At 56.4% G+C, this 55,820-nt stretch carries 54 protein-coding genes, 2 tRNA genes and 2 pseudogenes (1 of these 58 running past the window's edge); 24 read left to right on the forward strand and 34 right to left on the reverse strand.

Translation table 11 applies throughout. From position 1 onward, the window contains the following. Positions 1–33 precede the first annotated feature (33 nt). From ssuB to ssuE, 5 genes are read right to left on the reverse strand one after another with little or no spacing between them, the layout of a single operon-like run. Complete coding sequence (ssuB, locus tag IM273_RS14860; RefSeq protein ID WP_193051266.1) at positions 34–804, reverse strand: aliphatic sulfonates ABC transporter ATP-binding protein; 771 nt, start codon at positions 802–804, stop codon at positions 34–36. Further along, positions 801–1,592 carry an aliphatic sulfonate ABC transporter permease SsuC gene (ssuC, locus tag IM273_RS14865; RefSeq protein WP_028012588.1) on the reverse strand — a complete coding sequence of 264 codons (792 nt, stop codon included), beginning with the start codon at positions 1,590–1,592 and terminating at the stop codon, positions 801–803. The genes ssuB and ssuC overlap by 4 nt, the downstream gene beginning before the upstream one ends. Positions 1,593–1,601: 9 nt before the next feature. Then, complete coding sequence (gene ssuD, locus IM273_RS14870) at positions 1,602–2,747, reverse strand: FMNH2-dependent alkanesulfonate monooxygenase (RefSeq protein ID WP_028012589.1); 1,146 nt, start codon at positions 2,745–2,747, stop codon at positions 1,602–1,604. Continuing rightward, entirely contained in the window at positions 2,744–3,706 is a 963-nt protein-coding gene (locus IM273_RS14875; RefSeq protein ID WP_126326551.1) for a sulfonate ABC transporter substrate-binding protein, read from the reverse strand. The genes ssuD and IM273_RS14875 overlap by 4 nt, the downstream gene beginning before the upstream one ends. Next, the gene (ssuE, locus tag IM273_RS14880) at positions 3,699–4,274 is read right to left on the reverse strand and encodes an NADPH-dependent FMN reductase (RefSeq protein WP_193051268.1); all 576 of its coding nucleotides are present in this window, start codon (positions 4,272–4,274) and stop codon (positions 3,699–3,701) included. Before ssuE ends, IM273_RS14875 begins: the two co-directional genes overlap by 8 nt. 249 nt (positions 4,275–4,523) lie before the next feature. Here ssuE and pyrD point away from each other — a divergent pair, with 249 nt between their 5' ends. Beyond that, positions 4,524–5,534 carry a quinone-dependent dihydroorotate dehydrogenase gene (pyrD, locus tag IM273_RS14885; protein WP_045261711.1) on the forward strand — a complete coding sequence of 337 codons (1,011 nt, stop codon included), beginning with the start codon at positions 4,524–4,526 and terminating at the stop codon, positions 5,532–5,534. Positions 5,535–5,699: 165 nt separating this feature from the next. Continuing rightward, entirely contained in the window at positions 5,700–6,242 is a 543-nt protein-coding gene (zapC, locus tag IM273_RS14890) for a cell division protein ZapC (RefSeq protein ID WP_028012593.1), read from the forward strand. Here the strand turns inward: zapC and IM273_RS14895 are convergent. Next, entirely contained in the window at positions 6,239–7,348 is a 1,110-nt protein-coding gene (locus IM273_RS14895) for a YcbX family protein (RefSeq protein ID WP_193051270.1), read from the reverse strand. The two genes, zapC and IM273_RS14895, sit on opposite strands and share 4 nt — an antisense overlap. Positions 7,349–7,446: 98 nt before the next feature. On the opposite strand from IM273_RS14895, the gene rlmKL reads away from it, so the two are divergent. From rlmKL to rmf, 6 genes are all read left to right on the forward strand, one after another. Then, positions 7,447–9,555, forward strand: coding sequence for a bifunctional 23S rRNA (guanine(2069)-N(7))-methyltransferase RlmK/23S rRNA (guanine(2445)-N(2))-methyltransferase RlmL (gene rlmKL / locus IM273_RS14900; RefSeq protein ID WP_028012595.1), 2,109 nt, complete (start codon positions 7,447–7,449; stop codon positions 9,553–9,555). A gap of 12 nt (positions 9,556–9,567) precedes the next feature. Beyond that, positions 9,568–11,475, forward strand: coding sequence for an ABC transporter ATP-binding protein (locus IM273_RS14905; protein ID WP_193051272.1), 1,908 nt, complete (start codon positions 9,568–9,570; stop codon positions 11,473–11,475). Positions 11,476–11,487: 12 nt separating this feature from the next. After that, complete coding sequence (pqiA, locus tag IM273_RS14910) at positions 11,488–12,741, forward strand: membrane integrity-associated transporter subunit PqiA (protein WP_193051274.1); 1,254 nt, start codon at positions 11,488–11,490, stop codon at positions 12,739–12,741. A 4-nt stretch (positions 12,742–12,745) separates the two neighbouring features. Then, positions 12,746–14,386, forward strand: a complete 1,641-nt coding sequence (gene pqiB / locus IM273_RS14915) for an intermembrane transport protein PqiB (RefSeq protein WP_059356813.1) — start codon at positions 12,746–12,748, stop codon at positions 14,384–14,386. Continuing rightward, positions 14,383–14,949 carry a membrane integrity-associated transporter subunit PqiC gene (pqiC, locus tag IM273_RS14920; protein ID WP_028012599.1) on the forward strand — a complete coding sequence of 189 codons (567 nt, stop codon included), beginning with the start codon at positions 14,383–14,385 and terminating at the stop codon, positions 14,947–14,949. The genes pqiB and pqiC overlap by 4 nt, the downstream gene beginning before the upstream one ends. A 256-nt stretch (positions 14,950–15,205) precedes the next feature. Beyond that, a complete protein-coding gene (gene rmf, locus IM273_RS14925; protein ID WP_013097261.1) occupies positions 15,206–15,373 on the forward strand; it encodes a ribosome modulation factor in 168 nt (55 codons plus the stop codon). Between the two features lie 71 nt (positions 15,374–15,444). On the opposite strand, the gene fabA is transcribed toward rmf, so the two are convergent. Both fabA and IM273_RS14935 read right to left on the reverse strand, forming a co-directional pair. After that, a complete protein-coding gene (fabA, locus tag IM273_RS14930) occupies positions 15,445–15,963 on the reverse strand; it encodes a bifunctional 3-hydroxydecanoyl-ACP dehydratase/trans-2-decenoyl-ACP isomerase (RefSeq protein WP_000227926.1) in 519 nt (172 codons plus the stop codon). Positions 15,964–16,031: 68 nt separating this feature from the next. Then, positions 16,032–17,792, reverse strand: a complete 1,761-nt coding sequence (locus IM273_RS14935; RefSeq protein ID WP_193051276.1) for a Lon protease family protein — start codon at positions 17,790–17,792, stop codon at positions 16,032–16,034. 185 nt (positions 17,793–17,977) lie between these two features. Here IM273_RS14935 and matP point away from each other — a divergent pair, with 185 nt between their 5' ends. After that, on the forward strand, positions 17,978–18,430 hold the full coding sequence (matP, locus tag IM273_RS14940; protein WP_023332611.1) for a macrodomain Ter protein MatP: 453 nt from the start codon (positions 17,978–17,980) through the stop codon (positions 18,428–18,430). A gap of 63 nt (positions 18,431–18,493) precedes the next feature. Here the strand turns inward: matP and ompA are convergent, their stop codons facing one another. Further along, on the reverse strand, positions 18,494–19,549 hold the full coding sequence (gene ompA / locus IM273_RS14945; protein WP_108780329.1) for a porin OmpA: 1,056 nt from the start codon (positions 19,547–19,549) through the stop codon (positions 18,494–18,496). 354 nt (positions 19,550–19,903) lie between these two features. Further along, the gene (gene sulA / locus IM273_RS14950) at positions 19,904–20,413 is read right to left on the reverse strand and encodes an SOS-induced cell division inhibitor SulA (protein WP_028012602.1); all 510 of its coding nucleotides are present in this window, start codon (positions 20,411–20,413) and stop codon (positions 19,904–19,906) included. Positions 20,414–20,630: 217 nt separating this feature from the next. Here sulA and IM273_RS14955 point away from each other — a divergent pair, with 217 nt between their 5' ends. Continuing rightward, the gene (locus IM273_RS14955) at positions 20,631–21,257 is read left to right on the forward strand and encodes a TfoX/Sxy family DNA transformation protein (RefSeq protein ID WP_048999389.1); all 627 of its coding nucleotides are present in this window, start codon (positions 20,631–20,633) and stop codon (positions 21,255–21,257) included. Here IM273_RS14955 and yccS read toward each other — a convergent pair. Next, positions 21,214–23,376 (reverse strand): YccS family putative transporter, encoded by a 2,163-nt coding sequence (yccS, locus tag IM273_RS14960; protein WP_041910602.1) that lies wholly within the window; start codon positions 23,374–23,376, stop codon positions 21,214–21,216. The two genes, IM273_RS14955 and yccS, sit on opposite strands and share 44 nt — an antisense overlap. Positions 23,377–23,395: 19 nt before the next feature. Then, positions 23,396–23,842, reverse strand: coding sequence for a YccF domain-containing protein (locus IM273_RS14965; RefSeq protein WP_028012605.1), 447 nt, complete (start codon positions 23,840–23,842; stop codon positions 23,396–23,398). A 123-nt stretch (positions 23,843–23,965) separates the two neighbouring features. On the opposite strand from IM273_RS14965, the gene helD reads away from it, so the two are divergent. Continuing rightward, a complete protein-coding gene (gene helD / locus IM273_RS14970; protein ID WP_193051278.1) occupies positions 23,966–26,020 on the forward strand; it encodes a DNA helicase IV in 2,055 nt (684 codons plus the stop codon). Positions 26,021–26,078: 58 nt separating this feature from the next. On the opposite strand, the gene mgsA is transcribed toward helD, so the two are convergent. Together mgsA and IM273_RS14980 are read right to left on the reverse strand one after the other, a co-directional pair. Then, on the reverse strand, positions 26,079–26,537 hold the full coding sequence (gene mgsA, locus IM273_RS14975) for a methylglyoxal synthase (RefSeq protein ID WP_028012607.1): 459 nt from the start codon (positions 26,535–26,537) through the stop codon (positions 26,079–26,081). Between the two features lie 80 nt (positions 26,538–26,617). Beyond that, on the reverse strand, positions 26,618–27,280 hold the full coding sequence (locus IM273_RS14980) for a DUF2057 family protein (protein WP_041910599.1): 663 nt from the start codon (positions 27,278–27,280) through the stop codon (positions 26,618–26,620). 173 nt (positions 27,281–27,453) lie between these two features. Between IM273_RS14980 and IM273_RS14985 the strand changes: the two genes are divergently transcribed. Continuing rightward, positions 27,454–27,867, forward strand: coding sequence for a CoA-binding protein (locus IM273_RS14985; protein ID WP_193051279.1), 414 nt, complete (start codon positions 27,454–27,456; stop codon positions 27,865–27,867). 36 nt (positions 27,868–27,903) lie between these two features. Here the strand turns inward: IM273_RS14985 and hspQ are convergent, their stop codons facing one another. Then, positions 27,904–28,221: a heat shock protein HspQ gene (hspQ, locus tag IM273_RS14990; RefSeq protein ID WP_008499919.1), complete on the reverse strand. Its 318-nt coding sequence runs from the start codon at positions 28,219–28,221 to the stop codon at positions 27,904–27,906. A gap of 60 nt (positions 28,222–28,281) precedes the next feature. Then, positions 28,282–29,472 carry a 23S rRNA (cytosine(1962)-C(5))-methyltransferase RlmI gene (gene rlmI / locus IM273_RS14995; protein ID WP_045261702.1) on the reverse strand — a complete coding sequence of 397 codons (1,191 nt, stop codon included), beginning with the start codon at positions 29,470–29,472 and terminating at the stop codon, positions 28,282–28,284. 22 nt (positions 29,473–29,494) lie between these two features. Between rlmI and IM273_RS22745 the strand changes: the two are divergent. Both IM273_RS22745 and yccX read left to right on the forward strand, forming a co-directional pair. Beyond that, a pseudogene (locus IM273_RS22745) lies at positions 29,495–29,726 on the forward strand (helix-turn-helix transcriptional regulator); the annotation flags it as partial. An 11-nt stretch (positions 29,727–29,737) separates the two neighbouring features. Further along, complete coding sequence (gene yccX, locus IM273_RS15005) at positions 29,738–30,019, forward strand: acylphosphatase (RefSeq protein ID WP_048999181.1); 282 nt, start codon at positions 29,738–29,740, stop codon at positions 30,017–30,019. Here the strand turns inward: yccX and tusE are convergent. From tusE to IM273_RS15035, 6 genes are all read right to left on the reverse strand, one after another. Next, positions 30,016–30,345 carry a sulfurtransferase TusE gene (gene tusE, locus IM273_RS15010; protein ID WP_028012611.1) on the reverse strand — a complete coding sequence of 110 codons (330 nt, stop codon included), beginning with the start codon at positions 30,343–30,345 and terminating at the stop codon, positions 30,016–30,018. The genes yccX and tusE overlap by 4 nt on opposite strands. Before the next feature lie 69 nt (positions 30,346–30,414). After that, entirely contained in the window at positions 30,415–30,966 is a 552-nt protein-coding gene (locus IM273_RS15015) for a LuxR C-terminal-related transcriptional regulator (RefSeq protein ID WP_045261700.1), read from the reverse strand. Positions 30,967–30,976: 10 nt separating this feature from the next. Next, positions 30,977–32,134, reverse strand: coding sequence for a CfaE/CblD family pilus tip adhesin (locus IM273_RS15020; RefSeq protein WP_193051280.1), 1,158 nt, complete (start codon positions 32,132–32,134; stop codon positions 30,977–30,979). A 1-nt stretch (position 32,135) separates the two neighbouring features. Continuing rightward, positions 32,136–34,853: a TcfC E-set like domain-containing protein gene (locus IM273_RS15025; RefSeq protein WP_193051281.1), complete on the reverse strand. Its 2,718-nt coding sequence runs from the start codon at positions 34,851–34,853 to the stop codon at positions 32,136–32,138. A gap of 72 nt (positions 34,854–34,925) precedes the next feature. Beyond that, positions 34,926–35,432 (reverse strand): CS1 type fimbrial major subunit, encoded by a 507-nt coding sequence (locus IM273_RS15030; RefSeq protein WP_028012615.1) that lies wholly within the window; start codon positions 35,430–35,432, stop codon positions 34,926–34,928. 75 nt (positions 35,433–35,507) lie between these two features. Further along, complete coding sequence (locus tag IM273_RS15035) at positions 35,508–36,227, reverse strand: fimbrial protein (protein WP_206689348.1); 720 nt, start codon at positions 36,225–36,227, stop codon at positions 35,508–35,510. 331 nt (positions 36,228–36,558) lie between these two features. Here IM273_RS15035 and IM273_RS15040 point away from each other — a divergent pair, with 331 nt between their 5' ends. Then, positions 36,559–37,320, forward strand: a complete 762-nt coding sequence (locus IM273_RS15040; RefSeq protein ID WP_063154537.1) for a winged helix-turn-helix domain-containing protein — start codon at positions 36,559–36,561, stop codon at positions 37,318–37,320. Continuing rightward, positions 37,317–37,793, forward strand: a complete 477-nt coding sequence (locus IM273_RS15045) for a hypothetical protein (RefSeq protein ID WP_063154535.1) — start codon at positions 37,317–37,319, stop codon at positions 37,791–37,793. The genes IM273_RS15040 and IM273_RS15045 overlap by 4 nt, the downstream gene beginning before the upstream one ends. Before the next feature lie 56 nt (positions 37,794–37,849). On the opposite strand, the gene yccA is transcribed toward IM273_RS15045, so the two are convergent. Then, positions 37,850–38,509: an FtsH protease modulator YccA gene (gene yccA / locus IM273_RS15050; protein WP_013097244.1), complete on the reverse strand. Its 660-nt coding sequence runs from the start codon at positions 38,507–38,509 to the stop codon at positions 37,850–37,852. A 269-nt stretch (positions 38,510–38,778) separates the two neighbouring features. Between yccA and IM273_RS15055 the strand changes: the two genes are divergently transcribed. Together IM273_RS15055 and IM273_RS15060 are read left to right on the forward strand one after the other, a co-directional pair. Next, positions 38,779–40,407, forward strand: a complete 1,629-nt coding sequence (locus IM273_RS15055) for an ABC transporter substrate-binding protein (RefSeq protein WP_028012619.1) — start codon at positions 38,779–38,781, stop codon at positions 40,405–40,407. A gap of 144 nt (positions 40,408–40,551) precedes the next feature. Continuing rightward, a tRNA-Ser gene (locus tag IM273_RS15060) sits at positions 40,552–40,639 on the forward strand. 64 nt (positions 40,640–40,703) lie between these two features. On the opposite strand, the gene IM273_RS15065 is transcribed toward IM273_RS15060, so the two are convergent. The 6 genes from IM273_RS15065 to IM273_RS15090 all read right to left on the reverse strand — a co-directional run bounded on the left by IM273_RS15065 (position 40,704) and on the right by IM273_RS15090 (position 46,389). Further along, positions 40,704–41,108: a GNAT family N-acetyltransferase gene (locus IM273_RS15065; protein WP_047368238.1), complete on the reverse strand. Its 405-nt coding sequence runs from the start codon at positions 41,106–41,108 to the stop codon at positions 40,704–40,706. Positions 41,109–41,277: 169 nt separating this feature from the next. Next, positions 41,278–42,114: an alpha/beta fold hydrolase gene (locus IM273_RS15070; RefSeq protein ID WP_059356828.1), complete on the reverse strand. Its 837-nt coding sequence runs from the start codon at positions 42,112–42,114 to the stop codon at positions 41,278–41,280. 225 nt (positions 42,115–42,339) lie between these two features. Beyond that, a complete protein-coding gene (locus IM273_RS15075) occupies positions 42,340–42,558 on the reverse strand; it encodes an acyl carrier protein (RefSeq protein ID WP_028012621.1) in 219 nt (72 codons plus the stop codon). A gap of 17 nt (positions 42,559–42,575) precedes the next feature. Next, positions 42,576–44,009, reverse strand: coding sequence for an AMP-binding protein (locus IM273_RS15080; protein WP_193051282.1), 1,434 nt, complete (start codon positions 44,007–44,009; stop codon positions 42,576–42,578). Then, positions 44,006–45,124 (reverse strand): MBOAT family O-acyltransferase, encoded by a 1,119-nt coding sequence (locus IM273_RS15085; protein ID WP_193051328.1) that lies wholly within the window; start codon positions 45,122–45,124, stop codon positions 44,006–44,008. The genes IM273_RS15080 and IM273_RS15085 overlap by 4 nt, the downstream gene beginning before the upstream one ends. Positions 45,125–45,252: 128 nt before the next feature. Then, positions 45,253–46,389, reverse strand: coding sequence for a D-alanyl-lipoteichoic acid biosynthesis protein DltD (locus tag IM273_RS15090; protein WP_063437629.1), 1,137 nt, complete (start codon positions 46,387–46,389; stop codon positions 45,253–45,255). A gap of 279 nt (positions 46,390–46,668) precedes the next feature. Here IM273_RS15090 and IM273_RS15095 point away from each other — a divergent pair. Beyond that, positions 46,669–46,756, forward strand: a tRNA-Ser gene (locus IM273_RS15095). Positions 46,757–46,800: 44 nt separating this feature from the next. Here the strand turns inward: IM273_RS15095 and IM273_RS15100 are convergent. From IM273_RS15100 to hpxO, 3 genes are read right to left on the reverse strand one after another with little or no spacing between them, the layout of a single operon-like run. Further along, a complete protein-coding gene (locus IM273_RS15100; RefSeq protein ID WP_193051283.1) occupies positions 46,801–47,736 on the reverse strand; it encodes a PDR/VanB family oxidoreductase in 936 nt (311 codons plus the stop codon). Positions 47,737–47,747: 11 nt separating this feature from the next. Beyond that, positions 47,748–48,782, reverse strand: a complete 1,035-nt coding sequence (hpxD, locus tag IM273_RS15105; protein WP_048960328.1) for a molybdenum cofactor-independent xanthine hydroxylase subunit HpxD — start codon at positions 48,780–48,782, stop codon at positions 47,748–47,750. A gap of 15 nt (positions 48,783–48,797) precedes the next feature. Then, positions 48,798–49,952: an FAD-dependent urate hydroxylase HpxO gene (gene hpxO, locus IM273_RS15110; RefSeq protein ID WP_048958408.1), complete on the reverse strand. Its 1,155-nt coding sequence runs from the start codon at positions 49,950–49,952 to the stop codon at positions 48,798–48,800. 239 nt (positions 49,953–50,191) lie between these two features. Here hpxO and uraD point away from each other — a divergent pair, with 239 nt between their 5' ends. Both uraD and uraH read left to right on the forward strand, forming a co-directional pair. Next, positions 50,192–50,692, forward strand: coding sequence for a 2-oxo-4-hydroxy-4-carboxy-5-ureidoimidazoline decarboxylase (uraD, locus tag IM273_RS15115; protein WP_193051284.1), 501 nt, complete (start codon positions 50,192–50,194; stop codon positions 50,690–50,692). Continuing rightward, positions 50,689–51,012: a hydroxyisourate hydrolase gene (gene uraH / locus IM273_RS15120; RefSeq protein WP_193051286.1), complete on the forward strand. Its 324-nt coding sequence runs from the start codon at positions 50,689–50,691 to the stop codon at positions 51,010–51,012. Before uraD ends, uraH begins: the two co-directional genes overlap by 4 nt. Here uraH and guaD read toward each other — a convergent pair. After that, entirely contained in the window at positions 50,992–52,308 is a 1,317-nt protein-coding gene (guaD, locus tag IM273_RS15125; protein ID WP_193051288.1) for a guanine deaminase, read from the reverse strand. The two genes, uraH and guaD, sit on opposite strands and share 21 nt — an antisense overlap. Positions 52,309–52,409: 101 nt before the next feature. Then, entirely contained in the window at positions 52,410–53,906 is a 1,497-nt protein-coding gene (locus IM273_RS15130; RefSeq protein WP_193051290.1) for an NCS1 family nucleobase:cation symporter-1, read from the reverse strand. Between the two features lie 144 nt (positions 53,907–54,050). On the opposite strand from IM273_RS15130, the gene IM273_RS15135 reads away from it, so the two are divergent. From IM273_RS15135 to puuE, 3 genes and pseudogenes are all read left to right on the forward strand, one after another. Further along, the gene (locus tag IM273_RS15135) at positions 54,051–54,767 is read left to right on the forward strand and encodes a GntR family transcriptional regulator (protein WP_193051292.1); all 717 of its coding nucleotides are present in this window, start codon (positions 54,051–54,053) and stop codon (positions 54,765–54,767) included. Further along, a pseudogene (gene hpxA, locus IM273_RS15140) lies at positions 54,767–55,637 on the forward strand (allantoin racemase). Before IM273_RS15135 ends, hpxA begins: the two are co-directional and overlap by 1 nt. Beyond that, positions 55,555–55,820 carry the 5' end (the start) of an allantoinase PuuE gene (puuE, locus tag IM273_RS15145; RefSeq protein ID WP_370551844.1) on the forward strand. 634 nt of this gene lie beyond the right edge of the window, so the window shows 266 of its 900 coding nt (coding positions 1–266); it begins with the start codon at positions 55,555–55,557; the stop codon falls past the right edge of the window. Before hpxA ends, puuE begins: the two are co-directional and overlap by 83 nt.

The raw sequence follows: 55,820 nt of genomic DNA on the forward strand, positions 1-55,820 counted from the left end.
TCAGCCCACGGGGAGAGGGCCGGGGTGAGGGCATCAGGCATTGGCCTTTATCCGCTGAATCTCCGCTTCCCCACGTTTCATCACCCGATCCAGCACTTCGGCTTCCAGCTCCGCCAGTCTCGCCGAGCCCACGCGACGAGGGCGCGGGATGTCCACCGTCAGATCCAGACCGATTTTCCCGTTTTCTATAAGCAATACCCGGTCCGCCATCGCCACGGCTTCGCTGACGTCATGCGTCACCAGCAGTACCGTAAAGCCGTGCGCCTGCCAGAGGGATTCAATCAGATCCTGCATTTCTATCCGCGTCAGGGCATCAAGTGCGCCGAGCGGCTCATCAAGCAGCAGCAGGCCGGGACGGTGAATCAACGCTCGCGCCAGCGCCACGCGCTGCTTCTGGCCGCCCGACAGCGCCGCAGGCCATTCACCTGCACGGTTTTCCAGCCCGACGGCGGCCAGCGCCTGACGGGCTTCATCCCGCCAGTTGCCTTTGAGCCCCAGCCCGACGTTATCAATCACCGTTTTCCACGGCAGCAGGCGCGCATCCTGAAACATCATGCGCGTATCGTCCTGAATATTGGCCAGCGGCGTGGTTCCTGCCAGAATCTCTCCACCGTTGGGGGCTTCCAGCCCGGCTAAAAGACGCAGGAGCGTGCTTTTTCCGCCGCCGCTGCGCCCGACTACAGCCACAAACTGGCCGGCGGGAATGTGCAGCTCCAGCCCGTTAAGAATGGTGTTTTCGCCGTAGCGTTTGGTTACGCCGTTCAGCAGCAGCGGCGTGCCCTGATTTAGTCGTGCGGTATTCATGCTTTCGCCTCCTGAAGGGTATAGGCCGGGTTCCAGCGCAGCCAGCTGCGCTCCAGCCACTGTGCGCTGACGTCGGCGAGTTTGCCGAGCAGTGCATACAGAATGATGGCGACCACCACCACGTCCGTTTGCAGGAATTCGCGGGCGTTCATCGCCAGGTAGCCAATACCGGAGTTGGCTGAGATGGTTTCCGCCACAATCAGCGTCAGCCACATCAGGCCGAGCGCAAAGCGCACCCCGACCATAATGGAGGGCAGGGCGCCCGGCAGAATCACGTGAGCAAAGAGGGAAAAACCCGATAAGCCGTAGCTGCGCGCCATCTCCACCAGACCGCGATCGATATTGCGGATGCCGTGCCAGGTGTTGATGTATATCGGGAACAGCGTGCCCAGCGCCACGAGGAAGATTTTGGCGCTCTCATCGATCCCAAACCACAAAATGACCAGCGGGATCAGCGCCAGGTGCGGCACGTTGCGCAGCATCTGGATGGAGGTATCCAGCAGCCTTTCCCCCCAGCGTGAAAGGCCGCTGATCAGACCCAGCACCAGACCGATGCTGCCGCCGATGGAAAACCCAATCACCGCGCGCCAGGAGCTGATCGCCAGATGTTGCCACAGCTCTCCGCTGACGCTCAGCGACCAGAACGCTTCGATAACGCCCTCCGGAGAGGGCAAAATGCGGCTCGACAGCCAGCCGGTGGTCGACGCGAGCTGCCAGAGCGCCACGATGCCGACGGGCAAAAACCACGGGGCGGCGCGCAGCAGCCATTTTTGTGAGGTGGCAGACATGGTCACTCCTTAGCTCTGTGCGGCTTTGCGCGGAATAAATTCGTTTGCCACGGCTTCGCCCTGCAGCTGGAGCCGCTGCGGCTGCGGAATTTCCGGAACGGCGACATCCAGGTGCGGGAACAGCAGCTCGCCCACCCTGTAGGCCTCTTCCAGGTGCGGATAGCCGGAGAGAATAAAGCTGTCGATGCCCAGGTCAGCGTATTCATTAATACGTGCAGCCACGGTTGGCCCGTCGCCGACCAGCGCCGTGCCCGCGCCGCCGCGTACCAGACCCACGCCCGCCCACAGGTTCGGGCTGATTTCCAGATTCTCGCGCTTGCCGTTGTGCAGAGAGGCCATGCGGTGCTGCCCGACGGAGTCGGTTTTGGCAAACGCAGCCTGCGCCTTCGCAATGGTCTCATCGTCCAGATGGGAGATCAGACGGTCTGCCGCCTGCCAGGCTTCTTCATTGGTTTCGCGCACAATCACGTGCAGGCGAATTCCGAAGCGCACCTTGCGGCCATGGGCGGCGGCTTTGGCGCGGACCTGGGCAATTTTCTCTTTCACCAGCTCGGGCGGCTCGCCCCAGGTCAGATAGAGATCGACCTGCTCGGCGGCCAGATCCTGGGCCACATCCGAGGATCCGCCAAAATAGAGCGGAGGGCGCGGCTGCTGCACCGGCGGGAAGTAGAGCTTCGCGTCGCGAACGTGAATATGCTTACCTTCAAAGGTGACGGTTTCGCCTTCCAGCAGGCGTCGCCAGACGCGGGTAAATTCGGCGGAGGCTTCATAGCGCTCGGTATGGTCGAGGAACACGCCGTCGCCTGCCAGCTCCTGCGGATCGCTGCCCGTCACCAGGTTAAACAGAGCGCGGCCGTTGGAGAGCCTGTCCAGCGTTGCTGCCTGACGCGCCGCCACGGTGGGTGAAACGACGCTCGGGCGCAATGCAACAAGGAATTTAAGGCGCTGGGTGACCGGGATCATCGACGCGGCCACCAGCCAGGCATCCTCGCACGAGCGTCCGGTCGGGATCAGCACGCCGGTAAAACCGATTCGGTCCGCCGCCTGGGCAATCTGCTGAAGATAGCCATGGTCAACCGGGCGCGAGCCCTCTTCTGTACCAAGATAGTGTCCATCACCGTGGGTGGGTAAAAACCAGAAAAGATTCAGACTCATGATTTAGCTCCTTCTTTGCCAGCGGGCTGCCAGATGCGTTCGCGAATATCGACCTGTTTTGGTACCAGGCGGTTTTGATAGAAGAGGTCAGCAGTCTGTTGCTGAAGCGCGGCGACGTGCGCGTCGACAGGCGCAATGGTGGTGGGCGGACGGTGGCTGAGGTAGCTCGCGATCACCGGCTCAGGTAAGCCCATGGTTTTTGCCAGCAGGGCGATGCTCGCCTGACGCTGGCTCTGGGTCAGGGCATCTGCCTGCGTAAAGGTATCCAGTACGCCCTGAATAAACGCGCCGTTTTTTTCGGCGTAAGGGCGTGAGGCGAGGTAGAACGAACCGGTTTGCTTCAGCGTGGTACCGTCTTTCAGCACCCGTACGCCACCCTGCAGTAATGCCGCAGAGTAGTACGGATCCCAGATAGCCCAGGCATCAACGTTCTTCTGCTGGAACGCGGCGCGCGCGTCGGCGGGCGTCAGGTAAACGGGCTGAATGTCGGTGAACTTGAGCCCGGCTTCCTGTAAGGCGCGCAGCAGCAGGTTGTGCGAGCTGGAACCTTTCTGGAAAGCGACCTTACGCCCTTTAAGGTCGGAGACGCTTTTAATGTCACTGTTTTCAGGTACCAGGATGACTTCGGCTTTCGGCTTAGCGGGTTCTACACCGACGTATACCAGGTCTGCCCCGGCAGCCTGAGCGAAAATAGGCGGGATGTCGCCCGTACTGCCCAGATCGATACTGCCGACGTTCAGGGCTTCAAGCATCTGCGGCCCTGCCGGGAACTCCACCCATGAGAATTTGGTGTCCGGGAAGCGTTTTTCCAGCAGATGGTGGCTTTTTGCCAGCACCATACTGACGCTGCCTTTTTGGTAGCCAATCCGTAGGCTATCCGGTGCGGTTTCTGCGGCATGTGCCAGCGCGGTAAACGCCATCAGGCCAGCCAGTCCGAGGCGGGTTAAGGTTTTAAACATGTGCGACTCCCTGCAGCGGATTAAAAGAAGGAACCTGGATATCCCGGCGATGCATCGCGTGCCAGAAAGTTTCCAGCGAGGCATCAAGGCGCGTTTGCAGATTCGGCGTGAAGTGCGGCTTATGCTGGTAGTCAATGACCTGCGAATCATCCGCGAAAACGCCGTGAAGGATCTCCTGCGCCTTCAGGGCGTTCAGCACCGGCTTCAGGGCGTAATCTACCGCCAGTAAATGGGCCACCGTGCCGCCCGTTGCCAGCGGCAGAACCACTTTGCCGTCCAGTGCGCGCTCGGGGAGAAGATCGAGCAGCGTTTTCAGCGCGCCCGAAAAAGACGCTTTATAAATCGGGGTCGCAACGATGAGGCCGTTCGCTTCCTTGAGCTGCTCAGTGAGGGTTTTCAGCGCGGGGCTGTCGAAGCGGGCATACAGCAAATCTTCAGGTTCGAAGTTATGCAGATTCCAGTGGCACACTTCCACGTCCAGGGCATTGAGCTTGTCGCGGGCATATTCCAGCAGGGCGCTGGAACGCGAAGGGAATCGTGGACTTCCGGCCAGGGTAATGACGCGCATACTTCCTCCTTATAACTAATTGTTTGCTTTTGCCTAACATTCATAACAATTTTCAGGAGTGTGACACCGCGCGGTTATTCCACTAAATGATTTATCCGCAATTAAACTGCGAAAAACTGCATAAGAAAGAGAGTGGGAGGTAAACGATTGCGTTTTACGCAGATTTTTTTGCCGCAGGTCAATTCCCTTTCGTGACGGGATCGCCCATAATCCCCTCCCGGTTTGCACACCGGGAATCCAGGAGAGTTCATGTACTACCCCTTCGTTCGTAAAGCCCTTTTCCAGCTCGACCCCGAGCGCGCTCATGAATTTACATTCCAGCAATTACGTCGTATTACAGGAACGCCTCTGGCGGCCCTGGTGCGTCAAAACGTGCCGGAAAAGCCTGTGCAGTGCATGGGGCTGACCTTTAAAAATCCATTGGGTCTGGCGGCCGGTCTGGACAAAAATGGCGAGTGCATTGATGCCCTGGGTGCGATGGGCTTTGGCTCCATCGAAATTGGTACCGTCACGCCGCGCCCGCAGCCGGGAAATGACAAGCCGCGCCTGTTCCGCCTGGTCGAAGCCGAAGGGTTGATCAACCGCATGGGCTTTAATAACCTCGGCGTTGATCATCTGGTAGAGAACGTGAAAAAAGCCCATTTTGATGGGGTGTTAGGCATCAATATTGGCAAAAATAAAGATACGCCGGTTGAGCAGGGTAAAGATGACTACCTGATTTGTATGGAAAAAGTCTACGCCTATGCCGGGTATATCGCGGTGAATATTTCCTCACCCAATACCCCGGGGCTGCGCTCCTTACAATATGGCGAAGCGCTGGACGATCTTCTGAGTGCCATTAAAAATAAACAAAATGAACTCCAGGCGATCCACCATAAATATGTTCCGGTCGCGGTGAAGATCGCGCCGGATCTTTCTGTCGAAGAATTGATCCAAGTTGCCGACAGTTTGGTTCGCCATAATATTGACGGGGTGATTGCAACGAATACCACGCTCGATCGTTCGCTCGTTCAGGGAATGAAAAACTGTGACGAAGCGGGTGGGTTAAGTGGCCGTCCGGTACAATTAAAAAGCACCGAAATTATTCGCGCGCTGTCTGCGGAATTAAAAGGCCGTTTACCGATTATTGGCGTCGGCGGTATCGACTCGGTGATTGCTGCGCGCGAGAAGATGGCGGCCGGTGCGTCACTGGTGCAAATCTATTCCGGCTTTATTTTTAAAGGCCCGCCTTTGATTAAAGAAATCGTTACGCATATCTAATCTTTTTTCTTAATCAGACAACCAGGGCTTTATTTCCAGCCCTGGTTGTTTTATATTCCGTCACTGTTGCTTATTTAGACATTATCGTCTTTTATTACTAGTGTTATAAACGAAGCGGCGAACAGGACATTTTTAGTACAGGACGTTTGGGGACGGGAGAGACACATGCGAATTAAACCTGACGATAACTGGCGCTGGTATTTTTGCGACGAGCATGACCGTATGATGCTCGATTTAGCCAATGGCATGTTGTTTCGTTCTCGTTTTGCCCGCCGAATGTTAACCCCGGACGCGTTTTCTCCATCGGGCTTTTGCGTTGACGATGCGGCGCTTTATTTCTCCTTTGAAGAAAAATGCCGCGACCTGATGCTCTCTAAAGAGCAGCGTGCCGAACTGGTATTAAATGCGCTGGTGGCCATCCGTTTCCTGAAACCGCAAATGCCGAAAAGCTGGCATTTCCTGCCTCACGGCATGGACTGGACGCCAGCAACGGGCGATGCGGCCAGCGTTAACCTGAGCGATACCGCCGAAGAGGTGAGTTTGTTAGTGGTTGAACCGGGCGAAAACGCCGCACTCTGTCTGCTGGCGCAGCCCGGCGTGACGATTGCCGGGCGTGTAATGCAGTTAGGTGATGCGATCAAAGTCATGAATGACAGGTTGAAACCACAACTGCGCGTCGATGCCTTCAGCCTCGAACAAGCGGTTTAAGCTTCCAGTTGTACCGACGTTTTCGGTACGCAGCTACAGCACAGGATTGTGCCGTCATTTCCAATTGCAGATTTTTTCAGCGCACTCACTTCTCCCTCCAGCAGCTTGATGCGGCAGCATCCGCAAATTCCCGCGCGGCAGGAATACGGTACGCGAATACCGGCTTGCTCCAGCTGCTCCAGTAAAACCTGCTGATTGTTGCCACGAATAACCTTGCCCTGCCAGTGAATATCCACCGCAGTGGCGACATTCGTCTCAACCTCGACCATTTCTTCTTCCTGGCCTGAGCCGTACACTCGCGCCGGCCCGCGGGCGAGAATTTCAACCTCATCGCCTACGCGGATCGCGCCGCTGGATCGCGGGATCAGGTTCTGGCCGAAATCGACATCACCGTTGTTCTGCGCGGTACGGAAAGATTGCAGCGTTTTCAGCGGCTCGCCAGAAGGATGCTTCTGGCCTTTCTCAGGACTTACCGTGGTGAAAATGCAGCGGCTGCAGGGTTTGACGACGTCAAAGATGACGCTGCCGATGCGGATGACTTTCCAGGTGTCTTCATCCCAGGCGTCCGCTCCGGTCACGACCAGATTCGGGCGGAACTGTTCCATCTGTACGCTGGCTTTACAGCGATTCTGTAAATCACGCAGAGACGCTTCGTTGGTGAGCAGGAACGGGAAGCCATCCGCAAAGGAGAGGGGAACGGCGTCGTGGCGCTTTACGCGACGTGTCAGTTCCGGCCCAACCCACCGCAGCTGCACGTCGCGGGAGAAGAAGCCGCTCAGCCAGCGGTTAATTTCATCCGGGGCGATGCGCGCGGTAAAATGGTTGCCCCATACTTCCGTTGGCGCGTCGACAGCCGCAAAATCAGCAAAGCGAATCACCGCGCTGGAACCGTCCGGCGCGGTAAGGTGCAAACCGTCGTGAAGCGGGGAAGGGGTAAAACGAACCATCTGCGGGAACTGGCGTGCGGTGATAAACGTACCGTCAGGCTCGGTGACCATAAAAATACGATCGAAGGCGAACCCGCTCATGTCTGCCAGCGCGTGAGTGACGCCGATGCCGCGCATGGATTTCACCGGATGAATAAAAAGCCTGGATAACGTCGCCACTGCACACTCCCTCGAATGAAAATAAGCCTTCAACTTTATGACATACACGCCATATTAGCTATAATGCGCGACAATTTTCTAAGAGTAAAAGTGACGATATGAATTCTCTGTTTGCCAGTACGGCCCGTGGGCTGGAAGAGCTGTTAAAAACTGAACTGGAAGCCCTGGGCGCGCAAGAGTGCCAGGTGGTTCAGGGTGGTGTCCATTTTGAGGGCGACACGCGGCTTATTTACCAGAGCCTGATGTGGAGCCGTCTGGCGTCGCGCATCATGCTGCCGATGAAGGAATGCAAGGTCTATAGCGACCTGGATCTCTACACCGGCGTACAGATGATCGACTGGACAGAGATCTTCACGCCTAACGCCACCTTCGCGGTGCATTTCAACGGCGTGAACGACGAGATCCGCAACAGCCAGTACGGCGCCCTGCGCGTAAAAGACGCCATTGTGGACTGCTTCACGCGTAAAAATAAGGAACGTCCGAACGTCGATCGCGAAAACCCGGACCTGCGTATCAACGTCTGGCTGAACGGCGACACGGCGAGCATCTCCCTCGATCTGAGCGGCGCGGGTCTGCACCTGCGCGGCTACCGCGATCGCACCGGTATGGCGCCGATCAAAGAAACCCTGGCCGCCGCCATCGTGATGCGCTCCGGCTGGCAGCCGGGCACGCCGCTGCTCGACCCAATGTGTGGCTCCGGTACGTTGCTGATTGAGGCGGCCATGCTGGCCACCGACCGCGCGCCGGGGCTGCACCGCGGCCACTGGGGCTTCAAAGGCTGGGCGCAGCACGACGAAGCGCTCTGGAAAGAGGTTAAAGACGACGCGCAGACCCGCGCGCGTAAGGGGCTGGCGGAGTATACCTCTCACTTCTACGGTTCGGATAGCGACCCGCGCGTAATAGAACGCGCGCGCAGCAACGCCCGTCGCGCCGGTATCGGCGAGCTGGTCACCTTCGAGGTGAAAGACGTGGCGAACCTGACCAACCCGCTGCCGAAGGGCCCGTACGGGACCGTAATCAGCAACCCGCCATACGGCGAGCGTCTCGACAGCGAACCGGCGCTGATTGCCCTGCACAGCCTGCTGGGCCGCAATATGAAGGACTACTTCGGCGGCTGGAATCTGTCTCTGTTCAGCGCCTCGCCGGAGCTGCTGAGCTGCCTGCAGCTGCGTGCCGATCGCCAGTTTAAAGCGAAAAACGGCCCGCTGGACTGCGTGCAGAAAAACTACCATCTGGCAGAGAAAGCGGCGGACAGCAAGCCAACCGGCGTGGCAGAGGATTACGCCAACCGCCTGCGCAAAAACCTGAAGAAATTTGAAAAATGGGCGAAGCAGGAAGGGATCGAGTGCTATCGCCTGTACGACGCCGACCTGCCGGAGTACAACGTAGCGGTTGACCGCTATGCGGACTGGGTGGTGATTCAGGAATATGCTCCGCCGAAAACCATCGATGCGCAAAAAGCGCGCCAGCGCATGCTGGACGTCATTGCGGCCACCATTGCCGTGCTGGGGATTGCGCCGAACAAGCTGGTGCTGAAAACCCGCGAGCGTCAGAAGGGTAAAAACCAGTACCAGAAGATGGGCGAAAAGGGCGACTTTATCGAAGTGGGCGAATACAACGCTCGCCTGTGGGTGAACCTGACCGACTATCTTGATACCGGCCTGTTCCTCGACCACCGCATCGCCCGCCGCATGCTCGGCCAGATGAGCAAGGGCAAAGATTTCCTCAACCTGTTCTCCTACACCGGGAGCGCCAGCGTGCATGCCGGTCTCGGCGGCGCGCGCAGCACTACCACGGTGGATATGTCCCGCACTTATCTCGAGTGGGCCGAGCGTAACCTGCGTCTGAACGGCTTAACCGGGCGTCAGCATCGCCTGATGCAGGCCGACGTGCTGGGCTGGCTGCGCGATACCGACGAGCAGTTCGACCTGATCTTTATCGATCCGCCGACCTTCTCTAACTCCAAGCGCATGGAGGATAGCTTTGACGTTCAACGCGATCACCTGCGCCTGATGACCGACCTGAAGCGCCTGCTGCGTAAAGGCGGCACCATTATGTTCTCGAACAACAAACGCGGCTTCCGTATGGATCATGACGGCCTGGCAGCCCTGGGACTGAAAGCACAAGAAATCAGTCAAAAAACGCTGTCTCAGGACTTCGCCCGTAACCGTCAAATTCATAACTGCTGGTTGATTACCGCGGTCTGAAAGGAAAAATAAATGTCATTAATTAGTATGCACGGCGCGTGGCTCTCTTTCAGCGACTCACCGCTTCTCGATAATGCGGAACTGCATATCGAAGATAACGAGCGCGTCTGTCTGGTGGGCCGTAACGGCGCGGGTAAATCCACGCTGATGAAAATCCTCAACCGCGAGCAGGGGCTGGATGACGGCCGCATCGTATACGAGCAGGATCTGATCGTCTCCCGCCTCCAGCAGGATCCGCCGCGTCATGTGACCGGCAGCGTGTACGATTTCGTGGCGGAAGGCATCTCCGAGCAGGCGGAGTACCTGAAGCGCTATCACGAGATTTCGCATCTGGTGATGACCGACCCGAGCGACAAGAATCTCAACGAGCTGGCGAAAGTGCAGGAGATGCTCGATCACCACGGTTTGTGGCAGCTGGAAAACCGCATTAACGAGGTGCTGGCGCAGCTCGGGCTGGAACCCGACATGGAGCTGTCGGCGCTCTCCGGCGGCTGGCTGCGTAAAGCGGCGCTGGGGCGCGCGCTGGTCAGCGGCCCTAAGGTACTGCTGCTGGACGAACCAACCAACCACCTGGATATCGAAGCGATTGACTGGCTGGAAGGTTTCCTGAAAACCTTCAGCGGCACCATCATCTTCATCTCGCACGACCGTTCGTTTATTCGCAATATGGCGACGCGCATTGTCGACCTCGACCGCGGCAAGCTGGTCACCTATCCCGGCGATTACGACACCTATCTGCTGGAGAAAGAAGAAAACCTGCGCGTGGAAGAGCTGCAGAACGCCGAGTTCGACCGCAAGCTGGCGCAGGAGGAGGTCTGGATCCGCCAGGGCATCAAAGCCCGTCGTACCCGTAACGAAGGCCGCGTGCGTGCCCTGAAGGCGATGCGTCGCGAGCGCAGCGAGCGCCGCGAAGTCATGGGCAGCGCCAAAATGCAGGTGGAAGAGGCGTCCCGCTCCGGCAAGATTGTCTTCGAAATGGAAAACGTTAACTACCAGGTTGACGGCAAGGTGCTGGTGAAAGATTTCTCCGCGCAGGTTCAGCGCGGGGACAAAATTGCGCTCATCGGCCCGAACGGCTGCGGCAAAACCACCCTGCTGAAGCTGATGCTGGGCCAGCTGCAGGCCGACAGCGGTCGCATTCACTGTGGCACCAAGCTGGAAGTGGCCTACTTCGATCAGCACCGCGCGGAGCTGGATCCGGACCGCACGGTGATGGACAACCTCGCCGAAGGTAAACAGGAAGTGATGGTAAACGGCAAGCCGCGTCACGTTCTGGGCTACCTGCAGGACTTCCTGTTCCACCCGAAACGCGCCATGACACCGGTACGCGCGCTGTCCGGCGGGGAACGTAACCGTCTTCTGCTGGCTCGTCTGTTCCTGAAGCCAAGTAATCTGTTGATCCTCGATGAACCGACGAACGATTTGGATGTCGAAACGCTGGAATTACTCGAAGAGCTGATCGATGGGTATCAGGGAACCGTGATGCTGGTTAGCCACGATCGTCAGTTCGTGGATAACACCGTGACCGAGTGCTGGATCTTCGAAGGTGAAGGGCGAATTGGCCAGTACGTGGGCGGTTATCACGACGCAAAAGGGCAGCAGTCGCAGTCTCTGGCGCAGAAACAGTCGAAGTCCAGAACAAGTTCTGAACCTGCTGTAACAAAAGCAGAAACTGTCAAGAAAACCTCGGCTAAACTAAGCTATAACCTGCAGCGCGAGCTGGAGGGGCTACCTCAGCGTCTTGAAGAGCTGGAGGCCGCGCTTGAGGAGCTGCAAGCGCAGGTTGCTGATGCGTCATTCTTTACCCAATCGCATGACTTTACTCAGAAAGTACTGGCTGAAATGTCCGCGGCTGAAAAAGCCCTGGAAGAAGCATTTGAGCGCTGGGAGTACCTTGAGTCTCTGAAAAACGGCGCATAACAGGGATTAAATATGTGTGACCAGCACCATGCCGACAGGCATATATTATGCTCGCAATGCGATATGCTCGTGGCGTTGCCAGAGCTTGGTCACGGACATAAAGCCCAGTGTCCACGCTGTGGCGCGACGTTGACAACCGAGTGGGACGCGCCGCGGCAGCGTCCCACCGCTTACGCGCTGGCAGCACTGTTCATGCTGCTGCTCTCCAATCTCTTCCCCTTCGTCTATATGAAGGTAGGCGGGATGACAAGCCAGGTTGATCTGCTTGAAATCCCGGGCGTGATGTTCTCAGAAGATTACGCCAGCCTCGGCACCTTTTTTCTGCTGTTCGTCCAGATAGTCCCGGCGTTTTGCCTGGTCGTCATCCTGCTGCTGGTTAACCGCGTCAGGATGCCGTCATCGCTGAAAATCCGGCTCGCGCGCATCCTTTTTCAGCTCAAAAGCTGGGGGATGGCCGAGATCTTTCTCGCAGGGATACTGGTCAGTTTCGTGAAGCTGATGGCGTACGGCGACGTGGGGATAGGCAGCAGCTTTATTCCCTGGTGTCTGTACTGTGTCCTGCAGCTGCGCGCTTTCCAGTGCGTGGACAGGCGCTGGGCCTGGGACGATATCGCCCCGGCACCGACGCTCGCGCAGACGGTGAAGGTTGGCGTGCCGGGTATCCACCAGGGGCTCCGTTCTTGTCCGTGCTGTACCGCCGTGCTGCCCGCCGATCTTGAGGTTTGTCCGCGCTGCGAAACGAAGGGCCATGTTCGCCGTAAAAATAGCCTGCAGTGGACGATGGCGCTGCTGGTCACGTCCGTCATGCTGTATCTGCCCGCTAATATTCTGCCGATTATGATCACCGATTTGCTCGGCGATAAAATGCCCTCGACGATCCTCGCCGGGGTCATACTGCTGTGGAGCGAAGGATCCTATCCTGTCGCCGGCGTGATTTTCATCGCCAGTATCATGGTGCCCACTTTAAAAATGATCGCCATTGCCTGGCTCTGTTGGGATGCAAAAGGCCACGGAAAACGCGACAGTGAACGCATGCATCTGATTTACGAAGTGGTCGAATTTGTCGGTCGTTGGTCAATGATCGACGTGTTTGTGATTGCCGTTCTCTCTGCGCTGGTGCGGATGGGCGGTTTGATGAGTATTTATCCCGCGATGGGGGCTTTAATGTTTGCACTGGTGGTGATTATGACCATGTTTGCGGCCATGACCTTCGACCCTCGTTTATCGTGGGATCGTGAGCCTGAATCAAGCCATGAGGAAGAGTAAGAGCATGGAAAATAAGAGTGGAGAGGCGAAAGTGCAGAAGGTCAAAAACTGGTCGCCGGTGTGGATTTTCCCAATCGTGACCGCGCTGATCGGTGCATGGATCCTGTTTTATCACTACAGCCATCAGGGACCGGAAGTGACGCTGATTACCACCAATGCCGAAGGAATTGAGGGCGGTAAAACGACCATCAAAAGCCGCAGCGTGGATGTGGGCGTGGTGGAAAGCGCAACCCTGACCGACGATTTAACCCATGTGGAGATTAAGGCGCGTCTTAATGCCGGCATGGAAAAACTCCTGCACGGCGATTCTGTTTTCTGGGTGGTTAAACCGCAGGTGGGACGTGAAGGGATCAGCGGCTTAGGTACGCTGCTCTCAGGTGCCTACATCGAACTGCAGCCGGGTGCAAAAGGCAGCCAGCCGGCGCAGTACCAGCTTCTGGATTCACCGCCGCTCGCACCGCCTGATGCAAAAGGTATCCGCGTGATCCTCGACAGTAAAAAAGCGGGACAGCTCACGGCGGGCGACCCGGTACTTTTCCGCGGCTATCGCGTGGGTTCGGTGGAGAAAAGCACCTTCGATCCTCAGAAAAGATCCATCAGCTATCAGCTGTTCATCAATGCGCCTAACGATCGTCTGGTTACCAGCAACGTCCGCTTCTGGAAAGACAGCGGCATCGCGGTGGATCTGACCTCGGCGGGCATGCGTGTAGAAATGGGCTCGCTGACAACACTGTTTGGCGGCGGCGTGAGTTTTGACGTACCCGAAGGTCTGGACCTGGGACAGCCGGTTGCGGAGAACACCGCTTTCCGCCTGTTCGACGATCAAAAAAGCATTCAGGATGCACTCTATACCGATCACATCGACTACCTGATGTTCTTTAAGGACTCTGTTCGCGGCCTGCAGCCTGGGGCGCCCGTTGAGTTCCGCGGTATTCGTCTGGGGACGGTGGGACAAGTGCCTTACTTTGTTCCAGGCCTTAAGCAGATGCTTGATGATGATTATCGTATTCCGGTGCTGATCCGCATTGAGCCTGAGCGCCTGATCAACCAGATTGGTGAGAATCAGGATATCGGCGAGCACATCACCGACCTGATGAATCGCGGTCTGCGCGGCTCGCTGAAAACCGGTAACCTGGTGACCGGCGCACTGTATGTCGATATGGACTTCTATCCAAAAGCGCCGCCGATTACCGGTGTGCGTGAATTTGGTGGTTACAAGATCATCCCAACGGTAAGCAGCGGTCTGGCCCAGATCCAGCAGCGTCTCATGGAAACGCTGGATAAAATTAACAATCTGCCTCTGAACCCAATGATTGAGGCGGCGACAGGTTCGTTACATCAAAGCCAGGCGACAATGCAGCGCCTGCAGACCACGCTGGATAACATTAACAAGATTACTGCAAACCAGAGTATGCAACAGCTGCCGCAGGATATGCAGAAAACGCTGCGCGAGCTGAATCGCAGTATGCAGGGCTTCCAGCCTGGCTCGGCGGCGTACAACAAGATGGTGGCAGATATGCAGCGTCTCGATCAGGTCTTGCGTGAACTGCAGCCGGTTCTGAAAACGCTCAACGAGAAGAGCAACGCGCTGGTGTTCGAAGCGAAAGATAAAAAGGATCCTGAGCCGAAGAGGGCGAAACAATGAAAAAATGGCTAGCGATTGCAGGAGCGATGGTACTCACGGCCTGTAGCTCCGGGAGCGAAACGAAAAGCTACTACCAGCTGCCTCTGGTGACGCAGGCGGTTACGCAAAGTTCCGCCTCGCAGGGCAACCGTCTGCTGTGGGTTGAGCAGGTCGCCGTGCCGGATTACCTGGCTGGCAACGGGGTGGTCTATCAGACCAGCGATGTACAGTACGTTATCGCCAACAACAACCTGTGGGCCAGCCCGCTGGACCAGCAGTTACGCAATACGCTGGTGGCGAATCTGGGCAGCCAGCTTCCGGGCTGGGTTGTTGCCTCCCAGCCTTTGGGAAGCGATCAGGACACGCTGAACGTCACGGTAACGGGCTTCCACGGCCGTTATGACGGTGCGGTTGTCATCAGCGGCGAGTGGCTGTTGAATCATCAGGGACAGCTGATTAAGCGTCCTTTCCATCTGGAGCTGAAGCAGCAGAAGGATGGCTATGATGAAATGGTGAAAGTGCTGGCTCAGGGTTGGGCGCAGGAGTCAGCCAGTATCGCTAGGGAAATTTCCCGGCTGCCATAAGTAAAATTCATCGTCAAAAACCGCAATCGGCCTGGTGCTGATTGCGGTTTTTTTTTCGTTTTTGCGTCAGGTTGTTACTTGTGCCGGGTCACAATTTTTGTACAAATGATCTTCCAGCTAGCTCACAAATATGACACCCGTATGAATTTTGAACATTGACGCTGGGACTAATTCGGGGTATTCGTTATCTGTGCCTGCGCATCTGGCGCGGACACTGTTTTCTTTCCACCAGACAAAAGAATGAGGGAAACGAGGCATGAAGAGACAGAAACGAGATCGCCTGGAACGGGCTCATCAACGTGGTTATCAGGCCGGCATCGCTGGACGTTCGAAAGAAATGTGTCCTTATCAGACGATAAATCAAAGGTCACAATGGCTTGGAGGCTGGCGAGAAGCCATCGGCGACAGGGCACTTATAGCCTGATAACGTCTCTTTAGAAAAAGAAACCTCCGCACTGCGGAGGTTTCGCCTTTCCGGGGTCGCTTAAAGCGATATCAGAACGCGGAAGTGTCCTGGAACAGACCCACTTTCAGATCGTTCGCGGTATAGATCAGACGACCGTCTACCAGCACTTCGCCATCCGCCAGGCCCATAATCAGGCGACGGTTAACGATGCGCTTGAAGTGAATACGATAGGTGACTTTCTTCGCCGTAGGCAGAACTTGACCAGTGAATTTCACTTCGCCCACGCCCAGCGCGCGGCCTTTACCTTCACCACCCAGCCAGCCCAGATAGAAGCCAACCAGCTGCCACATGGCATCCAGGCCCAGGCAGCCAGGCATTACCGGATCGCCAATAAAGTGGCAACCGAAGAACCACAGGTCCGGGTTGATATCGAGTTCTGCTTCTACGTAACCCTTATCGAAGTTGCCGCCGGTTTCGGTCATTTTCACGACACGGTCCATCATCAGCATGTTCGGGGCCGGTAACTGTGGGCCTTTCGCGCCAAACAGTTCTCCGCGACCAGAGGCAAGAAGATCTTCTTTTGTATAGGATTCGCGTTTATCTACCATGTTCTCAGTAAGCCTTATTTTAGTGAAGGACGCAGGATAGCTAACACGTGTACGCTGAACAAGTCCGATCAGTTCGAACTGAACCAGCCCAGCCAGCGTAACGGCCATGGATAACGATGGCGAGCATCCTGCTGCGTCGCCTGAGCAATGCGCTCCTGGATAGTCTGCATCAAAGTTGTCTGACCTTCGCCATCCCAAACCAGGTTTGTCAGTAAGGGTAGTGCATCCTCAATCCCTTCGATGGCCCAGATGGCGAATTGTTCCTGTTCAACCGCGTCCAGAATATCCTGGCACAGGCTGAGATGGCGTACGTTAGGCGCCGGAATAATCACACCCTGTTTGCCGTTTAAACCGCGCTGCTGACAGACAGAGAAGAAGCCTTCAATTTTTTCGTTCAGACCGCCAACGGGCTGAGCACGACCAAATTGATCGACCGAACCGGTAATAGCGATGTTCTGGTTGATCGGCACGTCCGCCAGGGCGCTGATTAAGGCGCACAGCTCCGCCATTGAGGCACTATCGCCATCCACTTCGCTGTAGGACTGCTCAAACGTCAGCGAGGCGGAGAAGGGGATTTGCTGCTCAAGCTGCAGCTCAGACATCAAAAATGCCTGCATGATCATCATGCCTTTGGCGTGAATGTTGCCGCCCAGTTCGGCTTTGCGTTCAATATCGGTAAACTCACCGTCGCCAATATGCACAACGCAGCTGATTCGCGAGGGTTCACCGAACGCGCGCGGATGGCCAGGAAACTCGATCACCGAGAGGGCGTTGATCTGCCCAACGCGTTCGCCTTCTGTCTCGACCAGAATTTGTTCCAGCAGAATTTCATCCTGCATGCGGTCAGCAAGATAGCCTTCGCGCCACTCTCGCTGCGCCAGCATCTGCGTGAGCTGTTCGCCAGTAAACGCACCGTTACCGCTGATCGTACCGACTTCACGCAGCTGCTTGCCGATCCAGAGCGGGCAGAGCGGCAAGGTTTCCTGGTCACCGGTATAGCGAACGGCTTCGCGGATTAAACCCGGCCACGCGTCGGCGGCAGGCGCTGGCAATGCAAAACGTTCCGCCACGGCCATCACCCACTGACACCACTGCGCCATGTCGTCCGCATCGGCAATCTGAATGTTGTCTTCGTATTCGCTGTAAACTGCCTGCTCGGCCAGTTCCGGCTCCATCTCCTGGAAGTCCGCCAGCGATTCGCGGTCACCCGTCAGCACGACGGTCAGCGACAGCGGCATTGACGGCACGGAGACAGGAAGAGGACGAGACTCGTCGTAACCGACCCAGTCAAAGCGCTGTTGGGTCACAACGGTTTTCAGACGCATCCACAGCAGCGGCTGCGAGAGCAAAGTGCGCAGAGAGATGATGAGCACGCCGCCGTTTGCACGATGCACTAGCCCCGGCTGCAGGGAAAGCTCGCCGTTAAACTGGCGCAGACAGCCAAACAGCTGTTCAGCCTCGACCCAATTAGCGGTAATTACCTCGCCGTTAGCAGCAAAACGACCGTCGGCCTGGTCCGCCGGTCCGAAGGTAATATTATGCCCCGCGATACGATACTGGCCGCCAAATACCGCGGTGGTGTCTGGCCGCAGCTGGCGCGTCGCATCCCCAAGCAGCGACAGATATTCCGCTTCTTCCGGGGCTTTCAGCAGCATGAAGGGCGATGTCGCCCACGGGCTTAACGTCTGCTCCAGCGCATAATGTAAGCGTGGTTGCGTATCGCTAAGGATGAATTCGTGTTCTTTTGCGAGATCGGGCTGTGCAAACAGTTCCTGATAGCTCTCGGCATCCGGAACAAGGTCACGCCATGCTAGTTTCGTAATGGTCAAAGTTGATGTTTTTTAGTCAGATGTAAAAGCGTGGAGTATACCGTAAGCGGGGGGCTCTACCCAAGCAGGATTGGTGTTTCAGCAGGCGGATTGGCTGCAGTCACTCACAGGATATGATTTCTTTTCAGCAGATTGCTAAAAAACTGATATTCTGAACAGAGTTACGTGGTAACACTGAGATCGCAATGAAATATCAACAACTGGAAAATCTCGAAAGCGGCTGGAAATGGAAGTACCTGGTCAAAAAGCACCGTGAAGGGGAGCTGATCACCTGCTACATCGAAGCCAGCGCTGCGCAAGAAGCCGTGGATATTTTGCTGACCCTCGAAAATGAACCGGTACAGGTTAATGGCTGGATTGAGAAGCACATTAATCCTGCGTTGTTAAACCGGATGAAGCAAACTATCCGCGCGCGACGTAAACGGCATTTTAATGCTGAGCATCAGCATACCCGGAAAAAATCCATCGACCTGGAGTTCGTGGTCTGGCAGCGTCTGGCCGGGCTGGCACAACGGCGTGGTAAGACCCTGTCGGAAACCATCGTGCAGCTGATTGAGGATGCCGAACATAAAGAGAAGTACGCCAACCAGATGTCGTCGCTGAAAAATGACCTTCAGGCGTTGTTGGGCAAAAAATAGATTTTAGTTTTCTTCAGACAATAAAAAACCCCGCATGGCGGGGTTTTTTTATAAGACGATAACTTATGCCGCTGGCTGAGTTACAACGTCTTTAACGCCTTTAACTTCGATCTCTACGCGACGATCTGGTGCCAGGCAGTCGATCAGTGCAGCGCGAGCTTTAACGTTGTCACAGGTGTTGCCAGTAACTGGGTTAGATTCGCCCATACCACGTGGGGAGATCTTGTTAGCTGGGATACCTTTAGAGATCAGGTAATCAACAACAGACTGAGCACGTTTCTCAGACAGTTTCTGGTTGTAAGCGTCAGAACCGATGCGGTCGGTGAAGCCCAGAACCACTACAGAACCGTCTTTAGGATCCAGGTTGCTCAGCTGGGTGTACAGCTGATCCAGTGCCTGCTGACCTTCTGGTTTCAGGGTCGCTTTGTTGAAGTTGAACAGAACGTCAGACTTCAGAGTGAAGTGTTTGGTCTGTACTTCTGGAGCTGGAGCCGGCGCTGGAGCAACAACTGGTGCTGCATCTTCCTGCTGGCCGAAACGGTAGGAAACACCTACGCTCAGCATGCCGTTGTCTGGACGAACGCCAACGGTAGCACCGTCACCGATGTTGTTAACCCACTGGTATTCCAGACGGGTAGCGATGTCACGGGTCATAGCCCACTCAACGCCACCAGCGAATACTGGGGAAACGCCAGTGTCATGGTCGTCGCCAGCGATGTTGTTGCTGGAGTCTGCACGCCATACCATGCCGCCCAGACGGGTGTACACGTCCAGATCGTCAGTTACTGGGTAACCCAGTTTAGCGGTCAGCTGAACGCCCTGAGCTTTGAAAGCGCCATTGATGGTGTCGCCTTTGTATGGCATACGACCTAACCAGTCGTAACCCATTTCAAAGCCAACATACGGGTTAACCTGATAGCCACCGAACGCACCTGCACCAAGCTGGCTCTCGTGAGTAGGGCCATCGTTGTTCAGGCTGCTGTTGTACCAGCCAGTGTCATGGAACTGAGACCAGCCCAGTTTACCACCTGCATACCAGGTATTATCTTTCGGAGCGGCCTGCGCTACGGTAGCGAAGCCAGCCAGTGCCACTGCAATCGCGATAGCTGTCTTTTTCATTTTTTGCGCCTCGTTATCATCCAAAATTCGCCATGAAGGTCTCAAGAGAGAATCACGGTTAAATCCTTCACCGGGGGGCGTGGTCAAATATAAATCTACCGATATCTTCGGCTTAGGCCGAGCACCCCTGGCGATGTAAAGTCTACAACGTAGCTGAAAACTTACAAGTGTGAAGTCTGTCAGGCATATGAAAAAAAAAGTTCCGTATACCTATTATTTAACATTTTTAGAACGAATTTTGTGCAATAAAATTAAGGAGAACCGCACCAGACAAGCCTTGCCGCAATTTTGAGGCCGGGAACTAAAACCGCATCCTGCGGTCAAAAAAAATTCCAGGAAAAATCTTAATTTCACTCAATGATACAAATTTGAGTGAATTTTTAGCCCAGAAAGTTGTCCTTTGCGATAAGAATCTGGACGAACCGGGCGCATGATAAACCCGATCGCATTCCCTTCTTCAGCCGCTTCGGTCAGACGAAAATGTTCCTCTTCCGTCAATTCTTCCGGTAACCACCCGATCACCACGCTGTAATTTCCAGTGCGTAACGCACGAATCATCGATTCGACGGTATCGCAGGGAGAAAGCTGGTTGATCTGCATAACCTTTGCCAGCGGCAGGCCCGCAGACTGCACCCATTGGCGGCTCAGTTTTTGCTGCGGCGTCAGCCAGAGCTGCCAGCGTGATTGCTGACCAAGCTGCTGTAATAACGGAAGCAGCAGGAGTTGGGTCAACAGAGGCTGGTCTTCACGGTAAACCACTTCACTAATAAGCCCCGTCGAAGCACCCCCAACGGTGTTCTGCGCGACAGTGCCCGCGGTAGAGGAGAGAGAAGTTGAGCGATTTGCATAGCCTGAAGTGTACATATTCATTCCAGCCCTGTAGTTACTGTATGGATATACAGTAACCCCTGTATGCATAAAGATCAACCTCATTTTCGGAAAGCGACTCGCAAAATTCATTCAATGTTGATGCCCTTCGAAAAATCATCTTGCTCAACGACGCTAAGTTGCCTATTTTCCTGCTAACGGATCCGCTAGTAAGAAATTTCGTTGTTACTTTATGATTTTGAAGGGAAATATCATGAAAAAGATATCTTATGAACGGATTTATAAATCCCAGGAATACCTGTCACCACTGGGTGAAATTCATCATCGCGCGCTGTTCGGCGGCTATACCCTGGCAGTGGATGATGCGGTTTTTGCCATGGTGTCAGAAGGTGAGCTCTACCTCCGTGCCTGTGAAGAAAGTGCGAAATACTGTGTGAAAAATGCCGCGTCTTTTTTGACCCTGATGAAGCGGGGCCGTCCGGTGCTTCTCAACTATTACCGGGTGGATGACGGGCTATGGCAGGACAGGGAGCGTCTGCTTCAGCTCTCCACTTTCGCACTTAATGCGGCAAGAAAAGAGCGTTACCAGCGGCATCAGCGCAATCGACTTAAGGACCTGCCAAACCTGACCTTTCAGCTGGAAGTGTTGCTCGTTGAAGCGGGCATCACCAACGAAGAAACGCTGCGGGCGCTTGGCGCAAGGGAGAGCTGGCTGAAGATGCGGGCGAAAAATAAAGCGCTGAGTATCAAAGTGCTATTCGCGCTGGAAGGGGCGATCGAGGGGCTGCATGAGGCGGCACTCCCGGCCGGCATTCGCCGGGAGTTGACGGAGTGGTTTAATGCGCTGCCTGAGCCACAGGAGAATCACTCCTCCAGGTAGCGATTTGCTGTTGCAGCCGGCAAATTTCTGGCAGCAGGGCGATGAGCAGGCCAATCTGCTGTAACACCAGGGGCGCTTTGCTGTCGTTTCCAGGCTCAAGATGCGCAATACGTTGGGTAAGTTCATCCAGCGCCTGTCTCACGCGCGGTTCATCGGCTGGCCGGTGATGCAGTGCATCATCGACATAACAGACTGCGTCATCCAGCAGGTTGAGGATGCCCGGGTTGGTGAGTTTTTCGCGGTGGGCGCCCAGCGTGGAAATATAGCTAGTGAAGGTATGGTTCAGGCAGAGCAGCCGGAAAGCCGTCTCACGAATCTCGGCCGTGGCGCGAGGCTCCGTTGACATGTTAGAGACCACCGAGGCCAGTTCCGCATCGCTGTTGTGCGCATCGCGGCGCGCTATCCGGTAAGCCAGGCGGTTATCGCGGCCCTGATGATACTGCTCAAGGATGGCATCCAGGTATCGGCAGTTGGCGTTCATTGCCCTGTCTAACACGCGCGGTAGATTACGGAAACGCCAGTCCGGCCAGATAAAGCTGACGGCGGCCCAGGCGATAGCGCAGCCAATCAGGGTATCGAGTACGCGGGGCAGGGCGACCTCGAACCCTTCACCCAGCAGGTTAAAGCAGAGCAGAACCAGCAGCGTGATGAACATTGTGGCATGGGCGTACTGCACGTTGCGAAACGCGAAGAACAGCACGCCGGTGATCACGATCAGGATCAGCTGTCCTTCAATGGACGGCACGAAATAGAGCACCGGAAGGCCGATCGCGACGCCGACCAGGGTGCCGATAATACGCAATGCCAGGCGGTGTCGGGTGGCGTTATAGTTCGGCTGACAGACAAACAGGCTGGTCAGCAGGATCCAGTAGCCGTGGTGCAAACCGGTTATCTGGATAAAAGCATACCCCACGCATAAGACCAGGGACATTCGCACCGCGTGACGAAACAGCGCCGACTCCGGCGTGAAGTTGCGGCTCAGCCTTAGCCACATATCGCTCACGCTGTGCACGCTGTCATCTGCAAGCTGGTTATCCACCTCGCTGCCCGGCAGTGCCATCGCCTGCTCGGACTCAATCGTCGCCAACTGAGCATCAATCGCCCGCAGGTTGTTGAGCAGAAAACCCAGCGCTTTGATCTGTTCCGGTGACGTTCCGCTGGCCTGCACGCGGTCGAGCGCCGCATCAAGATGGCTAAACACGCGTTCGAAGCGGGAGTCGTGCTGATAGGGCGTGCGCAAAAGAATGGAGCGCGCGAGCTGCTGGCATGCCTGTGACTGCATGGACAGCAGGCGCTGAAAGCGGAACATGACGTCGCTGTAGCGGAACTTCTCGCGCAGGGCGGCATACTGAACGTGTGAGGAGCTGGCGCGCTCATGAATGTCCTGAGCGGCAAAATAGTAGTGCAAGGTTCTGCGCGTGCCGCGCTGGCCGCGATCCCCGCGCAGACGGGTAAGCAGCGAGGCTTTCGTCTGGTTAAGGGTGGCGACCAGCTGGCCGTTTGCCAGCGCCAGATCGTAAAGCGGCGCCTGGCTTTCTTCCTCAATATCCGGGTCGAACAGCCGGGATTTCAGTTCCAGATAATGGGCTAGCTGCTCATAGCTGCGGGCAAGGTTATCCTGCAGAGGACGAACCGGGAAGATTAGGTGGCCGGTTAACGTTAGCAGGTTATACCAGATGGCGCCCAACAGCAGCAGCACAGGCTGCTGATACCACTGGTCGTACAGGGAAACGCCCAGCATGGTGTAGATGGCGATCAGCAGGGCCCCAAAGGCGATAGTGGCATAGCGCTGCCCCAGACCGCCCAGCAAAATAAACCCGCTGGTGGAGAGTGTAAGGCCAAGGGCAAACAGCCACGGCCAGGGGAAAAGTAACTCAACGGACGCGGAGGCGATAAAAAAACAGACGAGCGTAATGACCAGATTCCGCAAACGCCCGGCCAGGCGATCGTCCAGATCCGCCAGCGCTCCGGCCACCACCCCCAGCGTGAGGGGGATGGTGAGCTTGACATCATTCAGCCACCACGGCAGGGCAGCCGTGCCGCAAAGCGCGATAAATATCCTGACGTTGTAGAGCCAGGCGCTGTTCCAGGTATAACGGCGAAGCAGTGGACTTAGCATAAACGCGGCCAGTCCTTATTTACTGAAAACGACGACGTGCGTTCGCTTCACGCGCCGCCTGGGCCACTTCGACCGGAACCACCCTGCGCCCGACGGGCCAAAGGGCGATGGCGGCGATCTTAAAGTTCGCGAGCCCGACCGGAATACCAATTATTGAGATGCACTGCGCAATACCGGCAAAAATATGCATGATGCACAGCCACCAGCCGAAGAAAATCAACCACAGAATGTTCAGCAAAGTTCCCCCCGTATTCATCAGGGCGCTCTTGTTCTCCGGGTTCAGCTCGTTAACGTGGATAGCTTCATTACCGTAGGGGATGAACGAGAGTTTCGTGATTTCCCAGCAGGAACGGGTCAGGGGAAGGGTGAAGATCAGGACGATGCTCACCAGCGTGGCAAAAAGCCAGGAAAGGGTGGTGGCAAAACCGCCCAGCACAAAATTCAACACATTCAGAACGGTACGCATAAACCCTCACTTCCTTTCGATAAAATTAACGCCCAATGATTGTAACGTTTTTTTAGGCTGGAGCACCTTAAAACTGGCAGTTAAACTGTCAGGTAAATTATCTCTTCGTGGATTTGGCGGGACATGGAACTGAAAGCAACTTCTTTAGGCAAACGCCTGGCGCAACACCCCTATGACAGAGTTGTTCTGCTCAACGCCGGGGTTAAAGTCTCCGGAGAACGCCACGAATACCTTATTCCGTTTAATCAACTTCTGGCTATTCACTGCAAGCGCGGGCTGGTGTGGGGCGAGCTCGAGTTCGTTCTGCCTGACGACAAAGTCGTGCGCCTTCACGGTACCGAGTGGGCGGAAACCCAGCGTTTCCACCATCACCTGAACGCGCTCTGGCAGCAGTGGAGCCACGACATGAGCGTGATTGCCGCTCAGGTGCTGCAGCAGGTGCTGGACGAGATCGCGCAAAGCAACGCGCAGCAAACGTGGCTGACGCGCCAGCAGACCGCCGGACTGCAGCAAAAGATTCGACAGGCACTTTCGGCGCTGCCGCTCTCCGTGACGCGTCTTGATGAGTTCGACAATTGTCGCGATGCCTGGCGTCAGTGCCAGGCCTGGCTGAACGATATGGATAAAAGCCGGCTGGCGCATAACCAGGCCTGGACGGACGCCATGCTCACCCAATACGCCGACTTTTTCAGTACGGTGGAGTCTTCACCGCTCAACCCTGCTCAGGCGCGCGCGGTGGTGAACGGCGAGCAGTCGCTGCTGGTGCTGGCGGGGGCCGGAAGCGGTAAAACGTCGGTGCTGGTGGCGCGTGCGGGCTGGCTTCTCACCACCGGGGAGGCCGTTGCCGATCAGATCCTGCTTCTGGCTTTTGGCCGTAAGGCGGCACAGGAGATGGACGAACGCATCCAGGAACGGCTGCACACCCGGGATATTACCGCCAGAACCTTCCATGCCCTCGCGCTGCATATCATTCAGCAGGGCAGTAAAAAAGTGCCTGCTATCAGTAAACTGGAAAACGACGCGCAGGCGCGACAGGCGTTGTTTATTAAAACGTGGCGTCAGCAGTGCAGTGAGAAAAAGGCGCAGGCGAAAGGGTGGCGTCAATGGCTGGAAGAGGAACTTAACTGGGAGGTGCCGGAGGGCAGCTTCTGGCAGGATGAAAAACTGGCGCGTCGGCTCGGCTCGCGTTTTGACCGCTGGGTCAGCCTGATGCGGATGCACGGCGGCTCGCAGGCAGAGATGATTGAAAGCGCGCCGGAGGCGATCCGCGATCTGTTTTCAAAACGGGTCAAGCTGATGGCTCCGCTATTGAAAGCCTGGAAAAACGCGCTGAAAGAGGAAAATGCCGTTGATTTCTCCGGCCTTATCCATCAGGCGATCGTCATTCTGGAGAAGGGGCGCTTTGTCAGCCCGTGGAAGCATATTCTGGTGGATGAGTTCCAGGATATCTCACCCCAGCGTGCGGCACTGCTCTCGGCGCTGCGGGCGCAAAATAAACATACCTCGCTGTTCGCAGTGGGGGACGACTGGCAGGCCATCTACCGCTTCAGCGGGGCGCAGCTCTCGCTGACGACCGCCTTCCACCACTATTTTGGCGAAGGCGACCGCAGCGATCTGGACACGACATACCGCTTCAATTCACGGATTGGTGAGATCGCCAACCGCTTTATCCAGCAGAACCCGCACCAGCTGGCCAAGCCGCTCAACAGCCTGCGGGCAGGGGATAAAAAAGCGGTCACCCTGCTGGCGGATGACCAGCTGGAGCCGCTGCTGGACAAGCTCAGCGGCTATGCGAAGCCCGATGAACGTATCCTGGTGCTGGCGCGTTATCATCACCTTAAGCCTGCTGCGCTGGAAAAAGCCGCTACCCGCTGGCCGAAACTGCAGCTTGAATTTATGACCATTCACGCCAGCAAAGGGCAGCAGGCCGATTATGTGATTGTGGTGGGGCTGAAGGAGGGCAGTGACGGATTCCCGGCTCCGGCCCGCGAGTCGGTCATGGAAGAGGCCCTGCTGCCGGTGCCGGAAGACTTCCCGGATGCCGAAGAACGGCGTTTGCTCTACGTGGCCATCACCCGCGCGCGTCACCGCGTGTGGCTGCTGTTCAATAAAGAGGATCCATCCGTGTTTGTCGATATTTTGAAGAGTATTGATGTGCCGGTGGCGCGGAAGCCATAACGACCAGGGCAACGAGGGGGAGGCCGGGCAAGGCGTAGCCGCCACCCGGCAAAAAAAGCTACTTCAGTCTCTCGGAAAGATAGCGCTGATAGTCCGGAATAAGGATCTCAACAGGCGAGTTAAACTGCGGTGATTCAATGATGAAATCCGCCGTCGACAGGTTCGTCGCCACCGGAATATTCCACACCGTTGCCAGACGCAGCAGCGCTTTGACATCCGGATCGTGCGGAACCGCATTCAGCGGATCCCAGAAGAAGATCAGCACATCAATTTTCCCTTCGGAAATCTGCGCCCCGACCTGCTGATCGCCGCCCATCGGGCCGCTCAGCATCGCATTCACCTCCAGACCCGTTTCGCGCTGGATCAGGTTACCGGTGGTGCCGGTGGCCGACAGGGCGTGCTTTTCCAGCAGCGCCTGATGGCGGCGAACCCAGTTAAGCAGCATTTGTTTACAGTGATCGTGCGCCACCAGCGCAATGTGTTTGCGTTCAGGCAGCGTGCGTGTTGTCAGTTCCATAATCATATCCATCAGGTTAACTGACTACACGATGACGGGAACCGTCTGACGCTGCAAGAGAAAGGCGTAAAAAATGTGGCTTAAGATGAAGGTTGTTGCTTTGCCCACTGTAAAAACCGGGCCCGCGTGTCGGGATCGGCCTGCTGGAACCAGAATTTAAGGCGCTGTTCCGTCAGGCTCTGGGACTGCGGCGGAATGACGTCCAGTTCCGAGACGCCGGATAGCAGCGTACTGTCGTCCGCCATCATGGTGGCAAACTGCGGAAGGGAGGCGCGTTTGCCGGCTTTGTTATAGACCTGCGTTGCGGCCTCGTAGTCCGGGCTTTTTGTGGCGCTGGTCAACGCCAGAATATCCAGCTTGACCGGGATCGGCATTGCATTCCCGTCCAGCAGCTCAACGCGCGGCGAGGCGTCGAAGGCCGCTGATTCCTTCTCCGTTTCAAGGCGAGGCAGGGTAATGTTCACCTGACTGATTTGCCGGGTATTAAAGCTGACAATCAGCGGCGGAGAGATGTACATCCGCTGCTCATGGTTAGTCAGGCCGATCGCTTTTTCGACCCGGAACACCAGCTGATGCGGCCCGTTATCTAACTCAATGCTGTCAGCCCCGCGCAATAACGAGCTGGAAACCTTTTTTCCGTCCAGTACCAGGAGATCAATGTCGCCAGAGAGCCGAAGCGTGGTGGCAAAAACGCAAACCGGCATCGCTAACGCAATCAGAGCAGTGGCAAAACCGGTTTTCATAGAAGGCTCCCGTCAGAGATACTGTCGCCGCATTAATGTATCTAAATCTTTCGATAATCACGTTTGCTAACATATAGACATATTTTGCCGTTTTGCCCTCATACATCTGTATGGGATGGATGGTTGAGATGTGCGCTTTGGCGTACACTTTTAAAAAAGCCAGGAGAAAAACCATGAAAGAGAACGATATTGCCGAGATTCTGACATCCACGCGTACCATTGCGCTGGTGGGCGCGAGCGATAAACCCGACCGTCCCAGCTATCGGGTGATGAAATACCTTCTCGATCAGGGCTATCACGTCATCCCGGTGTCGCCAAAAGTGGCGGGGAAAACCTTAATGGGCCAGCAGGGTTATGCCACGCTCGCTGACGTGCCGGAAAAAATTGATATGGTCGATGTCTTCCGTAATTCCGAGGCGGCGTGGGAAGTGGCGCAGGATGCGATTGCCGTCGGGGCGAAAACATTGTGGATGCAGTTGGGCGTGATTAACGAGCAGGCTGCCGTGCTGGCGCGGGATGCGGGATTGAAGGTGGTTATGGATCGCTGTCCGGCGATCGATATCCCCCGTCTGGGGCTGGCGAAGTAATAAAAAAAGCCCGTTCATCGGGCTTTTTTTACACGCTTAGTTCCGCAGGCGCGGAGCCTGTAACTGTTTGCGGATAGTCTGAGCAAGTTCATCCATCGTGGGTTGTTCCGGATGCTCTTCCTGCAGCTCGCTACTTAGCTGCGCTTCGGCAAGGTAGGTATGTACGGGTTGTCCGTCGTCACCTTCCATCACCACATGGTACCAGGGTGCAGCGCGAAGCTCTGCGTTCACCGCCAGTTCGTCCGCTGACGGTTCATCAAGGGAATACTCCGGGTCGATATCCACGACCACACCCAAATACCCAAGCAAAGTGTGGCGGACCTGCTGGCCGATACCGAATTTGCTGGCAATCATAGTCACCTCCCGGGAAATACGACTTACACATTAAGTGCGGGCAATATTTCTCTTTTCAAGTTACATGACGCGACAGGCAAACCCTTTCAGATACAGTCCTTCCGGGTAGGTAGCAATCACGGGGTGATCGGCTGCCTGACGGAACTGCTCTATAAATTGTACATCACGACCAGCATCTATTGCGGCATCGGCGATGATTTTTTGGAATAAATCGGTGGTCATCAGCCCGGAGCAGGAGAAGGTGAGCAGCACCCCGCCCGGGTTCAGCAGCTGGATCGCCAGCATGTTGATATCCTTATACCCACGGCAGGCGCCCATCAGCTGGCTTTTATTTTCCACAAACTTTGGCGGATCCATCACGATGACGTCGAACTTCTCGCCCTGATCGCGATATTTACGCAACAGCTTGAAGACGTCGTCGCGTATAAATTCGGCTTTGCTCAAGTCCAGTTTGTTCAGCTCGACGTTCTGTTTTGCCACGTCCAGCGCTTCCTGCGAGGTATCCACGCTGACCACCTGGGCACAGCCGCCCATCAGCGCCGAAACGGCAAAACCGCCGGTGTAGGAGAAGCAGTTCAGCACGCGTTTGTCGGCAACGTACTGACGCGTAGCCAGGCGGCTGTCGCGCTGGTCAAGGTAGTAACCCGTTTTGTGCCCGCCCTGAATATCCACCAGCAGCTTCATACCGTGCTCTTCAATTGGCAGCAGGGCAGGCGGCAGTTCACCCGTGACCGGGCCCTGCGTCAGCTCCATGCCCTCTTTTTTGCGCACCGCCACGTCGCTGCGGTCGTAAATAGCGCATTCCGGGAACAGGGTTTGCAGGGCGCTAATCAGCGCGGCACGCTGGTATTCCGCCCCTGCGCTGAGGAGCTGCAGCACCAGGAAGTTGCCGAAGCGATCGATGGTTACGCCCGGCAGACCGTCGGACTCACCGGCAATCAGGCGATAGCTGTCCAGCCCGTCGCGCTTTGCCAGCCACTCGCGCCACTGCTGCGCCTGCTGCAGGCGGCGGACGAAGAAGTCGATGTCGATGGTTTCGTCTTTATCGAAGGTCCAGACGCGCGCGCGGATCTGAGACGCTGGCGAGTAAGCGCCTCGCGCTAACCATTTCCCCTGATGGTCAACAATATCAATGGTTTCACCGAGGCTGGCTTTGCCTTCCATACGGGCAACCGCGCCGGAAAAGACCCAGGGATGACGGCGCAGTAATGACTTCTCGCGCCCTTTGGCTAACACTAAACGTACACTCATAATTTGCTGTTCTGTCGATTTCAGGGAAATGGCGCGTAGAGTAGCACATTCAGCCAGGCGCAATCATCTGCGGATGTCGTTGAGCGTTTCGGCAGATCGTGGAGGAGGTGAGAATGGCCGTGGCGCTGTCACAGTTACAGTCGACTCGCTTACCGATCGGTGAAATCGCATTACAATGTGGGTATCTTTCCAGCTCTCGTTTCACCGCCCGTTTCCGGCAGCACTATGGCTGTTTACCGAAAACGCTACGTTAAGGAGAAGAAAAATGTCAAAAGTCTGCACCATTGCCTGGGTCCACGGCCTTGTTCAGGGCGTCGGGTTCCGCTACAGCACCCAGCGCGAAGCGATGACGCTTGGGCTAACGGGATACGCGCGAAATATGGACGACGGCAGCGTTGAGGTGGTCGCCTGCGGCGACGCGGAGCAGGTTGAAAAACTAATGGCGTGGCTGAAAGCAGGCGGGCCGCGCAGCGCCCGGGTTGATAAGGTCTTAACGGAACCGCATCAACCCGGCAGGGAATATGTGAACTTCGGTATTCGGTATTAAATACACTTCACCGGTTTAGGCAGGCCGGCAATTTTGGTGGCCTGTTTTGCCGGGCCTTTCGGGAACAGGCGATACAGATAGCGGCTGTTGCCTTTTTCTTCGCCAAATTTGTTGGCCATCGCCTTGACCAGCATGCGGATGGCCGGAGAGGTGTTGAACTCGAGATAAAACTCGCGCACAAAACGGACCACCTCCCAGTGTTCGGGGGAGAGGGCGATACCTTCGTTTTCGGCGATTTTCTCCGCCAGCGGCTCGCTCCATAGCGTGGTGTCTTTCAGATAGCCTTCGCTATCGGTCTCAATTTCCTGGCCTGCAAAAATGAACATAGTGCTCTGTCGATAAAGTAAAAAACGCCCCTAGTCTAGCAAATAAGGGGCGGCGTGAGAAACCTCGACCTACAGAAGAAGCTGGAGCAGATTGTTGGCATTAAGCTTTTTCAGCGCGTTGCATTTATACGTCGACACCTGTTTTTCACTCATCTGCGTCATATGCGCGACATGCCGTACCGATTGTCCGTTCACCAGCCTGTCGAGCACGTTGAACTCCATGCCTGTCAGGCAACAATTCAGGGTGCGCACCCGGCGGGGCTCTCTGGCAAGCAGATACGCCGCATCCGCAACGGCAATCCGGTCATCAATGATATATAAGGTCAGCGTGGCAAACCGCTTTCGCAGATGGGTAGCCAGTGCCCAGCCTTTTTCATTGCATACCAGATACACCGTTCCTTCCCAGCGCCTGGCTTCCAGCTCCAGAAGAATGTCGACCAGCGCCAGATGCGTCCCCGCGACGGAAAAGCGGCAGCGAACAACGAGGGTGTCGCAGACCAGCAGCGAACGGCACCACTTTACCGTACCGCTCTCAACCTGAGTCTGAGCGTTACGGCGCAGAAGGGCGTAGCGCAACCCTTCGGCATAAAAACGATTGTTGTCGAGGATGGCGTAACTCACAATGGCCTCTTTATAAGGTACTGGGCGTGTAGATAACGCGTAGGGTGCCGGTGTAATCCCCGGCATTTTTGCTGCTGGCAGCAAACGCGGGCGTTTTCAGAATGATGGGGGCGGGGACACAAAGTACGCTCTCCCGTCCACCCGGCAGCACAACCTGACGCAGATATTGCGGGTCATTAGTGCTCTGCCATATCAGCGTTTTGCCATTCGCCGCGGTTTCTGCTGCGCCCGTTACCGGGTTGATCACCGTAACCTGATAATCGAGCCGATCCCGTGCTTCGGTCTGGCTTCCACCGCGTCGTCTGACGGAAAACGCTCCCTCAGTACGGCCCGTGGCCGCTAAACCGTCATCCTCAAAGCGCAGATAGACGCGCGTGCTGGCGCTGTTTTTACCGTCATACAGGCACATATCCAGCGCGCTCTCGCCCTGGATTTCGCTGCCGCCGGGCCGCCCCGGAAAATTGGTCAGATTGAGGTTAACCATCGGGGTTGAGTGGGGGAACGCCGGCAGATAAATCTGCTGGTTACCCGGATCGACCACCTCAATGCGTATCGTCGCCTGCCAGCGGGCTATGGTGAGGTAGCCCGGACACCCGACGTTGACATCGTTAAAGTTGCCCCCGCAGTCGGCGCTTCCCCATTCGCGCAGGTTCTGCTTCAGCGTTGCGGTCCAGATGCCCGGCTGGGCGAGCTTATCCAGTTCGCCTTTAACGATGTAAAAATCAAAATAGGGTTCCCGGTTCCAGGCCGAGAGATCGGCGGTACCGCCGCTGACAAAGCTGGCAAAGGTGAAAATTTTGTTGTTGATAAACATATGATTTTCCCCATAGACCTTCACATCTGCTGTTTTATTTGTCGACGTGTGGGTAAAACGCAGCGTAATGGCGTAGGGGGCGGCCGGGTTCGCGCTAAACCAGACCGGCGCTGTCATACACGCTCCGTTCGTCGGGTCGGTGCGGGACTCGCAGGTCAGGGTGTTGCGTCCCCACTTTTGCGGGTCGATAGTGTCGTAACCGCTCGGTTCATGGACCCAGATATCAAAACGCGCAGGCGGCACCGCGCGATCGTAGCTAATCCCTACGCTGGAATTTCTTCCGGCAGGGACGCCCCCCAGCGTCTGACAGCTCCACAGCGTCAAAAAAAGTAAAATAAAGAGGTAGTTGTTCACATCATTTCCCTTTGGTGAGGTGCTCTGCATTCATGGCCGTTGGCCCCGTAGGCACGTTCCGCCCGGCGAGCATCAGTTGCGCCTGGTGCTGGACCGAATCCGGCAGGGCGGAGAAAGTGAGTTCCCGACACGGGATCGACCCGACGTAACGCACCACGTCGCGCATGCTTTTCACGCTCAGTTCACACTGATAAAACTGCTGCTGACGCACCAGATAAAGATTGCGCAGCAGGGCGTCGCTCTGGGCGCTGAAACCGCCATTGCCGAGATCGTTCCAGCCGTTCACGTTCAGCGGTACGCCGCCCACGAACGGCGAATGATGTTCGTCAGTGAGCTGGCCGAGCCAGGTGTAGCGGGTGGTGGTTTGCACGTCCCGGCGAAGCATTTTGCCCGGCACCATAAAGAGCGTCCGGCTCCCGGAACCCTGCGTGATTTCACTGCTTGCGCCTGATGAGACGTTCAGCGACTCATTAACCGTCAGCGTTGTTGGCTGATAACCCGGCACCGCAAAAAGGGCACGGCTGTTGGCCGGGATATCCGCGGTGCCGCCGTTATCCAGCGAGACGGCGACGCGTGAATCCCGGGAATCCTCAGGCGTAGCCACGTTTACCGCAACGGCAGAAGCCGGGCGTCCATCGCCCCAGCGGCCAAGCCACAGCCCTGAGCGCGACAGGGCGAGGGTGGAGCTGTAGTTGCCGCTGCTGCTTAACGTATGGCGCCCATCCTGGCGGTCCCATGCGTCGCTCACCGTCAGGCTGGCGTTACCAAAACGTCCGCCCTGGCGCGTGTACGCCGAGGCATTGAGCGAATCGCTGTTGATCCCCGACGCGCTCAGCCCGTATTCATTCTCGCCGCGCGCGTCGGCATACCAGTTGTGCGCCACGTTGTAGCTCAGCTGGTTTTTCTGATGCTGCTGGTGCTGCCAGGTTGCACCAAGCGAGGTATAGCCTGACGCATCGCCCTGACGCTTATGCGCCAGTGAGAGGCTAATGCTCAGATAGCCGCCTTTGTCTTTTCCGTCGCGAGAGTGGTCGTTGCGCATAAACAGGTTAATGCTGCTGTTGATGTTCAGACCGCGCGCGCTAAAGGTATTACTCAGCCCGCCTTGCCAGGCCTGCGTGCGGGAGCGGGTCATATACACCGGCTCCCACGGCAGGCCGGCATCGTGACGATCGTCATGGTCAGGCAGTTCCCGGCGCGTAACGTAGCGCCCTTCGTTGCGGTTATCCGAATACCCCAGGTTGGCGTACCACGAGCCGACAGGCACGGAGAACATGACCGAGAGGCTACGATAACAGCCGTTGACGGCGTCAAAACCTGCGCTGCGGGTATCACAATTTTCTGCGGATAACGCGTTGCGGTAGAAGCTCAGCGAAAACCCGTCGTTATAGCTGATTTGCTGAATATTGCCGCGTTGGCCCTTGCTGCCGTAGAGGTAGCTAAAGCGTGTGCTTAATACCCCGTCGATCGGGCCCGCGTTAAAGCCGCGGCTCCAGTCGAGGGCATTTTCCAGGAAGTGCTGCCTTTTCATGACGGTTGCGCCGCTGGTCAGCGCCAGCGTCGGGGTGACGGGCAGGCGTATACCCGCCTGTGCGAACGGGCTGCGTTCATCATTGCGATCGTTATTAGCCGTTTCCCCTGCCTGCATAAACCACTCGACGCGGTCGAATGGCGTAATGCCCGTACGGGTAAACGGAACCTGCTCGGTACGCGTCAGTCGGTTGTTTTCGTAAACTGACAGCGTCACGGTATAGCTTCCATCCGGAAACGCGCGGGTATCCAGAGTTTGTGCCCCGGCATTGAGGTAAAAGCTGGCCAGCAGCTCCTTGCCGCGGCGCGCGTCGATACGCGCATCGTGCGAAAGCAGCACCGTAATGGGCGTGCCCTTCGATTGCTGAACCGGGTTGATCCATGCCCGGGTCGAGCCCGCGCGCAGGCCACGAATTTTGCCCAGCGGCAGCTGGCTGAGGTTAATATTCCCCCCGGCGTTGCTGAACAGGTCGCGGGTATCCATCTCGCCTATCTGTAGATAATATTCACGCCATAAATCCTGGCGGAACCAGGCATTGTTAACGGTCATTTCCTGCTGCTGCTGCTGACGCGAGCGTTGTCCCAGCCAGGTCCAGTCGAGGTTAAGATAGCCGTCCTGGGTCAGCGCCAGCGCCCCGTTGCCCTGAACGGTGGCAGACTGATAATCCCTGTCGGCAACGAAATTGATATTTTGCTGATGAATCAACGCGTTTTCGCTGTCCTGGGTGGGCTGATACCACTGGTTTTCCTCCGAGGGCTTTGGCAAAAAGCGCTTATCAAAAAACAGGTTTATGCGAGCATTGTTTTCGTCATAGATGATGGCCGCACGGCGGGTTTCAAGATAATCACACCCCGTCGCGGAGCCGTTGCTGCTGCAGGCCAGGTTGCCGTTACGGGCAAGCGGAACGGCCAACGCTGCGGAAACGGAGCCGATAAGGGCAGGATCATCGTTAAACTGACGTTTGATGGCCGCGACCACGGTTTCAGGTGCGACAAAACTGACCGTTTCAAGATTGATATCGGTTTCGAAAAGGCCAAGCGACTCGCCGTATAAGCTCACCTCTGTCCACATGCGCTGCGTTTTCGCCAGGTCCTCGAATCCGGCCGGGACGGCCATCTCAGCGCAGGCGAGGTGGACAGATGCGGGTAATAAAGCAACAAAAAGGAGAGTATTTCTGTGAAACGCCATGAACGAGCCTCGACATCATCCTGACGTCAGAGGGCGGGCGCCCTCTGACGTTATTCCTTAGGTGCTATGGTGTTACGCACCGCCTTCCGTGGTGGTCGCCTGAGTCAGCATCAGGCTTACAACGCCGCTGTACTGGCCGGTTTTCAGAATGCCTTTGGTGGTCTGGGAAATGGTCAGAGGCAGAACCGCAGAACCGTTTTCAATGCTGCCCGGGAAAAGTTCGGTTCCGGTAAATTCGGCATCGGTGGTGGACAGGGTTTTATCACCCAGAAGAACCGTCATCGGTACAATCTGATCCCCATCCGTGTTGGTGAGCTTAGCTGCGCTAACGAGGCGTACTTTGACGTTACTGGTAGCGGAGTTGGACCATACCTTGGTGTTCAGGCGGTAGCTTTCCAGGCCCCGACCCGGCAGATACTGCATGTCGATGCTGGCTGGCAGCGGCGTGTTATCGGCCTGGGTCATATCCAGCTGTGAATCAACGCTGGCGTTGACGGTAATATCTTTCTGGATCGCCAGCGCGCTGGCAGATGTGGTCATCGCGGCAACGATCATCAGAGGTTTAATAAATTTACGCATTGATATCTCCATATTTTACAAATGAGCACCCTGGCTCTTTAAACAAACCACAAGGGTTTTTACAGTGACGTCGTGTTATTGCACGACGGGTAAGTCAGCTTCTTCAGCGGTTTTTTTCACCCAGTTGAAGTAGCGGAATTTGTATTTCTTGCCGTTTACCTGATTAAGCGTTTTTAATTTCCGCTCGGTATCCGGATAAATCGTGGCGTCTTCTTTAATCCATTTACAGACGTCGTCTGACTGACAAATACCGATCTCCCTGAGCGGCACGCGCAGGGTGCCGGCGTTGGTGACGGTCCCCCGTGCGGGATCGATATGCAGCGAAACGCGCTCCGTGGCAGGGGCCAGATGTACCAGCGCCCCCCAGATAACATTGACCCCAAGCTTTGCCGTCGCTGCCGTGCTTTCGGGCTGGCCGGGAATAATGCTGTCCGGCTGTTTCACCCCTTCAAAATAGACTCGCCAGGTGGTCTCTTTTTCCGGCGGCGTCAGTGAAACAAGGCGCACCACGCGCATTGCGCCTGCAGCCAGGGCAAATTTATCGGGCGTCACCACGACGCCGCCTTCTTTCCACGAAGCAACGTCAATCTCTTTTTCCTGGGCCGTTCCGGGGTTAAGAATTTTCTTTTGCCTCACCCGAATGAACTGAATATCATCCGTTTTCGATGCCACTTTTATTTGCGCTGCGCCGGCGCTATCCACGTTAAGTTCCATTGGATAGACGCTCATATTGGCCATTGTCATTTCTGAGAAAAATGACAGCGACAGCGCGGCGACATAAAACGCGGTTGTCATATTCACTTTTTGTTTCTGTTTCACATTCAGCCTGCCTGCTCTGAGTTCTTGTGCGGTTTTTAACACCAGGACACCGTCTGCTTTCGTATCGCTTCAGGGCAGGGAAACTTTAACCAGAACAGCAGGTTGTGAAAATTTGTATTAGTTAACCGCTGATATACAGTGATTTATCCTGATTTGCTGGTCTTAAAGTTGTATAGTTAAAAGAAAATGCCGCTACCCAGGATGGGAAGAAAATTCCTGTTGATGAAAAAAGAACCAGCTCAGGAAGCGATTTTCTTGCCGATGTCACAGGGATAAAAAAGCCTGCGGTAATAGCTGAGAGTGAAATATGTTTTTTATATGCAATAATTCGTTGTTATTTGATCCTGAAGCACATGCAATTAGTCTTGTTGGTCAACCGGAGTCTGTATTAACGCTCTCGGCGCCAGCCGTTCGCCTTTTACAGGAGTTTATTCGTCATAAAGGGCACGATCTGAGTCGGGAGGAATTAATTACGCGCGTCTGGGAGGAGTATGGCTTTACGCCGTCTGGAAATAACCTCAACAAAGCGGTCAGTGAATTACGCAAAGGCTTCCAGTCTCTTGGGGAACATCATAATTTCATTGTGACGATACCCCGGTATGGATTCCGTTTTGTTGCCGATGTGATTTGCCAGCCTGCGCAAATTGTTCAACCCGCTGAAGCACAGCCGAACTCTTCCGTCGTGCCGTCAGAGGCAAAACGTCAGCGTATTTCCCTTAAATGGGGCGCCGCGGCGGCGGTATTGTTAGCATCAGCACTGGGGTTAGGCTTGCTGTTTAACCAGCAGCAGAAGATCGCTATACCGATGACGCCAAAGCCCGTCGCGCAGAAAATAGCGGGCTGTAGCATCTGGCTTATTAACGATCATGGCCGGCCGCTGGTGCTCTCGAAACTGGCGGGGCTGCTGGAGGCGAATAATGTGGCGTGCGCGCGCGAAGCGTACAATATCTACTATTTCAGCGCCCGCTTTAACCTTGCAGTTGCGGATGAAGTGTTCATTGGTGCATGCCCGGTCAATAAAACCAGCCTGTGCAAAACCATTCGCTATAAAAGCGGGGCAGAAAAATGAAAATGAGACTTCTGTTTGCTGCGGGTGGGGCGCTTGCTGGCGGCGCGCTGGCGCTCTTTATTTATTCCGGGGGCATATATAAGCGTGATGCGCTGGCCTGCAGTACGGAATTTAACTTTACGCGTAACGAGGGAAAAGCGAATGAGGTCCGGGTCAATACCGTGGCCCAGTTCTATTTTCATCGGGACGGCACCGGCTTAACAACGTACAAAGGTGCAGCTATGGCTGAAGGCCGGGGCATGATCGTTGACAGGGATATGGATTTTACCTGGTCGCGACGGGATGATGATAACGTTATCGTGTTGAGCTACACCAAAACCTGGCGTCGGCATAATGACAATACCCCGGACGAAAAGTGGGGAGGCTTTGCGAGGCCGACAGCCCGCTATTACCTGACGATCTCCGAGCTTGCGCCCGCCGTGTGGCTGATACAGGACCGGCTCTATCCCACCTATATTTGCCGAGGTGACTAGAGCATAAAAAAAGGAGAATGCCTGAGGCATTCTCCTTTTTGTTTCAGCAGGTCTGCTTAATCGCGGCTGGCGAAGCCCAGGATGCTCAGCAGGCTGACGAAGATGTTGTACAGCGACACATACAGGCTCACGGTCGCGCGGATGTAGTTGGTCTCACCGCCGTGAATAATGTTGCTGGTTTCATACAGGATCGCGCCGGATGACAGCAGGATAAACACCGCGCTAATCGCCAGGTGCAGGGCAGGCAGCTGCAGGAAGATATTTGCCACCATACCAATCAGCACCACTACGATGCCCGCCATCAGCATACCGCCGAGGAAGGACATATCCTTGCGCGTGGTCAGCACGTAGGCCGAGCAGCAGAAGAACACCAGCGCGGTACCGCCCAGCGCCATGCCAATCACGTCACCCATACCAGCAGACAGATACGCGTTCAGGATCGGCCCCAGGATATACCCCAGGAAGCCGGTGAAGGCGAACGCGGAAAGAATACCGACCGGTTTATCAGCGGTTTTGTAGGTCAGGAACATCAGACCGTACATCCCCACCAGCGTCAGGATCAGGCCCGGAGACGGCAGCATCAGCACGGTGCTGGCGGTAGCGGTGATAGCCGAAAACGCCAGCGTCAGGCTGAGCATGAAATAGGTATTGCGCAGCACCTTGTGGGTGCTGAGTAGCGATGTGCGGTCGCGTGAGGAAGTAATTATACGATCCATGAGTCACTCTCTTATGACAGATGTAATTAACGGAAAGAATAGGAAACGGCGCGCCAGTCTCAAAGTGGTTTTACCCATCTTTACTCAGCACGTTAGCGCTGAAGGTGGTCGTTTCTTCTGCAAAAGCATATGTAACCAGTATGAACGGCGGTTTAAAAGTATTTACCAGATCAACCTCTTATAGGTTACTGAAAAATATTGCGTTATTGCCTTTCGGGCGCTAAGAGTTATCTCCGGATCGTCATAAAACAGACAATAAGGCGAAGGAAATGAAACCACAAACACGCACGCGCTTTACGCTCTCTTTACTCACCGCCGGGATCCTGTGCGCCAGCACGGCGACCTGGGCGGCTAACGTGCCGGCAGGAACAGCGCTGGCCGAAAAACAGGAACTGGTCAGAAACAATGGCAGCGAACCGGCCTCGCTCGACCCGCACAAAGTCGAAAGCGATGTCGAATTCAATATTATCAGCGATTTATTCGAAGGGCTGGTGAGCGTCTCCCCGTCAGGAGAAATCCAACCCCGGCTGGCTGAAAAATGGGAGAACAAGGACAACACCGTCTGGACGTTCCACTTACGTCCGGGCATCACCTGGAGCGACGGGACGGCCATTACCGCTGAGGATGTGGTCTGGAGCTGGCAGCGCCTGGTTGATCCAAAAACCGTTTCACCGTACGCCAGCTATCCCGGCAACATGCATATCGTCAACGCGGCCGATATCGCTCAGGGGAAAAAATCCCCCGACACGCTGGGCGTAAAAGCAATTAACGATACCACGCTGGAAGTGACGCTCACCCAGCCCAACGCGGCGTTCCTGGCGATGCTGGCGCACCCGTCGCTGGTGCCGGTGGATAAAGTGCTGATTGGCCGTTTCGGCGAAAAGTGGACCAAACCGGAGCATTTCGTCAGCAGCGGAGCGTATAAGCTGTCCCAGTGGGTGGTCAACGAACGCATTGTGGCGGAGCGTAACCCGCGCTACTGGGATAACGCGCATACCGTTATTAACAAAGTCACCTATCTGCCGATCACCTCCGAGGCCTCGGATGTGAACCGCTATAAAGCGGGCGAAATTGATATTGTTTATACGGTACCCATTAACCAGTTTGCTCAGCTGAAGAAAACGCTGGGCAGCCAGCTGGACGTCTCCCCGCAGCTGGCGACCTATTACTACGAATTCAACACCACCCGTCCGCCGTTCAACGATGCCCGCGTGCGCAAGGCGCTGAACATGGCGCTGGATAAAGACATCATCGCTGAGAAGGTAATGGGGCAGGGGCAGCGCCCGGCGTGGCTGATTAGCCAGCCGGACATCGGCGGGGTCAAGCTGCAGAATCCGGATTACGCCAGCTGGCCGCTCGACAAGCGTATTGCTGAGGCGAAAAAACTGCTCAACGAGGCTGGGTATAACGAAAGCCATCCTCTGAGCTTCAACCTGCTCTATAACACCTCTGAATCGCACCAGCGCATCGCGATTGCGGCCAGCTCTATGTGGAAGAAAAACCTCGGCGTAGACGCGAAGCTGCAAAATCAGGAGTGGAAAACTATGCTGGATACCATGCACACCCACAACTTTGACGCGGTGCGCTACGCCTGGATTGCAGACTACGACGACGCGGCGACCTTCCTGAACAACTTCCGTACCGGCGACAGTGAAAACACCAGCCAGTACAGCAACCCGGACTACGATCAAGCCTTGATCAACGCCGCAAAGGCCAAAACGCCGGCAGAGCGGGGTAAGTTCTACCAGCAGGCGGAAGACCTGTTGGGCCGTGATGTGCCTGCCATTCCGGTTTATCACTACGTCCGTACGCACCTGGTGAAACCGTGGGTGGGTGGCTTTACGCCGGATAAGCTGGGGTACTATTTCACAAAAGATATGTACATCAAAAAGCACTAAGCGAGAGGGCTGGATTTTATGCTGATAAAATCGCCGATGTGTTGTCAGTTCAACCGATTAAGCACATTTTGGCTAATTTTAAAGCGAACGATTGCAGCCACTCTTTACAGCATGCGGTGAGGTGTTTATAGTTCGCCTCACTCAGGAAGTGTGGCCGAGCGGTTGAAGGCACCGGTCTTGAAAACCGGCGACCCGAAAGGGTTCCAGAGTTCGAATCTCTGCGCTTCCGCCAGATATAAACCCCAGCTTACTCGTTAAGCTGGGGTTTTTCTTTCGTCTTATCTCAGAGTTGCCTTTTACCAGATTCTGGCCATTCCTTCGCTTGCCGGGCGAACGAGAGTGAAGCCAAATTTAGAATACAGCTCGGGGACATCCGCCATTAAACAAACGTAGGCCCCTCTACAGGCATTGTTATCCAGCCATGCCACAAGCGTTTCCATGATGAGTCTACCGAGCCCCTTTCCCTGATGAAGAGGGTCAACGGCGACGTCGACAATATCAAAATTCAACGCACCGTCTCCCACGATTCGCCCCATACCCACGGGTTTTCCCTCACACAAAATATGCATGCCATAACAACTGCCAGGCAGCGCTTTGCGTGCTGCCTCCAGCGGACGAGGGCTAAGACCCGAGATTTCGCGCAGGCGGCAAAACGCTTCTGCGGAGGGGACGGTTTCAACTACGGTATAGTTTTCATGCATAAAAAGCTCCAGTCAGTATCTCTCGGTGTGTAATCCCCTCGGGCTAAACAGCGTTAGCGCCCGGCGGCGTTTCGCTGGCACAGGCTTCCAATGAAACGTGCAACGTCTTAATATTATTGCAGAATGTAGGCCGGGTAAGCGTAGCGCCACCCGGCAAGAAAGGCGAGGTTTATGAACGGATAAAGGCCAGAATGTCCGCATTAATGGTATCCGCGTGGGTGGTATGCATCCCGTGCGGGAAGCCCGGATAAATTTTCAGTACGCTGTTCGCCAGCAACTTATCCTGCAGCAGGGCAGCATTCTTATACGGCACGACCTGATCGTCGTCGCCCTGCATCACCAGAACGGGAACCGTGATGGTTTTTAAATCTTCCGTCTGGTCGGTTTCTGAAAACGCCTTAATCCCCTCGTAGTGGGCCTTGGCGCTGCCGATCATGCCCTGACGCCACCAGTTCTGAATGGTGCCCTGTGAAACCTCGGCCCCAGCCCGGTTAAACCCATAAAAAGGACCGCTGGCGACGTCGAGGTAAAACTGGGCGCGATTCGCGGCCAGCGCTTTACGGAAGCCGTCGAAAACCTCTACAGGTGTCCCGCCGGGGTTGTTTTCTGTTTTCACCATCAACGGTGGAACGGCGCTCACGAGCACCGCTTTGGCAACGCGCCCCTGCGGCTGGCCGTACTTCGCAACATAGCGGGCCACCTGGCCACCGCCGGTTGAGTGGCCGACGTGCACCGCATTGTGCAGATCCAGGCTTTCGACCACGGCCGACGCGTCAGCCGCATAATGATCCATATCGTGCCCTTCGCTGACCTGGTCCGAACGCCCGTGACCACGGCGGTCGATTGCGATAACGCGATAGCCTTCCGCAAGGAAGAAGAGCATCTGGTTATCCCAGTCATCGGCACTCAATGGCCAGCCGTGATGGAAAACAATGGGCTGAGCCTCTTTCGGACCCCAGTCTTTGTAGTAAATATTGACGCCGTCTTTCGTTGTTACGAATGCCATACCGCAGACTCCTCTGTTAAAGACGCAACGATCGCTGGCTGAGCGCAGAGCGAACCATTATTGTCTTCATGATGTTGGCTTGTTTTGTTTCCCGTACCGACAGTACCCCTAAAGTGTAGGAGAAATAGTAAAACCGGTGGGTTTCATTCGTGTGAATGGTATCCAGAAGGGGAAAGCGAATGATGAGCTCTGGAGTGAGTCCCAGAGCCATCAGAGGAGGAGGCGTTAACGGTTCTCTTCAATATAACGGGCGAGATCGGCCGGGGTTTTCAGCACCGTCGCCACGTCGGTAGGCGGGATCATACAGCCGTAAACGTCCTGTACCTCCAGCACCATGTCGACTGCCAGAATAGAGTCGAGAATGTCGGATTCAATCAGCTCATCGTGAAAGCCAACCTTGCGGGATAACACTTTTTCAAACAGGGCGAGAATATCGTGTTCCATCATTTTTCCTGGGATAATTAATGTGTGCGGGCGTAAGCGTCCAGCAGCTTGCGGTCAATTTTGCCGTTAGGATTTAGCGGCAAAGCGTCTTTTACGATAATTTGTGAAGGCACCATGTAGTGGGGCACCACGTTTGCCAGCGAGGTTTTGATTGCATCCGGTGCCAGCTCCGTCACGCAGAACGCGGCGATGCGCAGCACGCTACCGCAGGGTTTCATCAGCGGCATCACCACCGCTTCGCTGATGCCGGACATGGCCAGCAGGCGGTTTTCAATCTCGCCGATCTCGATGCGGTAGCCATTCAGCTTGACCTGGCTGTCGTTGCGGCCCTGGCAGTAGATGAGCCCGTCTTCATAACCCAGATCGCCGGTCCGGTAGCCGCGGAACGCATCATTTTCCCGACGCAGCAGTTTTGCCGCGTTCTCCTCCGGCAGGCCTAAATAGCCGCGCATGACGTTTTTGCCCCAGATAATCAGCTCGCCCTCGGCGGAAATTTCCATTCTGCTGTCCGGCATCATCACGCCCACCGGCAGCACCGCGCTGTCGCTGTTAAGGATCTCATCCGTGATCTCAACCACGGTTGTCGCAATGGTCGCTTCCGTTGGGCCATAGGAGTTGATGATTTTGGCCTGCGGGAAACGGCGGCGGAGCTGTTTCACCAGCGCTTTATTGAGCACTTCGCCAATGAAGATAAAGACGTTAAGTGCAGGCAAATACTCGCTGTTAAAGTGCGGAGAAAGCAGTTGCTGGTAGGCAAAAGAGGGGGTGGAAACCCAGGCGGAGACCGCGTTGCTTTGCAGTCGCTCGAGCCAGTTCTCTTTCTGGATATCCTCTTTGGCATTCAGCACGATGTGGCCTCCCATCGCCAGGTTCGCCAGCAGAGGGATCAGGGAGAGGTCAAAGCTGAACACCGCGTGGTTCATTAGCACCGGTTTTTCCGGCAGCGAAAAGTCCTGGCTGACCCACTTCATGAAGTGCCATACGCTTTCACGTCCAATCTGCACGCCTTTCGGTTTTCCGGTGCTGCCTGAGGTAAACATGATATAGGCCAGATCCTGCTCCTCCAGCACCTTGCCCGCCTCGCCGGTGGCGATGAACTGCCGCGTCGCCACGTCGTAGTAGTAAGGGGCGCCGGTCAGGTTGCAGATCTCGCGAAGCCGCTCCTGCGGGTAAATGCAGTCCACCGGGATGTACGGAATGTTGTGCAGCAGGCAGCTATAGATCGCCACGGTGAACTCGGCCTGCTGATGGCCGTACAGCACGATCGGCGTACCGTCTGCGGGCTGGCAGCGTCGATAACGCTCTGCCCAGTCCGTCACGGCAGAGGAAAGCTGGAGCCAGCTTAAGGTTTCGTCGCTGCCGCTGATGGCCAGCTGCTGCGGGGAGGCGGGATCGCGCAGTGCCGCACGCAAGAAATCCTGCAGTTCCTGAAGATCGGAGTGATTTTTCATAGAGGTGACATTCCACTGAAGATGTAAAGGGATCCTGCGGCGCTTCCCAGCGTCAGAATTCGTCCCAAAAACGCAACGGCCGGATACTGCAATCCGCGGTGTAACGTTGGGCTGCGTTTGGCTGACCACAGCAGCATGTTGTGCGCGACGGAAATCGCGCCAAACAGCGCGCCGCTGATGACGTAATGGCGTTCCAGGCCATTCCACGCCCCCATGCAGAACAGGGTGCAAAAAATACCGATATTTTGCGCCAGCGTTTTGTTCTGGCGGAAAAAGTTAAACTTCATCAGGTTCATATAGACGGGCATAAAGACCACGTCGCGCAGCCATTCGGACAGGCTGATGTGGAAGCGGCGCCAGAAATCCTGCGGGTTCTTTGCAAGAAGCGGCATGTTGAAGTTTGCCGGAATATTCAGCCCAAACAGCCGACCCGCGCCGATGGCCATATTGCTGTAGCCCGCAAAATCGAAGTACAGATAGGCGCTGTAGGCAATCGACATCACCACGCCCACGGTCAGGGTAAACGGCTTATGGCTCCAGGGCTGCACGACGAGCGAATCGATCAGCATGGCAAACAGGAACTTCTGAATGATGCCGGTAATAATTTGCTCCAGCGCCGTTAAAAACTGCTCGCGGTTCAGGATAAATGCCGGCTTATTCACATCGCTCATCCATGTCCGCCAGCGATACATCGGGCCGGCCAGAATAATAAAGGGCATAAAGAGATAGCAGAAATAGTGCAGGAAATTCTGGCCCTCTTTTTTACTGCGATACAGCAGTACATCCACAGCGCGGAAGGTCATAAAAGAGAGACCGATTGTGCCTAGGTGATAATTAAAATGTAATTTCACCAGAACCAGAGGCAGCAGCGTTAAAACGACCGCCTGCCAGGTTTTTAATCTGCCTTTTTCTTTTAACGTGGCGACAAGATAAAACCAGCAAAAGACGGCCACGGGAACACTGTAATTGCCCTGAAAAATATAACCCCAGCCTAATGCTGTCACCACGGATAAGGAAACTAGCCAGGTCAGACGGTGGCGTAAAACACGATTAACCATCGCAAACACCAGCGCGGATGAAAATAAACAGACAAAAAACATTCCTGAGCTGTACATCATTTCGCCTCAGAATTTTTGATATTCAAAATGCAGCTGCATACTCATGCTGTCATCGACAGCGGTCCATGCAACGACGGTGATCGCCAGCAGTAAATAAAGGCAAAAAAGACGGATCGCGATTTTCATTATTTAAAACTCTGTGCAATAAAGCGAAGCATTGGCACCCAGGCCAGTTCGGTAGGGTGCAGACGATCCCAGTTCCAGCCGTTCTGATACGGCATGGCGTACATATCCAAATACGGGATCTGGTTCTCTTTCAGAATGGTTTGAATCTGCTTATCGAACGGGCGGAAGGTGTCGGTATTGTAAAGCGCCCAGGGGTTAACCGGGTCGACGATAGCAATCACCTGCACGTGATGCGCTTTCAAAAGCTGAACGGTTTTCCTGAACGCGGCGAACTGCCCCGGCACCACCGGCGTGTCATCCCACTGCTGCGGCTTACCGTCCTCGTCGTAAATCGTTTTGTCCATCCACAGCGTGGCCGCGCTCTGATGGCGTTTTTTATTCAACTCGCGGGCATTCGCCAGCGCTTTATCCCAGTCAGGGGAAAGACGGGCGGTTGGCTGCTGAGGCCAGGGCTGCGCCGTCTGTGGCCTGATGTTGAGCAGCGACAGCCAGTCGTTTTTAATCAGGGTGCAGAAGTTTGCAAACTGAAAACTCAGCTCGTTCCACATCAGCGCCGGATGCCAGCCATACACACGCATTTGCCCGAAGGTTAAATGGCTTATCTCTTTCGCATCAATATGCTTCAGGTAATTAACCAGGAACGGGCGCGCCTGCGGATCCTTCATCAGGGGATTAAAAATCGAGCCCGGAAAATTATCCGCATAGATAGCGGGCGGCAGGCCTTTTGAATAAAAGCCGTCAGGCGCCAGAAGCAGCACCACTTTGCTGTTTGCATTAAGGCTATCTTTAAAACGCGAGAGAAGTAAAAATTGCGTTTCGTCATCGACAAACGCATCGCCATAGGCCACGACGGGCTGGTGCAATTGCTTATTAAAATAATTAAATACGGCGTAATGTTCCTCTTCTGAGGTGGCGACCTCAGACGCACCAAGGAAGAAAATAGCATTCCCTTCTAAAGCATGAGAAATTGTGGCTATTTTTTCCGCCTGTTCTTTTGTCGTCCCTGCCATGGACTTGATCAGCGGCTGGAATTTAAGCGGCGGATCAAAGCTTGTCACCAGCGGGTGAAAACTCAGGACTAAAATGGCCAAAACGGCCATCAGGATATGTAAACAAAACGTATTTTTGATTTTCATCATCAACCAGTAAGGCGCTATGACAGTAATGCGTTAAAACCCGCATTACCCGGATTTATTACCATTACAAAACACATGGCCGTCTATTTTTTTTGGCATTCTATACCACGGTGATTTAAAAGGATGAGCGTTGCTGTGTAACGGTATGTACAAGGGGGGAAGGGGGGAGGGCAGGAAAGTGTCCGGGTGACTTTTTGCGCAGTCAAACGCCTGCAGGCAAAAATAGAAAAATTCCTGCTTTACAAGGCGCTAATAGATGTTTATAGTGCGCCTCACTTTGGAAGCGTGGCCGAGCGGTTGAAGGCACCGGTCTTGAAAACCGGCGACCCGAAAGGGTTCTAGAGTTCGAATCTCTACGCTTCCGCCAAATTCGAAAACCCTGCGATAGCAATATCGCAGGGTTTTTTCGTTTTACAGCGCAATCACCAGCTCCCCGGAGTGACTCCGCGAACAGCAGAGCGCCACCTGCTGGTCAGCCGCGCTTTTTTCTGCCTCCGACTGCACGCTATCCCTGTGGTCCACCACGCCGTCAATCACCGGCGTCAGGCAGGCGCCGCAGATCCCCATTTCGCAGGACAGCGGCACGTCCACGCCGTTTTCCTGTAATACCTGAGCGATGGTCTTATCCGCAGGCACCGGCCAGCGCTCGCCGGTGGAGGCAAGTTTGACCGTAAAGATCTCGCCTGCGACGCCGCTTGTGACAGGGGGAGCGGGCTGAAACGCCTCGCTGTGGATATGGGCGTCATTCCATCCTTTCGCCGCCGCCACCTCGCGCGCTTTCTCCATAAACCCCGCAGGTCCGCATACCCACGCGTGCAGCCCCGCTTCAGGTGCGGGGAAATGCTCCGCCAGCGTGGTTCGCGGGGTGCTGGTATGAATAATGCAGTCACCGCACTGCGAGAGTTCGCGCGCAAACGCCGCGCTTTCCCGGGTTCTGACGTAATAGTGCAGCGTAAACGGCGTTCCGGTCGCTTTCAGCTGCAATGCCATCGCATACAGCGGCGTAATGCCAATCCCTGCTGCCAGCAGCAATACCCGCTCAGCCTGATGCAGCGGAAACAGATTGCGCGGGGCCGAGATTGAAAGCCTCTGTCCCGGACGCAGCATTTCGTGAACGTAGCGCGACCCGCCGCGCGAGGCGGCTTCTCGCCCCACGCAGATAAGATAGCTCTCGTCGCCACATGCCCCGGTCAGAGAGTACTGGCGGACCACGCCGCAGGGCAGGTGGACATCAATGTGTGCGCCGGGTTGCCACGCCGGTAGCGCGTCGCCGGTTTCGGCCACCAGCCTGACGGCGAGGCTTTTATCCCCCTCGCGCCACAGCCCGTCAACGATCACGTTCAGCATATTGGCCTCCGTCATACCAGGAAAAATTCGCCAAAGCCCATCTTCTTCAGTCCCCGACGGTAGGCAATCGAACTCTTATCTGCCGGAATATGGGCTTCCAGAGTGAGATCCAGCGGCAGACTTTCCGGGCGCTGGGTTTCGACCATCAGGCGATCCTCTTCAAAAATGCGCAGGTTAAAGGCATGCACCTCCTCCACCGGAATATGCAGATCAAAGTTGCGCGCGATGGGCGCGAACATGCGGGTCACCCGTGACGAGACGGGCGAGGCGGCGTTCATAATCACCAGCCGCGATTCACCCGGAAAATGAATCGTCAGGGTGGCGGTAAACGGCAGATGCATTTCAAAATGGCGCAGCCACTGGAACCCTTCTGGCGCCTGCACGGGTGAACTGGCGGGATAGTTGCTCACGGAACTCCAGTAATCGGCCACGAAACCGAAGGGCGTCTCCTGCGGCTGATAGATAGGGACAAGCTGATTATTGGGATCGGCAAAGGTATCGGTATGGATCCACGCAAAGTGGGCAACATCCAGAAACCCCTCCACCTGGCGCCCGGCGAAGCCGTTCACCTCAAACGCCGGGCAGTTGATCTGCTGAAATCCGTCGTCGCTCCAGTGCGGCATGGTGGGCAGCGGCACGGGATTGTCCGGGTCAAACGCCAGGCAGGTCCAGATCAGGCCGAAGCGTTCTTCCACCGCGTAGTTAATCAGGTTCAGCTTCGCCGGAACGGGCTGGTCGGGGCTGGACGGAATACGGTTGCAGCGCCCGTCTTCACCAAAGCGTAAGCCGTGGTAGGGGCAGATAATCCCGTGCTCGTCGTGAAAGCCGAGCGTCAGCGGCACGCCGCGGTGCGGACACACGTCCCGGGCAACCACGACCTGGTCGTTAATTCGGTAAATCACCAGCTGTTCATCCAGCAGGGTGGCCTTGACGGGGGCCGGGCCGACGTCGCAGGCGCGCGCAACCGGATGCCAGCATTTCGCCAGGCGCAGCCAGTCCTCTGGCTCAAACGTGCAGTGGGCGGGTGGTGTCGGTTCTCTTTTCATCGTTGTCCCTCTTGTTCAGCCTAACGGGCCGCCCTGAATGGTCTCGCACAGACCGTTGATAATGCGTTCCCCGGTCTCCTCTTTGAGTTCCTGATACCAGGCCTGCGTCAACGCCATATCTTTCCCGTGGGTGACGTCGCAGCGTTTACGCGCTTTCAGCACCAGGTCACGCACCCGGTCGCAGCGCAGGGCTTCGTACTGCCGCAGCGCCAGCGTAATGTTGTGGTTTTCACGCAGGCATTCGCCCAGCACCACGGCGTCCTCCATGGCCGCGCAACCGCCCTGGCCGATATCCGGCGTGGTGCTGTGCCCGGCATCGCCGAGCAGCGCGACGTTGCCGCGCACCAGGCTGTCGAACGGCTCGATGTCATGGATTTCAATGCGGTTGGTGGTATCGGGATCCAGCGCGGCGATAAGCTTCTGCACCGGCGGCGCCCAGCCGCGGAAGTAGCCCGTGAGATCGGCGCGCAGGGTGGTGCGATCCTCCGCCAGGCCCGCGGGCAGCGGCACGTCAAAAAAGAAGTAGAAACGACCGCCGGAGACGGGCATCAGCGACACGCGTTTACCCTCGCCAACGAAGGTGGTCCACTGGTGCGCCGGGGCAATCTCTTCATCAATCTTCACCAGCCCGTTCCAGTTCACGTATCCGGCGTAGCGGCGCTCCGGGGTATAGCCCAGCACGTACGGACGAACCGCCGAGTGGCTGCCGTCGGCGGCAATCACAAAATCGCCTGTTGCCGTGGTGCCATCGGTAAAGGTCACGCTTACGCCCGCGTCGTCTTCGTGGACGTGTTCCACGCGCTTGCCGAACTGCACCTTGTCGCGACCCCAGAAGTCCAGCATTTCGCGCTGGAGTTCAGCGCGCGAGACGGGGCAGGGGCGCCCGCCGGTACGCTCAACCAGCGGGGCGAGGCTAAAGCGGGTCAGGGTGTCGCCGCGCCGGTAATCCTTGTAGGCCATAAAACGCATCGGGCCGCCGTAGGTTTCGATAATGTCGCCCATGCCGAGGTGCTGCATACACTTCACGCCGTTAGGCCAGATGGAGATGGCCGCCCCGACGGGCCGGATCTCTTTTACGGCTTCGAACACGGTACAGTCGATGCCCGCTTTCTTTAGCGCGACGGCAGCGCTCAGGCCGCCAATACCCGCGCCAATGACGATTGCTTTCATGCTTCTCTCCTTTTGCAGGGTGTAAAAACATTCAGCAATTTGCGTACCAGGCTGCAGAGTGGCGAAAACGGCGTTGTGGGAGGTGAGTTTGCACTGCTAAGGTGCGCAAACACGGTGAATATGCCTTTTTATGAATCAATAATTTCCTGTCCAGCCATACAGAATCGACTGTTTCACATCGGCGACAAGAGTGGCGTGGTTTGTGCAACAACCCGGAGGAGGACAATAAAGGAGACACTATGATCGCACTGCACGACTTCAATCATCTTCCTGAGAAAGAGGCTCTCGCGCTGCTCACCCCCTGCGTGGCGCTCCCCGGCTGGGCTGAGGCGCTGGTTTATGGACGGCCTTACCCGAGCCGGAGTGAATTGACGATCGCGGCGCAGGCGCTGATGCAGCGCTGGGACGAAGTGGCGTTAGCGCAAGCCCTGAGCGCGCACCCGCGCATCGGCGAAAAGCCCGCGGGTGCACAGGTTGAGGCGGCGCTGTCGCGCCAGGAGCAGGGCGCGGTGAATGACCGGGACGCGGCGCTTGCGCAGGCGCTGCGCGAGGGTAACGCCCGCTACGAGGCCCGCTTCGGCCGGGTGTTTCTGATCCGCGCGAAGGGCCGAAGCGGCGAAGACATTTTACAGATACTGAATGCGCGGCTGGAGAACAGCGACGCGCAGGAAGTTCAGGCGGCGCTGGAACAGCTGCGGGAAATTACGCTGCTGCGGCTGGAAGGAGTGATTAGCGAATGAGCACGCTCAGCACCCATATTCTCGATATTTCAACGGGCAAACCCGCCGCGGGCGTGACGGTTCACCTTGAACGGGAGGGCGAAATCATGGCGACGGGCGTGACCAACGCTAATGGTCGCATCATCGAATTTGTCCCTTTCCTGCCAGCAGGCCGCTATCGGCTGGTGGCGGAGATCGGCGGGTGGTTTCGCGCAACCGGCCGGGAGACGATCTACCCCTGCGCGCAAATTGAGTTTGTGACGGGAGAAGCGGCAGACGAGCACTTCCATCTGCCGTTTGTGATTGCGCCAGGCGGGTGGTCAACCTACCGGGGCAGTTGACCACACCCGCTCGCCGTTGACCCAGGTCTCACTGATGTTGCGCTCGTCGCCCAGGGTCATCAGCACAAATAGCTGCTCGTAGATATCCTGACAGCGGCGATTGCGCAGGCGCTGCAGCGGCGTCACGTCAGGATCGATAACCACGAAATCCGCCTCTTTGCCGGGGGCGAAGTTGCCAATCTTATCGTCCAGCCTGAGGGCGTGCGCGCCGCCCAGCGTGGCGTGATAAAACGCCTCGCTGGCGCGCAGGCGGTAGCTCTGCAGTTGGCCGACCTTGTAGGCTTCTCCCAGGGTGCGCAGCATACTGAAGGTGGTGCCCGCGCCGACGTCGGTGCCGATGCCCATCCGCACCTTGTGCTGCCAGCAGGCGGGCAGGCGAAACAGCCCGCTGCCGAGAAACAGGTTCGAGGTGGGGCAAAACGCCACCGCTGAACCGGTGTCGTGCAGGCACTGCCACTCGCTGTGGTGCAGATGGATCGCGTGGGCAAACACGCTGCGCTCGCCGGTCAGGCCGTAGTGGTGATATACGTCCAGATAGCGCTCGTGCTCCGGCCAGAGATCGTTCACCCAGGCCACTTCGTTTGGGTTTTCGCTGAGATGGGTCTGCAGCCAGGTATCCGGGAACTCCTCTCTGAGCAGGCTGACCGCGGCGAGCAGCTCGGGTGAGGACGTTGGGGCAAAGCGCGGCGTAATGGCATACCCCAGCCGACCCCGTTGATGCCAGCGCTGGATCAGCTCCCGCGTCTGCCGGTAGCTCTGCTTTGCATCTTCGCTCAGGTAGTCCGGCGCGTGCCGGTCCATCATCACCTTTCCGGCGATAAGGCGCATGTTGAGGCGCAGGGCTTCGGTAAACAGCGCTTCGACCGATTGCGGATGCAGCGTGCAAAACACCAGCGCGGTGGTGGTGCCGTTGCTCACCAGTTGGTTAATGAAAAATTCGGCGATCTCTTTCGCGTAGGCTTCATCGGCAAACTGGCTCTCCACCGGGAAGGTGTAGGTGGTTAGCCACTCCAGCAGCTGTTCGCCGAAGGCGCCGATCATCTCCGTTTGTGGATAATGAATGTGGGTGTCGACAAAACCGGGCAGCAGCAGCCTGCCGCGCAGGTCCGTGTAGCCTTTGTGGGGGTCGAGATACTGCTCGCCCTCCTGCCACGCCATGTGCGCCAGAATTTTTCCGTTCTGGATAAACAGCAGCCCGTCCTCAAGGTAGCGGGCGTGTTGGGCAATCGCGTCTGCGCTGTCGCAGACCTGGGCGATATCGAAAAATGCACCGCGTATCGCAGTCTGGTATTCCATCGTGGGTCCTGCCTTAGTGTTTGCGTAGCGGGGTGAAAAAGCTCAGCAAGAACGGTGCCAGAATGAACGGGCCGCAGATAAACTGCGGCCGGAAGGAGGGGTTACTCTTTTTGCGTCGCTACGCGGGAGCTGAACGAGGCCGCGCCTGCCGTCTCGCGCTCTTCCCGCGCCAGCCAGCGGTAGGTCACGCCGCCGAGGAAGACGCCGATAAACCAGCTGAAGTTTGCCACTTCATGCAGGGCCGGGATAAAGCCAATCACCAGACCTACGGCAACGGATGGGATCAGCGCGCCAATGGCCTTCGGGTTAAAGCCGTTGCGGTACCAGTATTTGCCCTTTGGCGTGTCGTCGAACAGATCGTCTACCGACACCTTGCCGCGCTTAATCAGGTAGAAATCGGCAATCAGAATGCCGAACAGCGGGCCGATAAACGCCCCGAGCACGTCCAGGGTGTAATGGATGAGCTCCGGCGAGTTGAACAGGTTCCACGGGGTGAGCAGGATCGAGCCGACGGCGGCAATCATCCCCCCGGTGCGGAAGCTGATCTTCTGCGGCGAGCAGTTAGAGAAATCAAACGCCGGTGAGACAAAGTTCGCGACGATGTTGATCCCGATGGTGGCGGTGATCATCGTCAGCAGGCCAATCGCCACGGCCAGATCGTTACCTACGCGGCTGACGGTTTCGATCGGGTCGGTGATCATGCGGCCAAACAGCGACTGGGTGCCGGAGACAATCACCACGGTGACGATGGAGAACAACAGGAAGTTAAACGGCAGCCCCCAGCGGTTGCCGCGGCGGATCTCACCCATGCTTTTGCCGTAGCGGGAGAAGTCGCCAAAGTTGAGCAGCGGGCCGGAGAAGTAGGAGACCACCAGCGCGGTCGCGGTGATCATCTGCCAGGTTTGCTCGCCCGCGCTCAGGGATTTGCTGGCGAGGGTGAAAGAGATCCCGTCAAAACCGGTCTTGTATACAATCCAGCCCGCAAGGGCCAGCATCACCACATAGACCGCCGGACCGGCGATATCAATAAAGCGCTTAATGGCGTTCATGCCGTGCCAGAAGACCATCGCCTGCAGGACCCACATGATGGCAAAGCAGATCCAGCCCAGCGGCGACAGGCCCAGGAAGGCACCGGTGGTAAGGCTCGCCAGAGAAGGCCAGAACTTCAGCACCACCAGCATCAGCGCGTTGGCGGCAAGCCAGGTCTGGATGCCGTACCACGCAAAGGCGATAAGCCCGCGGATCACCGCCGGAATATTGGCCCCGAAGACGCCAAACGCCTGACGGCTGATCACCGCATAGGGCACGCCCGCCATCTGGCTCGGTTTGGCTACCAGGTTGGCGCACAGCTGCACAATGCAGATCCCCATCAGCAGGCAGAGCAGCACCTGCCAGCTTGCCAGCCCGAGCGTAAAGAAGCTCGCGGCAACAACGTAACCCCCCATGCTGTGAACGTCGGACATCCAGAAAGAAAAGATGTTGTACCAGCTCCAGTTCTGGTCACGCGTCGGTGCCAGATCCTCATTGCAAAGACGTGGGCTGTAAACCGCACCGGAATCAGCGGCCGTACCCTGCTGTGCGTTTTGACTGTTTGGCATGAAACCTGCTCCTGTGAATGAAAACCCGTTGAGTGGGAGTGCAAACGGTGTTGCAGGATCCAGGCCAAAATAATAAATCTTGTATACAATATTTTATTTTTATGTATACGATTCGATAACGGAAAGTAAAATTCGGAGTGGTGAATGAACAACATAAACGCCCTGCAGACCGCGCCAGACCTGCATGACAAAGACGAAACCATCTTCCAGGCGCTGATGACCGCGATTGTCGAACATCAGCTGCTGCCGGGGAGCAAATTGCCGGAAGAGGCGCTGGTCGATGTGTTTGGCGTGAGCCGCACGGGCATCCGCAAGGTGCTTCAACGACTCGCCGCTGTGCAAATGGTCACCCTGACGCCCAAACGTGGTGCACACGTCGCCAGCCCGACGGTGGAAGAGGCGCGGCACATCTTCCGCACCCGCGCGCTGCTGGAGGTCGCTAACCTGCCGGACGTGCTGGCGCACTGTCAGCCGCCGCACCTTGCCGCGCTGGAGGCCATTATTCGTCAGGAGCAGCAGGCGCACGAGGCGTACGACGGCCCGGCGGCAATCCGACATTCCGCCAGTTTCCACATTCAGCTGCAGGCCATCTCCGGCAACCAGGTGCTGACGGAGATGGTGACAAGCCTGAGCCAGCGCTCCTCGCTGGTGATTGCTACCTGGGGCGCGCCGTGGCGTCAGGGCTGCCGCTGCAACGACCACGAACAGCTTGTAGATCTGCTGCGTCAGAAGGCGCTGCAGCCGCTAAGCGATGCCCTCATGCACCATTTTGAACACATCGTTGCCAGCCTCTGCTTCGAGCGGGCGGGCGAGTGCCTGCCTGATTTTGCCCGGCTGTTTGCCGGCCACAAGGAGTCGTAATGTCTGTCTGTATACAAGTGATCAACCCCAACACCAGCCTCGCGATGACGGAAACCATCGGCGCGGCGGCCCGCGCGGTGGCGGCACCGGGAACGGAGATCCTCGCGGTCTGTCCGGGCGCGGGCGTGCCGTCTATAGAAGGCCACTTTGATGAGGCCATCGCCGCCGTTGGTGTCCTGGAACAGATCAAAAAAGGCAGGGAGCAGGGCGTGGACGGTCACGTGATTGCCTGCTTTGGCGATCCGGGACTGCTGGCGGCGCGCGAGCTGGCGCAGGGGCCGGTTATCGGCATTGCCGAAGCTGCCATGCATATGGCGACGCTGGTCGCGACGCGCTTTTCGGTGGTCACCACGCTGCCGCGCACGCTGATTATTGCCCGCCATCTGTTGCACCAGTATGGCTTTCAGGACCACTGCGCAGCGCTGCACGCCATCGACTTTCCTGTGCTGGCGCTGGAGGACGGCAGCGGTCTGGCGCAGGAGAAGGTACGCGCGCGCTGTATACAGGCGCTGAAAGAGGATGGCTGCGGCGCCATCGTGCTCGGCTGCGGCGGCATGGCGACGCTGGCGCAGGAGCTGACCCGCGAGCTGCGCGTGCCGGTGATCGACGGCGTCAGCGCGGCGGTGAAGATGGTGGAATCGCTGGTGGCGCTGGGGCTCTCGACCAGCAAGCATGGGGATCTGGCCTTCCCGGAGAACAAACCGTTAAGCGGGCATTTTCAGGCATTGAATCCATTTTAACTTTTGGGGGTGGTATGGGGCTTTTCGAACAGGATTATCCGCGGGATCTGCGCGGCTACGCGGGCAACCCGCCAAACGCGCGGTGGCCGAATCAGGCGCGTATCGCGGTGCAGTTTGTGCTCAATTATGAAGAAGGGGCGGAAAACCACGTTCTGCACGGCGATGCCGGGTCCGAGCAGTTCCTGTCGGACATCATCGGCGCGGCCAGCTATCCGAACAAACATATGTCGATGGACTCCCTTTACGAATACGGCAGTCGCGCCGGGTTCTGGCGGATCCACAATGAATTTCAAAAACGCGACCTGCCGCTGAC

Source organism: Enterobacter cloacae complex sp. P13B (assembly GCF_014895915.1).
GTDB lineage: Bacteria > Pseudomonadota > Gammaproteobacteria > Enterobacterales > Enterobacteriaceae > Enterobacter > Enterobacter bugandensis.

Excerpts from the sequence above, each read along its gene's own strand:
- ssuB (WP_193051266.1), bottom strand. The coding sequence starts at position 804 with ATGAATACCGCACGACTAAATCAGGGCACGCCGCTGCTGCTGAACGGC.
- ssuC (WP_028012588.1), bottom strand. The coding sequence starts at position 1,592 with ATGTCTGCCACCTCACAAAAATGGCTGCTGCGCGCCGCCCCGTGGTTT.
- ssuD (WP_028012589.1), bottom strand. The coding sequence starts at position 2,747 with ATGAGTCTGAATCTTTTCTGGTTTTTACCCACCCACGGTGATGGACAC.
- IM273_RS14875 (WP_126326551.1), bottom strand. The coding sequence starts at position 3,706 with ATGTTTAAAACCTTAACCCGCCTCGGACTGGCTGGCCTGATGGCGTTT.
- ssuE (WP_193051268.1), bottom strand. The coding sequence starts at position 4,274 with ATGCGCGTCATTACCCTGGCCGGAAGTCCACGATTCCCTTCGCGTTCC.
- pyrD (WP_045261711.1), top strand. The coding sequence starts at position 4,524 with ATGTACTACCCCTTCGTTCGTAAAGCCCTTTTCCAGCTCGACCCCGAG.
- zapC (WP_028012593.1), top strand. The coding sequence starts at position 5,700 with ATGCGAATTAAACCTGACGATAACTGGCGCTGGTATTTTTGCGACGAG.
- rlmKL (WP_028012595.1), top strand. The coding sequence starts at position 7,447 with ATGAATTCTCTGTTTGCCAGTACGGCCCGTGGGCTGGAAGAGCTGTTA.
- IM273_RS14905 (WP_193051272.1), top strand. The coding sequence starts at position 9,568 with ATGTCATTAATTAGTATGCACGGCGCGTGGCTCTCTTTCAGCGACTCA.
- pqiA (WP_193051274.1), top strand. The coding sequence starts at position 11,488 with ATGTGTGACCAGCACCATGCCGACAGGCATATATTATGCTCGCAATGC.
- pqiB (WP_059356813.1), top strand. The coding sequence starts at position 12,746 with ATGGAAAATAAGAGTGGAGAGGCGAAAGTGCAGAAGGTCAAAAACTGG.
- pqiC (WP_028012599.1), top strand. The coding sequence starts at position 14,383 with ATGAAAAAATGGCTAGCGATTGCAGGAGCGATGGTACTCACGGCCTGT.
- rmf (WP_013097261.1), top strand. The coding sequence starts at position 15,206 with ATGAAGAGACAGAAACGAGATCGCCTGGAACGGGCTCATCAACGTGGT.
- fabA (WP_000227926.1), bottom strand. The coding sequence starts at position 15,963 with ATGGTAGATAAACGCGAATCCTATACAAAAGAAGATCTTCTTGCCTCT.
- matP (WP_023332611.1), top strand. The coding sequence starts at position 17,978 with ATGAAATATCAACAACTGGAAAATCTCGAAAGCGGCTGGAAATGGAAG.
- ompA (WP_108780329.1), bottom strand. The coding sequence starts at position 19,549 with ATGAAAAAGACAGCTATCGCGATTGCAGTGGCACTGGCTGGCTTCGCT.
- sulA (WP_028012602.1), bottom strand. The coding sequence starts at position 20,413 with ATGTACACTTCAGGCTATGCAAATCGCTCAACTTCTCTCTCCTCTACC.
- IM273_RS14955 (WP_048999389.1), top strand. The coding sequence starts at position 20,631 with ATGAAAAAGATATCTTATGAACGGATTTATAAATCCCAGGAATACCTG.
- yccS (WP_041910602.1), bottom strand. The coding sequence starts at position 23,376 with ATGCTAAGTCCACTGCTTCGCCGTTATACCTGGAACAGCGCCTGGCTC.
- IM273_RS14965 (WP_028012605.1), bottom strand. The coding sequence starts at position 23,842 with ATGCGTACCGTTCTGAATGTGTTGAATTTTGTGCTGGGCGGTTTTGCC.
- helD (WP_193051278.1), top strand. The coding sequence starts at position 23,966 with ATGGAACTGAAAGCAACTTCTTTAGGCAAACGCCTGGCGCAACACCCC.
- mgsA (WP_028012607.1), bottom strand. The coding sequence starts at position 26,537 with ATGGAACTGACAACACGCACGCTGCCTGAACGCAAACACATTGCGCTG.
- IM273_RS14980 (WP_041910599.1), bottom strand. The coding sequence starts at position 27,280 with ATGAAAACCGGTTTTGCCACTGCTCTGATTGCGTTAGCGATGCCGGTT.
- IM273_RS14985 (WP_193051279.1), top strand. The coding sequence starts at position 27,454 with ATGAAAGAGAACGATATTGCCGAGATTCTGACATCCACGCGTACCATT.
- hspQ (WP_008499919.1), bottom strand. The coding sequence starts at position 28,221 with ATGATTGCCAGCAAATTCGGTATCGGCCAGCAGGTCCGCCACACTTTG.
- rlmI (WP_045261702.1), bottom strand. The coding sequence starts at position 29,472 with ATGAGTGTACGTTTAGTGTTAGCCAAAGGGCGCGAGAAGTCATTACTG.
- yccX (WP_048999181.1), top strand. The coding sequence starts at position 29,738 with ATGTCAAAAGTCTGCACCATTGCCTGGGTCCACGGCCTTGTTCAGGGC.
- tusE (WP_028012611.1), bottom strand. The coding sequence starts at position 30,345 with ATGTTCATTTTTGCAGGCCAGGAAATTGAGACCGATAGCGAAGGCTAT.
- IM273_RS15025 (WP_193051281.1), bottom strand. The coding sequence starts at position 34,853 with ATGGCGTTTCACAGAAATACTCTCCTTTTTGTTGCTTTATTACCCGCA.
- IM273_RS15030 (WP_028012615.1), bottom strand. The coding sequence starts at position 35,432 with ATGCGTAAATTTATTAAACCTCTGATGATCGTTGCCGCGATGACCACA.
- IM273_RS15035 (WP_206689348.1), bottom strand. The coding sequence starts at position 36,227 with ATGACAACCGCGTTTTATGTCGCCGCGCTGTCGCTGTCATTTTTCTCA.
- IM273_RS15040 (WP_063154537.1), top strand. The coding sequence starts at position 36,559 with ATGTTTTTTATATGCAATAATTCGTTGTTATTTGATCCTGAAGCACAT.
- IM273_RS15045 (WP_063154535.1), top strand. The coding sequence starts at position 37,317 with ATGAAAATGAGACTTCTGTTTGCTGCGGGTGGGGCGCTTGCTGGCGGC.
- yccA (WP_013097244.1), bottom strand. The coding sequence starts at position 38,509 with ATGGATCGTATAATTACTTCCTCACGCGACCGCACATCGCTACTCAGC.
- IM273_RS15055 (WP_028012619.1), top strand. The coding sequence starts at position 38,779 with ATGAAACCACAAACACGCACGCGCTTTACGCTCTCTTTACTCACCGCC.
- IM273_RS15065 (WP_047368238.1), bottom strand. The coding sequence starts at position 41,108 with ATGCATGAAAACTATACCGTAGTTGAAACCGTCCCCTCCGCAGAAGCG.
- IM273_RS15070 (WP_059356828.1), bottom strand. The coding sequence starts at position 42,114 with ATGGCATTCGTAACAACGAAAGACGGCGTCAATATTTACTACAAAGAC.
- IM273_RS15075 (WP_028012621.1), bottom strand. The coding sequence starts at position 42,558 with ATGGAACACGATATTCTCGCCCTGTTTGAAAAAGTGTTATCCCGCAAG.
- IM273_RS15080 (WP_193051282.1), bottom strand. The coding sequence starts at position 44,009 with ATGAAAAATCACTCCGATCTTCAGGAACTGCAGGATTTCTTGCGTGCG.
- IM273_RS15085 (WP_193051328.1), bottom strand. The coding sequence starts at position 45,124 with ATGTACAGCTCAGGAATGTTTTTTGTCTGTTTATTTTCATCCGCGCTG.
- IM273_RS15090 (WP_063437629.1), bottom strand. The coding sequence starts at position 46,389 with ATGAAAATCAAAAATACGTTTTGTTTACATATCCTGATGGCCGTTTTG.
- IM273_RS15100 (WP_193051283.1), bottom strand. The coding sequence starts at position 47,736 with ATGCTGAACGTGATCGTTGACGGGCTGTGGCGCGAGGGGGATAAAAGC.
- hpxD (WP_048960328.1), bottom strand. The coding sequence starts at position 48,782 with ATGAAAAGAGAACCGACACCACCCGCCCACTGCACGTTTGAGCCAGAG.
- hpxO (WP_048958408.1), bottom strand. The coding sequence starts at position 49,952 with ATGAAAGCAATCGTCATTGGCGCGGGTATTGGCGGCCTGAGCGCTGCC.
- uraD (WP_193051284.1), top strand. The coding sequence starts at position 50,192 with ATGATCGCACTGCACGACTTCAATCATCTTCCTGAGAAAGAGGCTCTC.
- uraH (WP_193051286.1), top strand. The coding sequence starts at position 50,689 with ATGAGCACGCTCAGCACCCATATTCTCGATATTTCAACGGGCAAACCC.
- guaD (WP_193051288.1), bottom strand. The coding sequence starts at position 52,308 with ATGGAATACCAGACTGCGATACGCGGTGCATTTTTCGATATCGCCCAG.
- IM273_RS15130 (WP_193051290.1), bottom strand. The coding sequence starts at position 53,906 with ATGCCAAACAGTCAAAACGCACAGCAGGGTACGGCCGCTGATTCCGGT.
- IM273_RS15135 (WP_193051292.1), top strand. The coding sequence starts at position 54,051 with ATGAACAACATAAACGCCCTGCAGACCGCGCCAGACCTGCATGACAAA.